The sequence below is a fragment of the Aeromicrobium erythreum genome, assembly GCF_001509405.1.
GTDB lineage: Bacteria > Actinomycetota > Actinomycetes > Propionibacteriales > Nocardioidaceae > Aeromicrobium > Aeromicrobium erythreum.
This window is the reverse complement of record NZ_CP011502.1, coordinates 560282-616328: the sequence shown is the minus strand read 5'-3', so window position 1 is coordinate 616328 and position 56047 is coordinate 560282. Positions and strand designations below refer to the sequence as shown.

Sequence of the window (56047 nt, the reverse complement as noted above, 5' to 3'; positions counted from 1 at the left end):
ACGCGGTCTGGGAAGACGGCGCGCAGCGCGAGCGCTGCCTCGACGCGCTCCTGGACGAGGGCCTCGCCCAGGTGCACTCGGACGGGAAGTTCTCGCTCTAGGCTTCCCTGAGATCCGCCTGACCACGCCACCACGACTCGTCGCGCCCTGCCATCTCAAGCTCTTCGGTCGCGGAGAGGACGTGCGTGACGAATGGTTCAGGTGCTCGAACGCCGTGGTCGCGGACGTAGTGGGCCAGGCCTTCGGGCCAGACGTGCACCGCATCGCTCAGCTCGAGGGAGCCGTTGGAGACGCCACAGAGGCGACATGGTGAGGAGCCCATGCAGGCGCGTACGACGAAGCCTCGCGTGAGGTACTCGTGGACCTGATCCCGTTCCACCTCGTCCCACGTCTCATCGACGTAGCTCTGAGGCGATGGCCATCGATGATCTGCGGGCAAGCCCCCACCTTCCTCGCGACGCCAGTACCCGATCAGGATCAGATGGGGTCGAACCATCACTCCACGCTCCGTACGTCGGCGCCTCGGCGCTCATGCCCGTCCCTCTCCTCGACGGCCCGGACGAACTCGTCCGGTGGGCGGTACCGGTGACGCTCGATGTAGTGCAGGACAAGCGAAGGCGCCGAGTACACGACACCTGACACGCTCCGCACGTGGATCTCGCTCATCCCCAGGTACAACGGGGTGGGATGCCGGGGCACGTCGATGCGGATCGGCGACTCCTCGTCGCAGAAGGGGCAGTAGTGGCATCCGCGCATCAGGTGGGGCATCTCGAACGCCAGGTCGATCAGCCGCTCGACGACGTGGGCAGGGACGTCGCCGCGGTCGAAGGTGTGTGCGTCGGCGAGCCACCCGACCGCCAGCATGGGCGAGTCCGACCCTGCGTAGCGGTACGGCGACAGGTCCGGCATGTACATCGAGCGTCACCTTTCCTCGAGCTCATCAGACCATGGACGACGCCCTCGGCGCTCCCTGTCGACTGCGGAGGCGAACCAGGGCGCAACGTGGAGGCGCTCGCGACACGACGCTGGATCCCTAGTGAAAGAACTCTTCCGGAGCCGCGTCGAGGGCGTCGCGCATGTGTTGCTCCGTGACTGACGGGATGACCAGCAGTCGACTCACCGCGAAGGCCGACCGCTCGGCCACCTCTCCGCCCACGTCCTGCTGCAACCGGATCGGATCGTAGAAGACCACGCTGAAGCACTCGCCTCCCCGTTCCACTGCGGTGTCCCAGAACACACCTTTCGCCTCCACCTCCCACGAGTAGTCCGGAAAGTCCTGGGGGAGAACAAGAACGCGCCGCTTCATGGATGACACTCGATTCTCGCTGGACAGGCTTTGAACCGTCTGGAGGACCTGGGACGACACATCGGCAGTTCACGTCGACGCCGCTCCCGCCGTTCGCCGTGGCTCATTCCCGCCCGCACGGCTCACCTCTGCCAGAGTGGCCCAGGCGGCGGTGAGCGCCCGACGTCGCGTTGAAGCTTGGTGATGTCGGCACCTCAATCGGTCGCCGCCCCGTCGCTGTCGGTCCGTGCCAGGCTGAGCCACCACGCATCGTCGATCTCGGCCGCTTCGAGCCGGTCCGCCGCTTCTGCGCCTGTCGCCACCCGCAGCGCCTCTCAGAAGGCTGCCGAGGGCGGAAAGTGGTACGCGTCGATGTCATCGATGACAAGCGTCAGCACGTGGCCTCAGAAGTCGAAGGAACGGACGAGCTTCGTCTCCAGTTCCGCGTAGATGCGGAGGTATGACGCCTCGTCGAAGTCAGGCGGCAGCCAGTTGCGTTCCGCGAAGTCTTCCAGGGCTACTGAAGGCACCGTGATCCCGTACTCACGGATGTATGCCGTGGCGTCGAGACGCCAGTAGTACTGGCCGTCCGAGGCAATTGCCGAGCCGCCCGGCACAACAAAACGACTCCCGATCTCGTCCCGAGTATGTTCCGTCCACGCCAAGAACACAGGACAGCCGTCCAGGTACCTGATCACTCGGTCGCGCACAGCGGGCGCCAACGCCGGCGACTGCAGAAGGGCTTCCGCCCTCCACCGATCCGAGCCGGGCTCTTCCGCGAAAAGCCCCAGGGGCTGCAGCAACAGGTCGGACGCGCCGTCGGTCATTGGAATGCTCCCTGTAGGAGGCGCCCGGTCACCGGGCTCAGTTGGGCTTTCCTCGTGGTAGTCACGACGTCGACGCCCAGGATACGGGCAAGTTCGGCGGCGGACTCCCGACCACCGTGACACATGACCAGCCTGATTGAGCAGCCGCGCCGGTAGCCGGGGTTCTCCAGGACAGCGTCGGCAATTTGCTGAATGTGAGTTACCGACCCGTTGACGATCGGCCGGCCGGACATGGTGCCGTGAACCACAACATCGTGCAGCCCGTCGGCTCCTCGTGATCGCCCGAAATTGACGAGCGTGGGTATGTCATCGCCGATAGCGGTGGCCGTCGCGCTGTGCCTGACAGTTGCACCACTCGCCAGCAATGAATCCATGTCGACGCCAGCGGCGCCGGTGGACCGCTCCTTCAACACCCCACCCGTATTGAGTTCAGGATGGTGCGCGACAGTCGTCGGAGGGCCTCGTCTAGCGACGGGCTCAGCTAGGTTCTCGGCAGCGTCCCTCTCCAGCCGAACCGACGCCTTCCTCAGCGTGGCGCCGACGCCGATACCCGGCACCATCGCCGCGAAGGAGATCAGCGCGTTCTTGGTGTCTCCCTCGAGGAGGTAGAGGGCGGCGTCCGCTCCGTCTGCCACCTCGCCTATGCCAGGGACAAGTCCGGCGACGGCGAGGACGGTGTGGACGTCAGTGCTGTCGACGCGGCTCGAGAGCTCCGCAACGGCGGTGCCGAAGGACCTCATCGACGGTGCCAGCCGCACGCGCCTCGGCCAAGGTGCTGGACGCCGCCGTCTGCACCGACCGAGCGGCCGCCCTCACCGACCCGATGGTCGATCCCGCCGTTGCCCGCGCAGCTCCTCCCGCGGCCCTGACGGCGTTGCCCACGGAGGTCGCGACCCCTCTGACCGCCTGGTAGACCCTGGAGGCGACCTTGGCGACGTTGGAGGCAATGTTCTTCGCGAACTTCGGGATACCGAAGTGACCGTCCGGGTCGAAGACGTCGATCGGGCTGCCGTTGGCGTAGGTGTAGCGGTTCAGCGTGACCGGTGCAGTGAGGTCACCCGCCACCGTGTCCTCGCTCGTGAAGGTGCCGCTGGCGGCCGAGTACTGCCGTGCCCCCATGTCCGTGAGGCCCGTGACCGGATCCGTGACCATCGCCTGGAAGGCGAGGTCGACCGTCGGCGCGCCCATGGCGGTCGGCGTGCCGAAGGGGTCGTAGAGCGTGGCGCTCACGGGCGGGCCACCAGAGTTCGACCGCTGCACGCTGACGTCACCGTGCAGGTTCTCGATCAGGTGCGTCGACGTCGACCCCTTCTGGGTCGAACGGGCAGCCCCGGTGTCGTCACGGATGACCGCGGTCGTCGTCGTCCCTTTCTTCACCGTGGTCGCTCGGTTCGAGGTCGAGTCGTACCCGTAGGTGGTGGTGCTAGCAGTGGTCTCTCGGCTCGTGATGCGACCCAGCGCGTCACGCTCATAGCTCACCGTCTGGCCGTTGCTGGTGGCTCCCGTGAGCTCGTTGAAGGCGTTGTAGCGGTACTCGATGTCTCTCTGTGGACCCTTGACCGCCGCGAGGTTGCCGTTGGCGTCGTAGGTGTAGTCGTCGTCGCCCACGTCAGTAGGGCGGTTGGCCGCGTCGAAGGAACTCGACGTCGTCGTGGTCCCGTCTCCGCTGGACGTGCGATTCGTGTCGCTGTCCCAGGTGTAGGCGCCAACCCCGGTCGTCTGGTCTCCCTGCGTCCGAGTCCACCCGGTGAGGCGGTCGGCATCGTCGTAGGTGTAGCTCGTCGTGCCTTCGAGCGGGTGGACGATCCCGGGAAGCGTCGTCGTGATGCTGGTCGTGCGGTTGTCATCGTCATAGGTGGCGGTGAAGCTGTCGTCGCTCTCGTCCTTCAACGAGGTCACGTTGTCGTTGGCGTCGCGGGTGAAGGTCTGCGCTGCGTAGTTCGTCGCGCCGATGGTGCGGATCGCGCTGACCTTGCCGCGCGCGTTGTAGTAGTAACGCAGGTTGGTCGGCCCGAGCATGGTCTCCAGCTGGCCCAGGGCCGTGTCGTACGTGTACTGAGTAGCTTGCGTCCCGGGAAGTGCAGTGGAGGCGACGCGGCCGTCGCTGTCATAGGTGTGGGTGGTGATCCCATTCGGACTGGTGCTGGAGGTCAGGTTCCCGCGGAGGTCGTAGCCGAAGGAGAGCGCGACTCCCGCCGCGGTCGCCTTGGTGAGCCGGCCGTTCGGGTCGTACTCGAAGGCTCGAGTCTGGGCGCCCGCCGTGCGGCTCACCGGACGTCCAAGCTCGTCGTAGGCCGTGACGACAGCCGTGCCATCGGGTCTCGTGAGACGAGTGAGGTCGCCCGCTGGGCTCCACAGGTAGGCCGTCGTCTTGCCGAGCGGATTGGTGCTGGTAGCGGTGTTGCCGTTGCTGTCGTAGGTGTACTGGTAGGTGTCGCCCCCCGGGGTCGTGATCTTCGTCAGCTGGCCTGCTGCGTTGCGGGTGTAGGAGGCGGAGTTGCCGGCCGGATCGGTGGCGGTGGCGAGGAGGTCGTTGCCGTCGTACGTCCAGACGGTGGCGTGTCCGAGCGGAGACGTCTCCCTCGTGCGGTTGTCTGCGCCGTCGTACGCGTAGGTCGTCGTCTTCCCCCGCCCGTCCTTCGACGACGTCAGGCGACCACGTGCATCGAAGGTGCGGACCAAGGTCTGGTCGCCTTGGGCGCGGGTGATCTGCTGTCCCCGCCCGTTGTAGGTGAAGGTCGTGTCGTACGTGCTGTAGGAACCCCGCCGGTCTTGCGTGAGCCGTCCGGCTGCGTTGTAGGTGAGGGCCTGCCGGACGCCGCTCGGGCTGGTGATGGTGCGCTGCCGGCCCTCCCCGTCGTAGGTGATGACCGTGGAGTTGCCTGCAGGGTCGGTGAGGACCGCCGGACGACCGCCGGCGTCGTACGCGTACCGGGTCTCGGCACCGACGGGGTCCATCGTCTTGATGACCTGGCCGAGGTCGTCGTAGGTCGTCGTCGTCTGGCCTCCCAGGGGATCGGTGGTGACGCGCGGCCGATTCAGTGCGTCGAACGAGTGCTGCCAGTGCGCGCCCCTCCGATCGGTCTGCGCCGTGAGGTTGCCTACAGCGTCGTACCCGAACGTCTCGTGGCTGTCGTCCGCGTGGTCACGCCGCACGATGCGGTTGAGGTCGTCGTAGGTGGCCGTCGTCACCGATCCGGTCTCGTCCGTCTGGCGGGTGCGGTTTCCCGCCAGGTCGTAGCCGTAGTGCCGCGTCCCCCCACGAGGGTTGGTCTGCGAGGCGAGCATGCCGTCATCGTCGTAGGCGTACGTCGTGCTCTTGCCTTCACCGTCGCGGCGCTCCACGACGTTGCCGTTGGTGTCGACGACGGTGACGTCCAGAAGCCCGACGCCGTCGGTGCGGGTCGTCTTCCTGGCGGCGTCGTCGTACGTGTAGGTGATCGCCGCGCCCGTCGCGTCCTTCGTCTGGGTGACGCGGCCGACCTTGTCGTACGTCGCCGTCGTGGCGTTGTTGAGCGGATCGATGGTCGACGTCGTGTTGCCCGCGAGGTCGTAGGTCGTCTTCCACACCGCGCCGGTAGCGTCGGTGTGAGCGGTGAGCTGTCCGGCGGCGTCGTAGGTGTAGCGTCGGGTGGCTCCATCGGGGGTCTCGATCTTCGTCGGCTTGCCGAGACGGTTGAACGTCGTCTGGGTGACGTGGCCGAGCTGGTTGGTGGTCCGCATGGGCCGGCCAGCAGGGTCATAGACGACCGTCGTGGTGCTCTGGTCCGGGAAGGTCGTCGTCGTGGGACGTCCGTCCGAGTCGTACGCACGAGCGATGGTCCGGTCGAGCGGGTCCTTCATGGACTTCGGTCGCCCGAGACTGTCGTAGGAGAACGTGGTGGTCTGGCCCGCCGCGTCGGTCGTCCTGCTGACCCGACCCTGGGTGTCGTACCCGTAGAAGCTGGTCTTGTCTCGCGGGTCAGTCACGCTGAGAAGGTTGCGGTCGTCGTCGAAGGTGGCGACGTACACCCCACCGCGCGGCGTGGTGACTCGTCGTAGCTGGTCCCACGCGGTGTAGGCCATCGACCGCGTCTTCCCCCGCGGGTCCGTGTGCTCGGTGATCAGGCCGCGTGCGTCGTACTGGAACTGGTCGATCCCGCCCAGAACATCGGTCTCGTTCCGAAGATCTCCGTTCGCCTCGTAGACGAAGGTGCGGTCGCGACTCTCCGGATCCGTGATCTTCGTGACCTGTCCGCGCGAGTTGTGCGCGAAGCGCCAGATGCCACCGTCTGGCGCGGTCGCCTTCTCGAGCCGACCGTCGACGTCGTACTCGTACGTCGTCTCGCCGCCATCCGGGGCGGTCTGGCGGACCGGATCGTTGCGGTTGTTGAAGACGGTGCTCGTGGTTCCGCCGACGGCATCCACCTCTCGAACCGGGTTCCCGTTCCTGTCGTAGAAGGTCGAGCTCACCTGCGGCGCGTAGCCGGTGACCTCTCGGTCGGGCACACCCTCGACGGCGACGATCTGTCGTCCGTCGCCGTCATAGACGACGTGTCTGCCAGCACCTCCGCGCGTGCGTTCCTCGACGAGTCGTCCGTACTCGTCGACGACCTGATCGATCTTCGTGTCGTCGGCGAGCGTGACGGTCCGCTTGGATCCGGTGTACGTGATGTCGGCACGGCCGCTGCCCTTCTGCTTGATCCACGAGACGCGACCTTCGGCGTCGTACCCGGCCTCCAGCGCCACCACCCCCTGAGGCGTGGTGACTCGTGTCAGGTTGCTCCCTGCGTAGTCGTACGTGGTGGCCTTTCCGTCGACCCCGGTCACGGAGACCAGTCGGCCGTCGCTGTCGTGGGCGTAGGTGACCTGACGTCCCTGGCTGTCGCTCACTGAAGAGATCCGCCCAGAGCTGCCCCTGACGTAACGGATCTCCCGTCCCGAGACTCCCTTCACCTTCGAGACGCGCCCGTCCTGACGATCCACGTCGATCTTGTGCCCGGGGTCGCCGAGCGTCATCGAGGTGAGCTGTCCGGAGGGGTCGAATCGATAGCCGGTCTTGTCAGGAGTGCTGACGTCGCTCCCGGTGCTGTCCTCGGCGAAACGCGCCGCCACTCCTCTGGACGGAGAGAAGCCCGCTGCAGGGTCGAGCCCGAAGGGCACCTCCGACGAGTCTCCGAAGGTCATCGTGGCTACGTCGCCCACCTTCGACAGTCCCTGCGAATAGGACGAGCGCCATCCGACTCCTGTCCCATCCGCGGACGGCTCGCCCGAGCTGTAGACGCGATTGGCCGTGAGCTGCTGGCCAGCGTCCTGCACCACGAAGTCATCCGCCGAGACCCGAAGAACGCCGCTGTACGTGTCGACTGGGCCGAAGGTCGAGTGATAGGGCCGGGCGAGCGACCTGGGCAGTGCCGACGCGGGAGGAGAAGAGAGGGCAGGGACGGTGCCCCCGTAGATCCAGCCGGTTCCCTTGCGGAGATAGCCGCGGTCCGGACACAGGACCTGCTCCGTGGCGATCGGTGGCTGATACGCGGCCACCTCATCGTTGGTGAGGCACGTCGGCAAGACCTCGTGGTTGATGTCGCGGCCGAACCAGTTGGGTCCGAACTCGTGGAGACCCGTGTTCGAGTACCCGATGTTGCCGATGCCGCCGAGCAACGCGTTGAACCGGACATCGATGTCGGAGGCACGGGGACGGGTGCTCACGCTCGTTCCTCCGGCAACGAGCTCGTCATCCAGCTGGTTGAACCGCACCTGCATGTCTTTGGGCTCGATCGTGTAGAGAGCGGCGACAGAGAAGTCGCCGTCGAAGTCGTTTCCGACGATCTCGCCACCAGCCCCACCCAGTCCGGAGACGCCGCACTGAGACCTCGCGAAGTAGTTGTCGTAGATGCCCGTAAACCCGCGCTTCCCCGGAGCGCCCAACGTGATCCCCATGAAGCGGGAGTCCGTGATGCGCGAGTTGGAAACGACGACGCGCGAACCTGAGCTAATCTCGACCGTGCCGTAGGCCTGGCAGGTGACACCGCTGCCCGCCCCTCCGTACCGGAGCGTCGTGTAGTCGATGACTGACGTCGGCTGCGATGAACCGGCGGAGATGCTGATCGACTGCCAGTCCCCTCGGCCGGGCGACGTCGCAGTGCCGTCTCCGTTGTCGTCACCACCGACGGTGTCGTCCTTGAAGGACGTGATGCGCACTCGGTCCTCTGGTGTCCCCAGCGACAAGATCTGTCCGAAGACGACGATCTTCGATGATGTCGTCTTGAGCTTCACGACCGTGCCAGGGAGAAGGGTGAGGGACACTCCTGCGTTGACGGTCACCTGACCGTCGAGCAGGTAGGGGGAACCCGCCGGCCCCCACACGGTGTCCTTCGAGATCGTGCCCGACACGGCCGTGGGGCCCTGACCACCAGTCTCGACGTAGTACGGCGCCGGCGTGACTGCCGCGGGCGGGCTGGGAACGACCGCAGCGGCCTGCGGCGCGCTGCCGAGAAGCCCACCTACGAGAGATGTCAGGACACCGGCGACGACCATACGCCGAACGCCGCGAGACATCACTGCAGTACCGATCATCGTCACTCCCTTTCGCGATGATGACGAGATCCTTCAGCATCCGCGTGCCTCGCGCGGGAAAAACTTGGAATCGATGAGAGCTTTCGCGCGGATCGCCCGGCAGGAACGTCATCGTTCCTTCCGCGGCGCGAAAGGGGCGATGACGTTCCGAACCGTGGGGGCTACTCCGTCGTGCGGGAGCGGCGGGCGGAGAGGCCAGCGGCGACCAGGGTGCCGACGCCGGCGACGACGAGCACCAGGCCGGCGATGCGGAAGGGCTTCGGGGAGGAGCGGTAGTCGGCGATCTCGTTCCAGCTCTCCTGGGAGATCGGGCAGTCCTGCTCGGCGTCGACGAAGCCCGACGTCGGGCCGTTCTCCGAGGTGCAGACGGCCTTCGGCTCGCCCGGCTGGAGGGCGAAGGCGAGGACGCCGAGGAGGATCAGGACCGCGCCGACGACCAGGAGGTTGCGTGCCTTGGGGCTCATGCTGAGAAGACTGTCCTGGTTCGAGGTCGCCGTCCAGTCGAACGACGAAGGCCCACCACCCGTCGGGGTGGTGGGCCTTGTCGGACGTGCGGACTGCTCGTGCTGGCTGCTACTCGGAGGTGCCGGCCTCGACCGCGAGCGGGTCGTGGCCCTCGGTCAGCTCCAGGTCGGCCTTCGGCGTGCCGCGGAAGGTGAACACCGCGTCCACGCCCTCACCCTCCACGTCGACCAGGACGATCTCGCCGGCGCGCAGCTCACCGAAGAGGAGCTTCTCGGCGAGGGTGTCCTCGATCTCGCGCTGGATGGTGCGCCGCAGCGGGCGCGCACCGAGCACGGGGTCGAAGCCACGACGGGCGAGCAGGTCCTTGGCCGCAGGCGTGAGCTCGATGCCCATGTCCTTGTCCTTCAGACGGGTCTCCAGGTTGCCGACCATCAGGTCGACCATCTGGATGATCTCGTCCTGCGTCAGCGGCGGGAACACGACGATCTCGTCGACACGGTTCAGGAACTCCGGACGGAAGTGCTGCTTGAGCTCCTCCGAGACCTTCGCCTTCATCCGGTCGTACGAGCCGACCGTGTTGCTGGCGTCGGCGAAGCCGAGCGAGACGCCCTTGCCGATGTCACGCGACCCCAGGTTCGTGGTCATGATGATCACGGTGTTCTTGAAGTCGACGACGCGGCCCTGGGAGTCGGTCAGGCGACCTTCCTCCAGGATCTGCAGCAGCGAGTTGAAGATGTCCGGGTGGGCCTTCTCGACCTCGTCGAACAGCACCACGCTGAAGGGCTTGCGGCGCACCTTCTCGGTGAGCTGGCCGCCCTCCTCGTAGCCGACGTAGCCGGGAGGCGCACCGAACAGCCGCGCCACCGTGTGCTTCTCGCTGTACTCGCTCATGTCGAGCTGGATCAGCGCGTCGTCGTCGCCGAACAGGAAGTTCGCGAGCGCCTTGGAGAGCCACGTCTTGCCGACGCCCGAGGGGCCGGCGAAGATGAACGACCCGCCCGGACGGCGCGGGTCCTTCAGGCCCGCCCGCGTGCGACGGATGGCCCGGCTGAGCGCCTTGATGGCCTCGTTCTGGCCGATGACGCGCTTGCCGAGCTCGGCCTCCATGTTGAGCAGACGGCCGGACTCCTCCTCGGTCAGCTTGACGATCGGGATGCCGGTGGCGAGCGCCAGGACCTCGGCGACGAGCTCCTCGTCGACGACGGCCACGACGTCCATGTCGCCGGCCTTCCAGGCCTTCTCACGGTCGGCCTTGGCGAGGATGAGCTTCTTCTCCTCGTCGCGCAGGGAGGCAGCGGCCTCGAAGTCCTGCGCGTCGATGGCGCCCTCCTTGCGGCGGCGGACGTCGGCGATCTTCTCGTCGAACTCCTTGAGGTCCGGCGGAGCCGTCATCCGGCGGATGCGCAACCGCGAGCCCGCCTCGTCGATGAGGTCGATCGCCTTGTCCGGCAGGAACCGGTCGGAGACGTAGCGGTCGGCCAGGGTGGCCGCCGCGACCAGCGCGTCGTCGGTGATGGTGACGCGGTGGTGCGCCTCGTAGCGGTCGCGCAGGCCCTTGAGCATGTCGATCGTGTGCGCGATCGACGGCTCCGGCACCTGGATGGGCTGGAACCGGCGCTCGAGCGCCGCGTCCTTCTCGAAGTGCTTGCGGAACTCATCGAGCGTGGTGGCACCGATGGTCTGCAGCTCACCGCGGGCCAGCATCGGCTTGAGGATGCTGGCGGCGTCGATCGCGCCCTCGGCGGCACCGGCACCGACGAGCGTGTGGATCTCGTCGATGAACAGGATGATGTCGCCGCGGGTGCGGATCTCCTTGAGCACCTTCTTCAGGCGCTCCTCGAAGTCGCCGCGGTAGCGCGAGCCGGCGACGAGCGCACCGAGGTCGAGCGTGTAGATCTGCTTGTCCTTGAGCGTCTCGGGGACGTCGCCCTTGACGATGTCCTGGGCGAGGCCCTCGACGACCGTCGTCTTGCCGACGCCGGGCTCGCCGATCAGCACCGGGTTGTTCTTGGTGCGACGGCTGAGGACCTGCATGACGCGCTCGATCTGGTTCTCACGACCGATGACCGGGTCGAGCTTGCCCTCGCGGGCGGCCTGCGTGAGGTTGCGACCGAACTGGTCGAGCACGGCCGAGGTGCTGGGCGCGGCCTCGGCGGGGGCTCCGGAGGTCTCGGCCTCCTTGCCCTGGAAGCCGGAGACCAGCTGGATGACCTGCTGGCGGACGCGGTTGAGGTCGGCGCCGAGCTTCACGAGGACCTGGGCGGCGACGCCCTCGCCCTCGCGGATCAGGCCGAGGAGGATGTGCTCGGTACCGATGTAGTTGTGGCCGAGCTGGAGCGCCTCGCGCAGGCTGAGCTCGAGGACCTTCTTGGCCCGCGGCGTGAACGGGATGTGCCCGCTCGGTGCCTGCTGGCCCTGGCCGATGATGTCCTCGACCTGTCCGCGGACGGCCTCGAGCGAGATGTCGAGGCTCTCCAGGGCCTTGGCGGCGACGCCCTCACCCTCGTGGATGAGGCCGAGGAGGATGTGCTCCGTGCCGATGTAGTTGTGGCTGAGCATGCGCGCCTCTTCTTGGGCGAGCACGACGACGCGACGGGCGCGGTCGGTGAACCTCTCGAACATGTGGCCCCCTTGATCGGGTGTGTTCTCTTCAGTCTAGGTGCGGCCGCCTCGCCGCACTGCGCGACGTCCACGTACGTCACACAACTGGAACACGGGGTGCGCTGTTCCGTTGTTCACCCTGGGCGTAACTGGCCTCGTGCCGGGTCGTTCGACGGACGTGCGAGGGGCCCGCGTCGCAGTGGCAGCTGCGGCGCGGGCCCCTGGTCCGGGACGGCGGTGCCGTCAGGCGTCGAGGTCGGCCTCGACCAGGGCGGCGACGGCGTCGACCGCGGCCTGGTCGTCGCTCTCCACGACGATCTCGGTGCCCTGGGCGGCGCCCAGGGTCATGATGAGCAGCGCCGAGCCCGCGTCGACCGGGTCACCGCCGGCCACCGCGAGGGTGACGGGCGAGGACTGGTCGGCAGCGGCGGCCGCGATGGTGGCGGCCGGTCGGGCGTGCAGGCCGACGGACGAGCCGACGGTCACGGTCTTGCTGGGCATGGTGGGTCCCTTCAGGAGTGCGATGGATCAGGCGTCGACGGGGACGCGGGTGTAGACGTGCTCGAACTCGCTGCTGTCCTTCTCGGTGCGCAGCGACTTCAGCAGCGTGACAGACGCAGCGCTGACGAGCGTGCCGACCACGAGCGCGACCAGGAACCACAGCACGTGGTCGACCGCGAAGAGGACGAAGATGCCGCCGTGCGGCGCGGCGAGCGTGACGCCCGCACCCATGGAGATCGCGCCGGCCGTGGCCGAGCCGAGCATCATCGACGGGATGACGCGCAGCGGGTCCGCCGCGGCGAACGGGATCGCGCCCTCGGAGATGAACGCGGCGCCCAGCAGCCAGGCGGCCTTGCCGTTCTCCTTCTCGGCCTCCGTGTAGAGGGTCGAGCGGACGGCCGTCGACAGCGCCATGGCGAGCGGCGGGACCATGCCGGCGATCATGACCGCGGCCATGATCTTGACCTCGGCGCCGCCGGACGCGATGGCCTCGGCGGTGAGGCCGGTGGTGGCGAAGACGTAGGCGGCCTTGTTGACCGGACCGCCGAGGTCGAAGCCCATCATCGCGCCGAGGATGACGCCCAGCAGGATCAGCGAGCCGCCCGTCATGCCGTTGAGCTTGTCGGTGAGGCCGGCCGAGAAGTCGGCGATCGGCTTGCCGAGCACGAGCAGCATGAGCAGACCCGCGACGACCGTGGTGACCAGCGGGATGATGACGACCGGCATGAGGCCGGCCAGCCAGCGCGGCGCCTCCCGCTTGGCGATCCAGTGCGCGATCAGGCCCGCGAGCAGACCGCCGACGATGCCGCCGAGGAAGCCGGCACCGATCTCGTTGGCGAGGAAGCCCATGACGAAGCCGGGCGCGATGCCCGGACGGTCGGCGATCGCGTAGGCGATGTAGCCGGCGAGGGCGGGGACGAGGAAGCCGAACGCCCAGGCGCCGAGCGCGAACAGCAGCGCCCCGAGGTAGGTCATGAGCGCGCTGCCGAAGAGCGCGTGCTGACCGGCGGCGGGCAGGTCCCAGAGCGAGTTCGCCTTCGCGATGTCCTGGCCGGTGCCGTTGATGTCGTAGCCCGCGAGCAGGAAGCCGAGGGCGATGAGCAGACCGCCGGCCGCGACGAACGGGATCATGTAGCTCACGCCGGTGAGCAACCACTGCCGCAGCTTCAGGCCGAGGCCCTGCTGCGACGACGACTCGTCGGCCTGCGCCGCGGCGACGCCGTCGACGCGCTTGGCGCTCGGGTCGGCGGCTGCGGCGACGGCCTCGGAGACCATCGTGTCGGGCTCGTTGATGGCGCGCTTGACGCCGCTCACGATGACCGGCTTGCCCGCGAAGCGCGACGCGTCCTTGACGCCCACGTCGGTCGCGAAGATGACCGCGTCGGCGCCGGCGATGGTGGCCGAGCTCAGCGGACGCGCGCCCGAGGAGCCCTGCGTCTCGACCTGCAGGTCGACACCCGCGCGCTCGCCGGCCTGCACGAGCGAGTCGGCGGCCATGTAGGTGTGCGCGATGCCCGTGGGGCAGGCCGTCACGGCGACGATGCGCACGGGGTTGCCCTCGGTGGCCGGGGCGGCCGGGGTGGAGGTCGCGGCCTCCGCTGCTCCCTCCGCAGCGGGGGTCGCGACCGGCTGGGGGGACACGACGTCCTCGACCAGGGCCACGACCTCGTCGTCGGACGAGGCGGCGCGCAGGGCGTCGGTGAACTCGCTGCGCACGAGGGCGCGGGCGAGCGTGGAGAGCAGCTTCAGGTGGTCGGAGTCGCCGCCGGCGGGCGCGGCGATGAGGAAGACGAGGTCGGCGCCGCCGTCGGGGGCACCGAAGTCGGCACGGGGCTCGAGCCGCGCGAAGGCGAGCGTGGCCTCCGTGACGGCCTCGGACCGGCAGTGCGGGATGGCGATCCCGCCGGGCAGGCCCGTGGCGGAGGTGGCCTCGCGGGCCATCACGTCGGCGGCGAGGGCGTCGGCGGAGGTCGCGCGGCCGGCCTCGGCGACGCGACCGGCGAGCGCGGCGACGACGGACGACGCGTCGGCCCCGAGGTCGGCGTCGAGCGCCACCAGGGCGGGGGTGATCAAGCGGGACATGGTCGTTCTTCTCTCTGGGCGGTGCGGGGGGTGGGGGTGCTGCGGTGTTGCTCGGTGCGGTGCTGTCGTGCGCGGTGCTGGGGTGGTGCTGGGTGTGGTGCTGCTCAGGGGGTGGGGTGCGCGACGGCGTCGAGGCGTCGGGCCCGCACGGGCTCGAGCGCGGCGACGTCGGCGGGGGTCGGCGGGGTGGAGCCGTCGAGCGAGGCAGCCGCGCTGCCGTGCGCGACGGCCGCGGCGAGCGCGGTGGCGTCGTCGGCGCCGGCCTCGCGGGCCAGCAGCAGCCCGGCGAGCGAGGAGTCGCCCGCGCCGACGGTGCTGCGCGGCGTGACCGGCGGGGTGGCGCAGAACCAGGTGCCGCGGGCTGTCGCGAGCACGGCGCCGGTGGCGCCGAGCGTCAGCAGCACCTCCGCCGGACCGCGCTCGGCACGCAGGCGCTGCGCCTCGTGCGCGGCGAGCTCGGGGTCGGCCTCGATCGCGTCGCCGTCGCCCCCGATGAGCTCGACCAGCTCGTGCCCGTTGGGCTTGACCAGGTCGGGTGCCGTCGACGGGTCGGCCAGCGCGGCGGCGAGCGCGGCGCCCGACGTGTCGACCGCGACCGTGGCGCCCACGGCACGCAGCCGCGGCACCAGCCCGGCGTACAGGTCGGCGGGCACGCCCGGGGGCAGCGAGCCGCACAGCGCGACCCACGACGCACCACGAGCGGCGTCGACGAGCGCCGCCACGAGGGCCTCGCGCTCGTCGGCGTCGAGCGGCGTGCCGGGTGCGTTCAGCTTCGTGGTGGTGCCGTCGGGCTCGGTCAGGGTGAGGTTGACGCGGGTGGCGCCGGCGACCGGCACCTGCACGACGGCGAGGCCGGTGGGCTCGAGCGACGTGAGGATCGGGTCGCCCGGGGCGGCCGGGACGACGGCCCGGACGTCGACGCCCGCCGCCTGGACGACGCGGGCGACGTTGATGCCCTTGCCGCCCGGCTGGTCGGTCGAGGCCGAGGTGCGCAGCACGGCGCCGCGCTCGAGCGGCCCGTCGAGGCACACCAGCCGGTCGATGGCGGGGTGCGCGGTGAGGGTGACGATCATGCGACCACGACCTCGAGGCCCGCGCGCTCGAGCCGCGAGACCTGCTCGCGCGTGACGCCCTTGTCGGTGACGACCACGTCGAGCTCGTCGATGGAGGCGAAGCTCATGGCGTACTCGGTGTCGATCTTCGAGGAGTCCGCGAGGACGACCACGCGACGGGCCGCGGCCACGAGCGCCCGCTTGACCGCCGCCTCCTCGACGTCGGGCGTGGTGAGCCCACGCTCAAGACCGATGCCGTTGGCGCCGATGAAGGCGACGTCGGGACGCATGCGCCCGTAGGCGGCGACGGTGTCGGCGCCGACCGCTGCGGCCGTCGTCGGACGGACGCGCCCACCCACCACGAGCAGCGAGACGCCCTCGTGCCGCGCGAGCCGGCCGGCGACGTCGATCCCGTGCGTCACGGCGTCGAACGCGGCGTCGGCGGGCAGCGCGTCGACGAGGGCCGCGGTGCTCGTGCCGGCGTCGAACGCGACCCAGCCGTCGGTGTCGGGCAGGAGTGCGAGCGCGGCCTGCGCGATCGCCTCCTTCTCCGGCGCGTGCTGCGTGGCCCGGTCCGTGACGGCGAGCTCCGCGGCCTGGGCGACGGTGCGGGCGACGGCTCCACCGTGCACGCGACGGGCGAGGCCGTGACGCTGCAGCACGTCGAGGTCGCGACGGATGGTCTCGCCGGACACCCCGAGCTCGTCCGCGGCGTCGACGACGCTCACTCGGCCGTGCTCGCTGAGGCGGGCGGCGAGGAGTGCGCGGCGTTCGGCGGCGTACACAGAGGGCTCCTGGTGTCCGGTCCACGTCTCACGACACGGTGCAGAGGGGTGCAGGGTGTCCTGCGTCACCGCGTCGTGTGGATTTGTGTGGATTTGATGTTGATGTCTGCTGTTCTACGCGATAGTCTCGGGCCATGTCAAGCATGTCGGGCACATCCCCACAGATTTTCATGACGGCGGTCACCCTCACCGGGACCCCCGTGGTCGCCGGCGTCGGGCACGGCGCCGTGCTGGTGCCCGGCGACCGTCCTCGCGTCCCCTCCGACGAGCCCGCGCGCGACGACACGGCCGAGCTCTTCGCCGCCGCGGCGGCCACCGTCGCCGGACGACTGCAGGAGCGCGCCGCGCTCGCGAGCGGGTCGGCGTCGGAGGTCCTGAGCGCCACGGCCGCGCTCGTGCAGGACCGAGGGCTGGCGGCCCTCGTCACCAAGCACGCCAAGGCAGGCAGCGGCCCCGCCACCGCCACGTCGCTCGCCGTCGACGAGCTCGTCGCCATGTTCACGGCCGCCGGCGGGCTCATGGCCGAGCGCGTCACCGACCTGCGCGACGTGCGCGACCGTGTGGTCGCCGAGCTGCTCGGCCAGCCCGAGCCCGGCGTCGGCGTGCCGTCGGAGCCGTCGGTGCTGCTCGCCGACGACCTCGCGCCGGCCGACACCGCCGGCCTCGACCCCGCGCTCGTGGTCGGCATCGCCGTCCGGCTGGGCGGCCCCACGAGCCACACGGCCATCATCGCCCGCCAGCTCGGCATCCCGTGCGTCGTCGGCGTGAGCGACCTCCCCGGCGAGCTGCCCGACACCGCGCTCGTCGACGGCGGCACGGGCGAGGTCGTGCTGTTGCCCGATCCCGCCGCGGCGGCCTCACGCGCCGAGGCCGATGCCGAGCGACGCGCGGCGAGCGCCGCGTGGGAGGGCCCGGGGCGCACCGCCGACGGTCACGCCGTGCAGGTGCTCGCCAACGTCCAGGACGCGAAGGGGGCCGAGCGTGCCGCGCAGGAGCCGGTCGAGGGGTTCGGCCTGTACCGCACCGAGCTGAGCTTTCTCGACCGCCCGTCCGAGCCGACCGTGCAGGAGCAGACCGACGTCTACGGCGCCGTCCTGGCGGCGGCGGGGTCGGGCAAGGTCGTCGTGCGGACGCTCGACGCCGGTTCGGACAAGCCGCTCGCGTTCGCCGACATGGGCACCGAGGCCAACCCCGCGCTCGGCGTCCGCGGCCTGCGCGTCGGCCGCCGTCTGCCGGAGCTGCTCGCCCACCAGCTCGACGCGGTGGCCGCCGCCTCGCAGGCGTCGGAGGCGACGGTCTGGGTCATGGCGCCGATGGTCTCGGTGCCGTCGGAGGCTGCCGCGTTCGCCGCGGAGTGCCGCACCCGCGGACTGACGCCCGGCGTGATGATCGAGACGCCGTCGGCCGCGCTGCTCGCGGAGCGGGTCCTGGAGCACGTCGACTTCGTGTCGATCGGCACGAACGACCTCAGCCAGTACACGTTCGCGGCCGACCGCATGTCGGCCGAGCTCGGCGACCTGACCGACCCGTGGCAGCCCGGGCTGCTCGTGCTGGTCGAGGCCGTGGCGCGCGCCGGCGAGCGCACCGGCAAGCCGGTGGGCGTGTGCGGCGAGGCCGCCGCCGACCCGGCGCTCGCCTGCGTGCTCGTCGGCCTCGGCGTCACCTCCCTGTCGTGCGCGGCGTCGGCCGTGCGGCCCGTGGGCGCGCGGCTCGCGTCGGTGACCCTCGAGCAGTGCCAGCAGGCCGCGCGGGCCGCCCTCGCCGCCGCCGACCCCGCCTCCGCCCGCGAGGCCGTCGCCGCCGTCCTCGACGCCTGACGCGCTGCTGGCTGATTCCCATCAGTTGATGGGAATCAGCAGCTGACCACGGCGACCCCTCGCTCACCCCGGGAATCATCCGCAGGCGAGCGCGGAAGAACCAAGGTGAGTGGCCAGGCGGGTCAGCGTCGCCAGAGGTGGCGCATGAGCGGGATCATCCCCGAGAGGGTCGCCGCAGCGAGCAGCACGAACCCGGCGCCGAACACGTAGGGGGCGAGCGTGGACATCGTCTCGTTCGGCAGCTCCTCGCCGAGGATCCCCAGTACCACCCCGGCCAAGGCCAGGGGGAACACCGTCAGACCGCGGCGCTGCGTCTGCCGAAGGCGCTCCCGGATCTCCTCACGCTCCGCGTCGTCCTCCTCCGGCGTGCCCCGCGTCCCGTCGCGCCGTGGGGGCATCGGGCGTCCGAACGACAACGGCCCGTTGAACCCGTGGAACGCGCAGAGGCCGATCACGACGAACGCGATGGCGAAGAGCACGCCCCCGACGGGGAGCATCCACACGATCCCGTGGGTGTCGCCGTAGCCGAGCAGCCCGATGCCGACAGCGGCGAGCGGGAAGACCATGAACGCGCGCGCGACCAGCCCCGCCTGCGTGAGGTCCTTGAACGGCTTCACCGCGGTCTCCTGTCGTCGACGCTCGACCGACATCCTGGCCCGCGCCGACCTCCGCCGCCCGCCGAACCGTGCGTCCACACTCCGAGACCGTCCCCACGCGAGGACGACGAGGCGCACGGTGGTGACGTCACCGACGTCGACCACGGAGCCTCCCATGACCCTCACCGCGCCCGACCCGACCACCACCCGCTCGCGCGTGGAGGTGGCGCCCGTGGGGGCGCGGATCGGTGCGGTCGTGTCCGGCGTGCGGCTCGGCGGCGACCTGACGGCCGAGGAGGTGCACGACGTCCGCGCCGCGCTGCTGCGCCACAAGGTCGTCTTCGTCCGCGGGCAGCACCACCTCGACGACGCCGACCACCACGCGTTCGCGGCCCTGCTGGGCACGCCGACGTCGCCGCACCCCACCGTGCGCGGCGCGGCGAACGCGGTCCTGCCCATCGACTCCTCCCACGGCAAGGCCAACGCTTGGCACACCGACGTGACCTTCGTCGACCGCGTGCCCGCCATCAGCGTGCTGCGCGCGGTGACCCTCCCGCCCTACGGCGGCACCACCGTCTGGGCGAACACCGCAGCCGCCTACGCCGACCTGCACCCGGCGCTCCAGGCGATGGCCGACCGGCTGTGGGCCGTGCACACGAACCGCTACGACTACGCCGCCGACGTCGACGAGCAGCGCATCGGCGGCATCGACGTCCGCGAGGAGACCTACCGCGAGGAGTTCGGCTCGCGGCTGTTCGAGGCCGAGCACCCCGTGGTCCACGTGCACCCCGAGACCGGCGAGCGCTCGCTGCTCCTCGGCCAGTTCGTCAAGCGGCTCGTCGGCCTGTCCACCCGCGACTCCGCCGACGTCTTCGAGCTGCTGCAGCGCGAGGTGACGCGGCTCGAGAACACCGCGCGCTGGAGCTGGCAGCCCGGCGACGTCGCGATCTGGGACAACCGCGCCACGCAGCACTACGCCGTCGCCGACTACGACGACCACCACCGCGTCATGCACCGCATCACGGTCGCCGGGACCGTCCCGGTGAGCACCGATGGTGTGCGCTCCACGCTGCGCCAGGGCGACGCGTCGACCTACTCGGTGTGACCTGGCTCAGGCCTCGCGCCGCGAGATCGGGAAGAGAATCGCCTCGCGGATGCCGACGCCCTGCAGCAGCATGACCAGGCGGTCGACGCCGAGGCCCAGGCCGCCCGCGGGGGGCATGCCGAACTCCAGCGACCTCAGGAAGTCCTCGTCGACGTCCATCGCCTCGGGGTCGCCCGCGGCCGCCAGGCGCGCCTGCTCCTCGAGCCGCTCGCGCTGGATGACCGGGTCGTTGAGCTCGGTGTACGCGGGTGCCAGCTCGACGCCGTTGATGATGAGGTCCCACGCCTCCACGAGGCCCGGCGTGCTGCGGTGCTTCTTGGCGAGCGGTCGCACGGCCTCGGGGTAGTCGCAGACGAACGTCGGCTGGACCAGGGTGTGCTCGACGAGCTTCTCGAACAGCTCGAGCACGATCTCGCCGGGTCCCCAGTGGTCCTGCAGGGCGACGTCGAGCCGAGCGGCGTGCGCCGTCAGCGTCTCCTGCGACGTCTCGACGTCGACGCTCTCGCCGACCGCCTCGCCCACGAGCTCGTGGATGGTCGCGCGCCGCCAGGGCGCCTCGAGGTCGATGTCGGTGCCGTCGCGTCCGGGCACCACCGTCTTGCCCACCGCCCGCGCAGCGTCGACGACGAGGTCGCGGGTCAGCTCGGCCATCGTGTCGTAGGAGCCGTACGCCTCGTACGCCTCCAGCATCATGAACTCGGGGTTGTGGGTGTTGTCGACGCCCTCGTTGCGGAACGTCTTGCCGATCTCGTACACCCGGTCGATGCCGCCCACGAGCGAGCGCTTGAGGTGCAGCTCGAGCGCGATGCGCAGCAGCGCGTCCTCGTCGAAGGCGTTGACGTGGGTGTGGAAGGGTCGCGCGGCGGCGCCCCCGTTGGTGTGCTGCAGGACGGGCGTCTCGACCTCGACGTAGCCGCGCGCGTCGAGCGTGCGGCGCAGCGACTGCAGCACCTTCGCCTTCACGCGCACCGTCTCGCGGGCCTCGGGACGGACGATGAGGTCGACGTAGCGCATGCGGCTGCGCGCCTCGTCCGACAGCGGCTTGTGCTCGTTGGGCAGCGGACGCAGCGTCTTGGCCGCGATCGCCCACGACGACGCCTGCACGCTCAGCTCGCCGCGGCGCGACGTGATGACCTCCCCCGTCACCGTGAGGTGGTCGCCGATGTCAACGAGCTGCTTGAAGCGGTCGAGCGACTCCTCCCCCACGCCGTCGAGGGAGACCATGGCCTGCAGTGCGGTGCCGTCGCCCTCGCGCAGCGACACGAAGACCAGCTTGCCCGTGCCCCGCCGGAAGATGACGCGGCCGGCGACCGTGACGACGTCGCCGGAGTGGTGGTCGGGGCCGAGCGTCTCGGCGTCGTACGCGTCGCGCACCTGCGTGATCGTGTGCGTGATCCCCAGGTCGACCGGGTAGGGCTCGATGCCCGCGTCGATGAGCTGCTGACGCTTCTCGCGACGGATCCGCAGCTGCTCGGGCAGGTCGTCGACCGCGTTCTCGTCGGGGGTCCGGGGGGAGTCGCTCACGGGACGACAGCCTAGTTGGGGGCATCGACGGTGCCCGGGCGCGTCCCACCTCGAGTCACTTCGCCACTCCCGAACACATCTCTCGGGGCTGCTCCGTACCGCAGGCGACGTACGTCCACTCATCGTTCGTGGCCCTGTACGACGTTCCGTCGATCTCGTAGGTGATCCCGTACGTGCGGATCGCGAACCCTTCCGGCGGTACGGCGATGCTCATCACCAGCTGGGCGAAGCCGGGCGATGTGCGCGGGCACGGACGGTCCAAGCGCGCCCCGTCGATCGGCGTCGCCGTGCCGCCGTACTCGCGAAAGAGGCGTTGCGGGTCCCCTGTGAGCGCCATGAACCCGGACGTCCCGACCTCGTCGTTCACGTGCAGGTAGCCCGTCACCGGCCCGCCCGACCGCGCCGGGGATCCGTTCACCTCCAGCGTCCGGACGGTCGCCTCGCCGCCACCCTTGACGCAGATGTCGAACGCGACGTTGGCGGTCCATTCGCGTCCGGCCGACGCAGGCCGCCAGCTGGAGCTGCTCCCCGACGCCGTCCGAAGGTCGACGGGTCCGTCCAAGGCGGCGACCTCCTCACCGGATTCGCTGCAGCCTCCGATCACCAGGACGAGGGCGATCGCGGAGACCATGGTGGTGCGTCGTCGTCGCATCAGACCTCCAACGGGGCGTGAGGGGCGGTCAAGGCCGGCTGAGCCTCGCACAGACCGCCCGACGGCGGCAGGGAGATCACCGATTGTTCACCCGCGGCGGACGCGCGTGAGGAACAGATCGGTCGGCGTCGAGGTTGGCCACCACCATGACCGGCCTGCCAGGATGTCGCCCGTGAGCGACCCCGACACCCTCACCGAGTCCCGCGCCACCCGGCTGCGGCGCGGTCTCGCCGACGCCGAGACCGAGCAGGTCGGCGCGGCGCTGCTGCTGGTCGCGACCGTCGCCGCGATTGCGTGGGCCAACCTCGGCAGCGGCTACGACGCGTTCTGGCACACCGACGCGCGCGTCGCGGTCGGCGAGTGGTCGATGGGGCTCGACCTCTACCACCTGGTCAACGACGCACTCATGGCGTTCTTCTTCTTCGCCGTCGGCCTGGAGGTCAAGCGGGAGCTGACCATCGGCGAGCTGACCGACCGCTCCCGCGCGATCGTGCCAGCGACGGCCGCCCTCGCCGGCCTCGTCGTGCCGGCCCTGGTGTTCCTGCTCATCGCGCGCGACTCCGGGCAGGCGCACGCGTGGGGCGTGGTCATCTCGACCGACACGGCCTTCCTCGTGGGCGCGCTCGCGATCATCCGGCCGCAGCACCCCTCTCGGCTGCGCGTCTTCCTCCTGACCCTCGCCGTCGTCGACGACATCGGCGCGCTCTCCGCGATCGCCCTCTTCTACACCGACGAGCTGCACGTCGTCCCGCTGCTCGTGGCACTCGTCGCGCTGGGGCTCATCGCACTCGTCCGGCTCATGCCGTCAGGCCGCGGACCGCTGTACGCGGTGCTGTCGGTCGTCGTCTGGTTCGGGCTACACGAGGCCGGCGTGCACGCCACCCTCGCCGGCGTGGCCGTCGCGCTGCTCATCCCCGTCGCCGCGCCGCGCCAGAACGACGTGGAGCGGGTCGTGGAGCTGACCCGCGCCTTCCGGCAGTCGCCGAACCCGGCCTACGCGGCCGCAGCGGGGCGCCAGCTGCGCGAGTCGATCTCGATCAACGAGCGGCTCCAGCGCTCGTTCGCGCCGTACGTGGCGTACGTGATCCTGCCCGTCTTCGCCCTGGCCAACGCCGGAGTCGTGCTCGACTCCGAGACGCTGCGGCGCTCGATGTCGTCGTCGCTGTTCTGGGGCGTGGTCGCCGGTCTCGTCGTGGGCAAGCTCGTGGGCATCACGGGGGCGACCCTGCTCGCGCAGCGGCTGAGGCTCGGCGTGCTCGCCCCCGGCCTGACGATCGGCCGGGTCGCGGGCGGTGCCGCGCTGTCGGGCATCGGGTTCACCATCTCGCTGCTCATCGTCGGCATCGCCATCGACGACCCTGCCGCGCAGGACGAGGCCAGGGTCGGCGTGCTCGCTGCGTCGGTGCTCGCCTTCGTGCTCGGCGCCGCCGTGCTGCGCGCGCTCGACGCCCGACGACCCGTCGTCCCGCCGGGCACCGTGCTGCTGCGCCCGTTCGACCCGCGCCGCGACCACTACAAGGGGCCGACCGACGCCCCGCTCGTGCTCGTCGAGTACGGCGACTTCGAGTGCCCGTTCTGCAGCCGGGCCACCGGCATGGTCGACGAGGTCATCGAGCACTTCGGCCGCGACGTCGTCTGGGTGTGGCGGCACCTGCCGCTCCACCAGCACCACCCGCACGCCGAGCTCGCGGCCCGCGCCTACGAGGCGGCGCACCTGCAGGGCCGACACTTCGACTACGCGCGGCTGCTGTGGGCCCACCAGGACCAGCTCGAGCGGCTCGACCTCCTGCGCTACGCCGACGAGATCGGGCTCGACCTCGTGCGGTTCGAGGCCGACCTCGACGCCGACGACGTGCTGCGTCGGGTGCGCGAGGACGAGGACGACGCCGACCTGATGGACGTCGCGGCGACCCCGACGTTCTTCATCGGCACCGAGCGGTACGACGGTCAATGGGACGCGCCGACCTTGATCGCCGCGCTCGACGCGCGACGCCCCACGCCCTGACGCCTCCGCGTTCTGCGCGTCGCAAGCCCAGGACGCGAGGAAGCCCGGTCACCGCTCTCGCGGTCGACCGGGCTTCTCGCAGTACGTGCGAGGCGGACGTCACTTCTTGAAGGCGTCCTTGATGTCCTCGCCGGTGTTCTTCAGCGAACCCTTGGTCTGGTCCTTCTGGCCCTCGGCCTGGAGGTCCTTGTTGTCCGTGGCCTTGCCCACGGCTTCCTTGACCTCGCCGGTGACCTTCTCAGCGGTGTTCTTCGCCTTGTCGATGAAGCTCATGGTGATCCTCCTTGGATCGGTGGGGTGACAACTAAAACGCTACGGCGGCTGCGGGGGGCGGCAACTCGAAGTGACGGTGATGCCGAACTCCTCAGAGAGTTCTCAGTACCCCCCGGACGGCTCACTTCTTGAAGGCGTCCTTGATGTCCTCGCCCGTGTTCTTGAGCGAACCCTTCGTCTGGTCCTTCTTGCCCTCGGCCTGCAGGTCCTTGTCGTCGGTGGCCTTGCCCACGGCCTCCTTGACCTCGCCAGCAACCTTCTCGGCGGTGTTCTTGGCCTTGTCGATGAAGCTCATGTCGTCCTCCTGAGTGGGTGGGTGGAGAGCCGAACCGTTCGGCTTACGTTGTAAACCTTACGCCGTAAGCCACGGGCCGCAACGCGATCTCATGAGACGTCCGTCACGACGCGAGGCGAGGTCGGAGGTCCCCCGCGCGACGTCACTCCGCCAGGCGCGAGGCGATCCCGTCGAGCATCTCCGCCAGCGCTCGCTCGAACTCCTCGGCGTAGCGGTCGGCAGCGAGCCGGGCGGCGTGGCGGTGGATCGTCGGATAGGTCCCCTCGTCGACCATGCCCGCGGGGTCGATCACCTGCTCCGGCGTCGACGCTTCCGCCACGGCGTCCTGCTGGTCGGCGTCACGGGTCGGCGACAGGCCGCCAGGGACCGCCTCCGACGCGTCGGCCCCCGCGCCGAACGACCCGTCGCCGTCCTTCGGGTCGCGCAGGGTGCGCGCACCCGTCTCCATCAGCAGGTAGCCGAGCAGGAAGCTGTTGAACGAGCGGTAGGCGAACACGACCTCGTCGTCGTCGAACCCCTCCGCCTCCAGCGCCTCGAGGACGGACTCGATCCACGCCAGTGAGCGCAGGGGCGGGTTCATCCACGGAGCCTCCGACGGGCGCGTGGCCACCACCGGGAAGGCGTGCGGATGGGCGAGGGCGTAGCGGCGCACGCCGCGCGCCAGGCGCTCGAGGTAGTCGCGCCAGCCGTGCTCGGCCGTCCGCAGCACCTCGGGGTCGGCGTCCAGCTCGGCGACCACCAGGTCGACGACGGCGTCGAGGAGGTCGTCGCGCGTGCCGACGTGCTTGTACAGGCTCATCGCCTCGACCCCGAGCCGCTTGCCGATCGCCCGCATCGAGGCCGCGCCCACGCCCTCCTCGTCGATCAGCTGCAATGCAGCCTCCGCGATCGTGCGGCGCGACAGCGTGCCGCGCCGAGAGGGCGTCGAGGGCATGGGGGGATCGTGCCACGGTGTAGTGGGACCCACGACCTGAGCATCGGCACAGGAGCACGACAGGGTCCCGGCGGAACACTCCGCTGGTCGAGTAGTCAGGACGGCGAGCGCCAGCGAGCTCGTCCTGACGTATCGAGACCACCCGGCAACAGCCCAGCGCGGGCCAACCCCCAGCGACGGCGTGGAGTGGCCTCGATACGCCCGGAGCACGCTCCTTCGTCGCGGCTCCGCGCTACTCGACCAGCGGGAGGTCTCGCTGGTCGAGTAGTCAGGACGGCGAGCGCCAGCGAGCACGTCCTGACGTATCGAGACCACCCGGCAACAGCCCAGCGCGGGCCAACCCCCAGCGACCGCGTGGACTGGTCTCCATACGCCCGGAGCACGCTCGTCCCTCGCGGCTCCGCGCTACTCGACCAACGAGACCCACCGCTGGTCGAGTAGTCAGGACGGCGAGCGCCAGCGAGCACGTCCTGACGTATCGAGACCACCCGGCAACAGCCCAGCGCGAACCAACCCCCAGCGACCGCTTGGAGTGGCCTCGATACGCCCGACCGAGCTCCACCGTCGCCGGTCGGCCTACTCGACCAGCGAGACCCACCGCTGGTCGAGTAGTCAGGACGGCGAGCGCCAGCGAGCACGTCCTGACGTATCGAGACCACCCGGCAACAGCCCAGCGCGAGCCAACCCCCAGCGACCGCGTGGAGTGGTCTCGATACGCCCGAAGCACGCTCCTTCGTCGCGGCTCCGCGCTACTCGACCAGCGGGAGGTCTCGCTGGTCGAGTAGTCAGGACGGCGAGCGCCAGCGAGCACGTCCTGACGTATCGAGACCACCCGGCAACAGCCCAGCGCGGACCAGCCCCCAGCGACCGCGTGGAGTGGTCTCGATACGCCCGGAGCACGCTCCTTCGTCGCGGCTCCGCGCTACTCGACCAGCGGGAGGTCTCGCTGGTCGAGTAGTCAGGACGGCGAGCGCCAGCGAGCACGTCCTGACGTATCGAGACCACCCGGCAACAGCCCAGCGCGGACCAGCCCCCAGCGACCGCGTGGAGTGGTCTCGATACGCCCGGAGCACGCTCCTTCGTCGCGGCTCCGCGCTACTCGACCAACGAGACCCACCGCTGGTCGAGTAGTCAGGACGGCGAGCGCCAGCGAGCTCGTCCTGACGTATCGAGACCACCCGGCAACAGCCCAGCGCAAGCCAACCCCCAGCGACAGCCCAGAGTGGTCTCGATACGCCGGGCCCAGGCTCGTCCCTCGCCGGACCCGTCTACTCGACCAGCGAGATCTACCGCTACTCGACCAGCGAGACCCACCGCTGGGGGTCAGTGGTTCTTCTCGTGCACCAGACGCAGACCGGTGAGGGTCAGCCACGGGTCGCGCGTGGTGATGCTCGTGCAGTGGTCCAGCACGACGTCCGCGTAGGCGCCGGTCGCGATCACGGCGACGTCGTCGGGGTCGGCCCCCAGCGACTCGATGATGCGGTCGACCATCCCGTCCACCAGGCCCGCGAAGCCGTAGACCGCGCCCGACTGCACCGCCTCGACGGTGTTCTTGCCGATGACGTCGCGCGGCACCGCCAGCTCCACGGCGCGCAGCTGCGCGCCGCGGCGGGCCAGGGCCTCCAACGACAGCTCGACCGCCGGCGCGATGGCACCCCCTACATAGCGGTTCCGTTCGTCGACGACGTCGAAGATCGTCGCGGTGCCGTTCATGTCGACCACGACCGCCGGCCCCCCGTACACCTCGGCCGCGGCGAGCGCGTTGACGATGCGGTCGGCACCGACCTCCCGCGGGTTGTCGGTGTGGATCGGGATGCCCGTCTTCACGCCGGGGCCGACGATCGAGACCGGCAGGCCCGCGTAGTAGCGCTCGAGCATCGCCTTCAGCTCGACCTGGATCGACGGGACCGTGCAGCACATCGCCACGGCCTCCACGTCGGCCAGACCAGCGGCGCGCACGAACCCGTGCGCCAGCCGGTGCCACTCGTCGGCGGTCCGCTGCGTCTGCGACGACACGGTCCAGTGCTCGACGAGACGCTCGCCGTCGAACGCGCCGATGACGGACTGGCTGTTGCCGACGTCAAGCGCCAGCAGGGTCACCGGGCCGCCCCCACCGCCTGCGACCCCGCAGCGCCGCCGTGCGCCACGAGCGGGTTCTCGACGACGTCACCACGGACGAGACCGGAGCCCGGCAGTGCCTCGGCGGGGTCGGAGCCCGTGCCGATCACGCGGTTCTCGGAGTCGACGAACACGACGCTCGGCTGGAACTCGCGCGCCTCGGCGTCCTCCATCTGGCCGTAGGCGATGAGGATCACCAGGTCGCCCGGGTGCACCAGCCGCGCGGCGGCACCGTTGATGCCGATCACGCCGGAGCCGCGCTCGCCCGCGATCGTGTAGGTGACGAGCCGGGCACCGTTGTCGATGTCGACGATGTGCACGAGCTCGCCGGGGAGCAGGTTGGCGGCGTCGAGCAGGTCGGCGTCGACGGTCACCGAGCCGACGTAGTGCAGGTCGGCCTGCGTGATCGTGGCGCGGTGGATCTTCGACGTCATCATCGTGCGGAGCATGGTCAGGGTCCCTTTCTGAGCACCACGGGCTGGTTGTCGAGCAGGCGCGTGGTGCCGACCCTGGCTGCCACCAGGATCCGCGCCTCCCCCTCGTACGTGTCGTCGACGGCACCGAGCAACGGGTCGGTGACGACGAGGTAGTCGACGTCGACGCCGTCGGCGGCGTCCAGCACCTCGCGGGCGGCCTTCAGCACGGCGTCGGCACCGACGGTCGCCTGCTCGACCCCGACCCGCAGGGCGCGGGACAGGGCCAGGGCGTGGTCGTGCTGCTCGGACGTCAGGTACGCGTTGCGCGAGCTGAGCGCCAGGCCGTCGGCCTCGCGGACGATGGGGTGGCCGACGACCTCGACGTCGAGCACGAGGTCGCGCACCATGCGGCGCACGAGCGCGAGCTGCTGGAAGTCCTTGTCGCCGAAGACGGCGACGTCGGGACGCACCAGCGCGAACAGCTTCGCGACGACGGTCAGCACCCCGCGGAAGTGGGTGGGCCGGGCCGCGCCCTCGAGCACCTGGCCGAGCGGACCCGGGTCGAGCGTCACGGCGTCGTCGAGGCCTCCGGGATAGACCTCGTCGACGTCGGGCGCGAACACCACGTCGACGCCCTCCCGCGCGCAGACCCGCAGGTCGGCATCGAGGGTGCGGGGGTAGGCGTCGAGGTCCTCGCCGGGCCCGAACTGCGTGGGATTGACGAAGATCGAGACGACCAGCGTGTCGCCGAGGGGGCGGGCGTGCCGCATGAGGCGGGCGTGGCCGTCGTGCAGGGCTCCCATCGTCGGCACGAACGCGACCCGGCCGGAGACGGCGAGTGCTGCACGCAGCTCTGCCCGGGTGCGGGCGACGACGGGCGTCATCGCACGGGCCCGGACACGCGGGGGCGCTCGTCGAGCGCGGCGTCGAGCACGGCGGCGGTGGCCGGGTCGAGGCGGCCGTCGGCGGCTGCCCGCTCGGTGGTGGCGTGCGCCATGGCCACGTAGGCGTCGCGCGTCGACGACGGCTCCGTGGCGAGCGCGTCGACGTGGGCGCGGACCGTGGTGACGTCGCCGCGTGCGATCGGGCCGGTGAGCGCGGCGTCGCCGAGGTCGAGCGCGTTGTCGAGGGCGGCCTCGAGCAGCGGACGCAGGATGGTCGCCGCCTCGGCGCCTGCCCCGATGCCCTGGAGCAGGTCGCGGGCCTGGGCGACGAGGGTGACGAGGTGGTTCGCGCCGTGGCTCAGCGCGGCGTGGTAGCGCACGCGGTCGGCGTCGTCGATCCACACGGGCGTGCCACCCAGGACCGCCGCGAGGTCCTCGGCCAGCGCTCGCTCGGTGTCGGCGGCGGTGAGCCCCATTGCGCACCCGCGGCCGAGGTCGACGGCCGAGCCGGTGAACGTCATGGCCGGGTGCAGGGCGACCGCGCGGGCGCCGACGCGCGTGGCGGCGCTCAGTGCGTCGAGCCCGTGCCGGCCGCTGGTGTGCACGACGACCTGCCCGGGCCGCAGGACCGTCGACAGCTCCTCGCAGACCGCCACGAGGGCGTCGTCGGGGACGGCCAGGACGAGCACGTCGCAGTCGGCGGCGACGTCGGCGGCGGGACGCACGGGCACCTCGGGGACGAGCGTGCGGGCCCGCAGCAGCGACGCCTGCGAGCGGGCGCTGATGCCGACGACCGGACGGCCGGCGGCGTGCAGGCGGGCGGCGACGACGGAGCCGACGCGGCCGGCGCCGACGACACCGTAGGCGTGCGGGCGCGCGGGTGCGTGCGGACGGGGGTGCGTCATGGTGGTGCCTCTCGTTCCAGTCCCGCGAGCGGGTACCAGACTGTTGACGGCCTCAGTCTACGACCGGGCACGCAGGCCGCACAGGGTGCACGGGGTGTCGCGGGTCACACGGTCCGCGTGGGCGTGCACGGGTGCTGCCGTGCGCCGCCGGGCGGTCGGGTAGACAGGCTGCATGAGCACGGACGCAGCACGGCCCCGCGAGACCGCGGCGCGGGTGACGGCCGACGACGTCGACGCGGCCGCCGAGCGCCTCGCCGGGGTCGTCTCCACCACGCCCGTCGAGCGCAGCGTCCGGCTCAGCGAGCGGACCGGCGCGCACGTGTGGCTGAAGCGCGAGGACCTCCAGGTGGTCCGCTCCTACAAGGCGCGGGGCGCCTACAACCTCATCGCCCAGCTCGACGCCGAGGCCCGCGCGGCGGGCGTGGTGACGGCGAGTGCCGGCAACCACGCCCAGGGCGTGGCCTTCGCGTGCGCGGCGCTCGGCGTCCGGGGCCGGGTGCACCTGCCTCGCACGACACCGCGCCAGAAGCGCGACCGGATCGCGTCGATCGGCGGCGACGCGATCGAGATGATGCTCGACGGCGAGACGTACGACGACGTGTCGGCCGCGGCGGCCGACGAGGCGCTGCAGGGCGCGACGCTCGTGCCGGCGTTCGACGACCCGCGCACGATCGCCGGCCAGGGCACGGTGCTGCGCGAGGCGTTCGACCAGCTCGCCGCGCTGGGCGAGCCGCTCCCCGACGTCGTCGTGGTCCCCGTGGGCGGCGGCGGTCTGCTCGCCGGCAGCGTCGCGTGGCTGCGCGAGCGGCACCCGCACGTGCGCGTGGTCGGCGTGGAGCCCGCGGGCGCGACGTCGATGGCTGCGGCGCTCGAGGCGGGCGAGCCGGTGACCCTCCAGACGATCGACACCTTCGTCGACGGCGCGGCCGTGCGACGGGTCGGTCGGCACACGTTCGACACGGTGGCCGGGTCGGCGCCGACCATGCTCTCGGTCCCGGAGGGGCGCATCTGCAGCGAGATGCTCGACCTGTACCAGAGCGACGGCATCATCGCCGAGCCCGCGGGCGCGCTGGCGACCGCGTCGCTCGGCGGGGCACTGGACGTGGAGCCGGGCTCGCGCGTGCTGTGCATCCTGTCCGGCGGCAACAACGACGTCAGCCGCTACGCGGACGTCGTGGAGCGGGCGCTCGTCCACGAGGGCCGCAAGCACTACTTCCTGGTCGAGTTCCCGCAGGAGCCGGGCGCGCTGCGCCGCTTCCTCGACGAGGTGCTCGGCCCCGACGACGACATCACGCTGTTCGAGTACGTGAAGCACTCCAACCGCGAGACCGGGCCCGCGCTGGTCGGCGTGGAGCTGAGCCGCGCCGAGGACCTCGCGGGCCTGCTCGAGCGCATGGACGCCGCACCGCCGCGCATCGAGCGGATCGAGAGCGAGAGCCCGCTGTTCCGCTTCCTGCTCTGACCCGAGCACGACCCCGAGGAGAGGACGACCGATGAACGACACCACGCACGAGGGCCCGGCTGCGCGGACACCGTCGGCGGTCGACGCCGTCGCCGAGGAGTGGCTCGACACGATGCTCGCGCTCCAGCCGGAGTGGCACGTCTCCCTCGGGCGACCTGGTCGCGAGGGCGAGTACACCGACCTCTCCCCCGACGGGCACGCCGCGTTCGCCGACGCCGCGCGCGCCGCCCGACGCCGGCTCGACGACGTGCCGGTCGTCGACGCGGTCGACACGGTGACGCACGCCGAGCTGGTGCGGGTGCTCGACCTGGTGCTGGAGGAGCACGCGGCCGGCACGTGGCGCAACGACCTGAACGTCATCGCGTCGCCGGTCCAGGGCGTCCGCGACGTGTTCGACCTGATGCCGCGCGACAGCGTCGACGACTGGTCGCACGTGGCGACGCGGCTGTCCCGCGTGCCCGCGGCGCTGGCGGGCTACGTCGCGTCGCTGCGCGAGGGCGTGCGCGCCGACGACACTCCGGCGCGTCGTCAGGTGGTCGAGGTCGCCGAGCAGGCGCAGCGCCAGGCCGCGGCCGGCGCGTTCTTCGACGACCTCGCCGCGTCGGCGCAGCGGGCCGGGCTGCCGGAGGCCCTGCTCGCCGACGTGCGGCGTGGCGCCGACGGCGCCTGCGCGGCGTACGCGGACCTGGCGGGCTTCCTGCGCGAGGAGCTGCTGCCGGCGGCGCGGGAGCGCGACGCCTGCGGTCGCGACCGCTACGCGCTCGCGTCGCGCGGTTTCCTGGGCGCCGAGGTGGACCTCGACGAGACCTACGCGTGGGGCCTGGAGGAGCTCGAGCGGATGGTGCGCGAGCAGGAGGCCGTCGCGCGCGAGGTGCTGCCGGGTGCCACGGTCGCGGAGGCGGTGGCGCACCTGGAGTCGTCGCCGGAGCACCGGCTGGTCGGCACCGACGCACTGCAGGCGTGGATGCAGGAGACGAGCGACCGCGCCGTCGAGGAGCTCGGGCGCACCCACTTCGACGTCCCCGAGGTGATGCGCACCCTCGAGTGCCGCATCGCCCCCACGCAGGAGGGCGGGATCTACTACACGCCGCCGAGCGACGACTTCGCCCGGCCGGGCCGCATGTGGTGGAGCGTGCCGGAGGGCGTCACCGAGTTCGACACGTGGCGCGAGCTGACGACCGTCTACCACGAGGGCGTGCCGGGCCACCACCTCCAGTGCGGGTACGCGGCCTGGAACGCGGCCGAGCTGAACGCGTGGCGCCGTGGCGCGCTGTGGACGTCGGGCCACGGGGAGGGCTGGGCGCTGTACGCGGAGCGCCTGATGGCCGACCTCGGCTACCTCGACGCCCCCGCCGACCGGCTCGGGATGCTCGACGGCCAGCGGATGCGCGCGGCCCGCGTGGTGCTCGACCTCGGCGTCCACCTGGAGCTGCCCCGTCCGGACGGCCAGGGCACCTGGACGGCCGAGTACGCCTTCGACTTCATGGCGCAGCACGTGAACATGAACGAGCCGTTCGTCCGCTTCGAGGTCAACCGCTACCTCGGCTGGCCCGGCCAGGCTCCGAGCTACAAGGTCGGGCAACGGATCTGGGAGCAGGTGCGCGACGCCTGGGTCGCGACCCACGGCCCCGACCTGCGCACCTTCCACCGCCAGGCCCTCAGCCTCGGCTCCGTCGGCCTCGACACCCTGCGTTCCGCGCTGGCCTGAGGGATCGCCATTCCCCGCGTCCTGCGGAGCGGGAGGGCGTCGGTGCTCTAGGCGGCCGTCGCGGCCCCGGGGGGCGCGTCGTCGTCCTCGTCGTCGGGCTGCGGGAGGTGGAGGGTGCGCTCGAGGACGAGCGCGGCGGCGAGGAGCAGCAGGCCCGCGACGGCGGCCGCGGCGCCCTGCAGGACGCGGTCCTGGCCGTACGTCGTGTCCCAGTCACGGACGAACGACAGCGCGACGCCACCGTACGCGCCGAGCGACAGCCCGCCGACGATGCAGCAGGCCTTCGCGAGGGCGAGCAGGGTCATGGCGTGCTGCGACGTCATGCGCTCCTTGCGCCGGTGCAGGCTCTGCCAGGTGCTCCAGGCGACGAGCGCGACGATGACGGCCAGCCCGACGAGCAGCAGGGCGACGAGCCAGCCCGGTCGCGGTGGGGACGCGCCGAGACGCACCGACACCGGCCTGACGGCCGAGCCCACCAGCAGCCCGAGAGCCACGAGGGCGGCGACGTGGACGGCGGTCGTCCGTCCCGCGTTCATCACAGAAGGATCTCGAGGTCCTCTCGCCGGACGACGCCGGTCGTGTCGACGTCGCCGACGAGGTCGGCCACGAAGCCCTGGCCCGGGATCTCGCCCTCGGGGTCGATCTCGAGCCACGGCAGCAGCACGAACGCGCGCTCGTGCGCGCGGGGGTGCGGGAGGGTGAGGGTCTCGTCGTCGGCGACCCGGTCGCCGACGACCACGAGGTCGACGTCGAGGGTGCGCGGGGCGCCCGGCTCGGAGCGCTCGCGGCCGAAGGCGTCCTCGATCGCGTGCGCGCGGTCCAGCAGCGTGTGCACCGTGAGCGTCGTGTCGATGAGGACGACCGCGTTGAGGAACGGTCCGGAGCCCTCGGGGGCGCCGACGGGCTGCGTCTCGTAGACCGAGGAGACGGAGACGACCTGCACCTCGGGCGTGTCCTCCAGCGCGGAGACGGCGCCCTGCAGCCGGTTCAGTCGATCCCCGAGGTTGGAGCCGATCGAGATGACGGCCTGGCGGATGGGACGCATCCCGCCCGTCATGGTGTCGGCGTCCAGCACGTACGGCGTGGGCGATTCGGTCACTGGTGGCTCCGCTCTATCGTCACGCTGACGTCGGAGAACGTCACCGCGATGGGCGCTTGGGGCTTGTGCACGGTCACGCTCGCCCACTCGACGGACGGGCGTGCCAGGCACCAGTCCACCATACGGAGCGCAAGCGTCTCAATCAGGTCCACCGGCTCCCCCGTGAGCACCGCGAGCACGTGGTCGGCGACGTCGGCGTAGCTCACGGTGGCCGTCAGGTCGTCGCTGCGACCTGCCGCGCCGAGGTCGAGCCCGAGGCTCACGTCGACGACGAAGGTCTGGCCGAACGCGCGCTCGTGCTCGAGCACGCCGTGGTGCCCGAACGCGGTCACCCCGGTCAGGTCGATGCGGTCGAGTCCCTGCGGCATGGTCATCGGGTGCCTCCTCAGGCGGGGTCGGTCATCCCGGGCTCCTGCGGGGCCTCGGGGTCGATGTCGAGCACGGGCGACGCGTGCCGCGAGCAGAACCGCCAGTCCCCGCCGGAGCGGACGAGCACGGACGTGCAGACGGCCTTGCCACCCGCGAACTGCTCGGGCGACTCGGTGCCCTCGCCCGACAGGATGTTCTCGGTGCAGGTGACGACGGCGAGGTCGGCGTCCGGGCCGAGTGGCCAGGCGACCTGGACGTCGGTGAGGAAGAACTGGATGTACTCGACGTTGGCCATGAGCAGCGTCCAGGACCTCAGCACCGTCTCGGTGCCCTCCAGGGCCTCGGCGCCGGGGTGCACGCAGGTGACGCTGGGCGAGTCGACCCAGAGCGAGGCCATCAGGTCGACGTCGCCGGACTCCACCGCGTCGTAGAACGCGCGGTGCCGCACGAGCACCTCACGCGCCATGGTGGGCCCCGTCCTGCTCCTGGGCGACCCGGGCGACGACGCGCACGGCGTCGACCGAGGCCGCGACCTCGTGGACGCGCACCGCCCAGGCGCCGTGCAGCGCGGCGAGGGTGGTCAGCGCCAGCGTGGCGGACTCCCGACCCTCGGTGGGGCGCAGCGTCCCGTCGGGGTCGGCGAGCAGCTCGCCGAGGAAGCGCTTGCGGCTCGCGGCCACGAGCACGGGGTGCCCCAGCCCGACGAACGCGGCGAGGTCGCCGAGCACGGTCCAGTTCTGGGCGCCGGTCTTGGAGAACCCGAGGCCGGGGTCGACGACGATGCGCTCCGCGTCGACCCCCGCGGCGAGGGCGTCGTCGATGCGGTCGCGCAGCTCCTGCAGCACGTCGGCGACGACGTCGTCGTAGTGCGTGAGGTCCTGCATCCGGTCGGAGTGCCCGCGCCAGTGCATCAGCACCAGGGGCGCGTCGCGCTCGGCCACCAGCGGGACCATGGCCGGGTCGGCGCGACCGCCGGAGACGTCGTTGACCAGGGCTGCTCCGGCGTCGAGCGCCGCCTCGGCCACCGCGGCCCGCATCGTGTCCACGGACACGGCGTGCCCCTCGTCGGCGAGGGCACGCACGACCGGGACGACGCGTCGCAGCTCCTCGTCGAGGTCGACGCGCACCGCGCCGGGCCGGGTGGACTCCCCACCGACGTCGACGACGTCGGCGCCCGCCGCCACGAGCTCGCGGCCGTGCTGCACGGCGCGGGCCGGGTCGAACCAGCGTCCGCCGTCGGAGAAGGAGTCGGGCGTGACGTTGACGACGCCCATGACCCGGCAGCGCCCGATCGGCTCCAGCAGGGTGGGGCCGTCCACGGTGGGGCCGTGCGGGGTCGGTGACGTCACGGGACGGGCTCCGTCACCGGCGCGTCCCGGCGGTGATCAGGCCCATCGCCTCGGCACGGGTGGCGGGGTCGCGCAGCTGGCCGCGGACCGCGCTCGTGACCGTGCGCGCGCCGCCCTTGCGGACGCCGCGCATGGCCATGCAGAGGTGCTCGGCCTCGATGACGACGATGACGCCGCGCGGCTCGAGCACGTCGGTGAGCGCGTCGGCGATCTGGGTGGTGAGCCGCTCCTGCACCTGCGGGCGGCGGGCGAAGACGTCGACGAGGCGCGCCAGCTTCGACAGCCCGGTCACGAAGCCGTCCGCGCGCGGGATGTAGCCGACGTGCGCGACGCCGGTGAACGGGACGAGGTGGTGCTCGCACATCGACCACAGCTCGATGTCCTTCACGAGCACCAGCTCGTCGTGGCCGACGTCGAACGTGGCGGTGAGGACCTCGCGCGGGTCCTGGTCGAGACCGGCGAGGAGCTCGTTGTAGGACCGGGCGACCCGGGCCGGCGTCTCCTTGAGGCCGTCGCGGTCGGGGTCCTCGCCCACCGCGAGGAGCAGCTCGCGCACCGCTGCCTCGGCCCGCGCCAGATCCACCGTCATGCCAGTTCTCCTGTCGAGGTACCGCGGCCCGGCCGCGCCGGTGCGGTGGGCGCTCGGTGCGCCCGCCCGTCGATCATGCCGTCGCGCCGGTCGGGTCGCACGCTCAGGCGGTGCCGGGACCGATCGGCCCCTGCGGGCCGGGATCGGTGGGCTGGGCCGGGTCGGACGGCGGCGGCGCGTCGGGACCGGAGTCGGGCCCGACGACGATGCCGGTGTCGGGCTCGGCGTCCTTGAGGCGCGTGGCCTCGGGAGCCTCGACCGGCGGACGGTCCGAGGGCTGACGGGTGTCGGAGCCGGTCCAGGCCGGACGCACCTCGCGGCGGCGCAGCGGCTCGAAGATGCGGGCGACCTCGGCCTTGTCGAGCGTCTCCTTCTCCATCAGCTCGAGCACCAGCGCGTCGAGCACGTCGCGGTTGTCCTCGAGGATGTCGAAGGCCTCCTGGTGCGCGTGCGCGATGAGGGAGCTGACCTCCTCGTCGACGATCGCGGCGACGCGCTCGGAGTAGTCGCGGGAGTGACCCATGCCCATGCCGCCGCCGAGGAAGGGCTGGCTGTTGTCGCTGCCGAGCTTGATCGCACCGACGCGCTCGCTCATGCCGTACTGCGTCACCATCGCGCGGGCCAGGCCCGTGGCCTTCTCGATGTCGTTGCCGGCACCGGTGGTCGGGTCGTGGAAGACCAGCTCCTCGGCGGCACGGCCACCAAGCATGTAGGCCAGCTTGTCCTGCAGCTCGGCGCGCGTCTGGCTGTACTTGTCCTCGTCGGGCAGCACCATCGTGTAGCCGAGGGCCCGGCCGCGCGGGAGGATCGTGATCTTGTGCACCGGGTCGCTCTGCGGGAGCGCCGCGGCGACGAGCGCGTGGCCGCCCTCGTGGTAGGCCGTGACGAGCCGCTCGTGCTCGTTCATGAGGCGCGTGCGCTTCTGCGGGCCGGCCATGACGCGGTCGATCGCCTCGTCGAGCGCGGCATCGGTGATGACCTTCTGGTTGCTGCGGGCCGTGAGCAGCGCGGCCTCGTTGAGCACGTTCGCGAGGTCGGCGCCGCTGAAGCCGGGGGTCCGGCGCGCGACGCTGGACAGGTCGACGCCGGGGCCGATCGGCTTGCCCCGCGCGTGGACCTTGAGGATCGTCTCGCGACCCTTGAGGTCGGGCGCCTCGACGCCGATCTGCCGGTCGAAGCGGCCGGGGCGCAGGAGCGCCGGGTCGAGCACGTCGGGACGGTTCGTCGCGGCGATGAGGATGACACCGCCGCGCACGTCGAAGCCGTCCATCTCGACGAGGAGCTGGTTGAGGGTCTGCTCGCGCTCGTCGTGGCCGCCACCCATGCCGGTGCCGCGGTGGCGTCCGACGGCGTCGATCTCGTCGATGAAGACGATCGCGGGCGCGTTCTCCTTGGCCTGCTCGAAGAGGTCGCGGACGCGGCTGGCGCCGACGCCGACGAACATCTCGACGAAGTCGGAGCCGGAGATCGAGTAGAACGGCACACCGGCCTCGCCGGCCACGGCGCGCGCGAGCAGGGTCTTGCCGGTGCCGGGCGGGCCGTAGAGCAGCACGCCCTTGGGGATCTTGGCGCCGACCGCCTGGAACTTCGCGGGCTCCTGCAGGAACTCCTTGATCTCGCCGAGCTCCTCGATGGCCTCGTCGCAGCCGGCGACGTCGGCGAACGTGGTCTGCGGGGTGTCCTTCGTGATCAGCTTGGCGCGCGACTTGGCGAACTTCATGACGCCACCGCCGCCGCCCTGGAAGCGGGACATGAAGAACAGGAAGATGCCGACGAGCAGCAGGATCGGCAGGATCGAGCTGGCCAGGTAGGTCAGGAACCCGGTCGTGGGGACCTTGACGTCGAAGGTCTTGAGCTTCTTGGCCGCGACCTGCGCCTCGGCCTTCTCGATGAGGCGCTCGCCCTGGCCGTCGAGGAACTTGGCGCGCACCTTGGTGCCGTCGTCGAGCGTGGCCTGGATGTCCTGGTCGCCCTGGACGAACGTGACCTCGCTGATCCGGCCGTCGTCGAGGTAGCCGACCATCGAGGCCGTGCGGACCTCCTTGTAGCCGTCGGCGCGGTCCGAGAGCTGGAGGGTGACGACGACGAGGACGAGGATGAGGACGATCCACACCCAGGGACCGCGGAACAGGCGCTTGGCGTTCATGGCACGGCCCGCAGACGGGCCACTCCTCCTCGTGTGCTCGGTCGGCGGACTCCCCCGCCGACACAGGGAACCGTACACGCCGGGGGGAATCCCGACCCGCCGATCTCCCACTCCTGCAACGTCATGGACACCCCCGGCGTTCCCGCGGTAGGTCCGCCGTCCGGCGCAGCGCGCTCCCCGGTCAGGAGTAGACGTGCGGGGCGAGCGTGCCGATGCTGCGCAGGTTGCGGTAGCGCTCGGCGTAGTCGAGGCCGTAGCCCACGACGAAGGCGTTGGGGATGTCGAAGCCGACGTACTTCACGTCGACCTCCATCTGCAGGGCGTCGGGCTTGCGCAGGAGGGTGGCGATCTCCACCGACGCCGGGCCGCGCGAGCGCAGGTTGGTGACGAGCCACGACAGGGTCAGGCCGGTGTCGATGATGTCCTCGACGATGAGGACGTGGCGACCGGAGATGTCGGCGTCGAGGTCCTTGAGGATGCGCACGACCCCGGACGACGTGGTGCCGGACCCGTAGGAGGAGACCGCCATCCAGTCCATCTCGACGTGGCGGTCGAAGCTGCGGGCGAGGTCGGCCATCACCATCACCGCGCCCTTGAGCACGCCGACCAGGAGCAGGTCGCGGCCCTCGTAGTCGGCCTCGACCTCCCGAGCGATCTCCTGGAGACGCTCGATGATCTGGTCCTCGGTGAACAGGGTCTGGTCGAGGTCGAGGTCGGACTCGACGTGCTGGAGGTCCACGACGCCAGCCTGCCACAGGAGCGGCCACCGAGGGGCCCAGCCCCCTCCCCCGTCCTCGCGTCGAGCAGCCTCGCGCGACGGACCGTCAGGGCCCGTGCAGCCGCCCGTCGGCGCGGCGGACCGCGACGTGACCGGGCAGCTCGACGCGGTCCTGCCCGCGCCAGTCGGTGACGAGCCGGTCGAGGGCTGCGAGGTGGCTCGCGGCGAGCTCGCCCGGCCGTGCCCCGAGCTCGTGGGCCAGCCGGCGCAGCACCCGCGAGCGCAGCGCGGGCGGCAGCGCGGCCAGCGTCGCGACGTCGGCCGGGTCGGCGACCTCGCCGGCGAGCGTGTCGAGGAGCGCGGTGTCGTCGCGCAACTGGTCGGCGGTACGCGCGAGCGCCTCGGCGACCCCGCCGCCGAGGACGTCGTCGAGCAGCGGCAGCACCTCGTGACGCACGCGGACGCGGCGCAGGGCCGGGTCGCGGTTGTGCGGGTCGTCCCACCAGCGGAGGTCGCGCGCGGTGCAGACCGCCTCGGTGTCGGCGCGGCGCAGGCCGAGGAAGGGGCGACGCCACGGGCCGTCGACCGCCGCCATGCCGGCCAGCGAGCGCGGACCCGACCCTCGGCCGAGCCCGAGCAGGACCGTCTCGGCCTGGTCGTCGAGCGTGTGCGCGAGGAGCACGACCCCCTCAGGGCCCGCGGCGTCCAGGAGGGCCGCACGTCGCGCCGAGCGCGCGGCGCCCTCGGGTCCCCCGGCGGACCCGACGACCACCCGGACCACCTCGGCCGGCAGCCCGAGGCCGCGGACCTGGTCGGCGGCGCGGTCGGCGACGTCGGTCGACGCGGCCTGCAGGCCGTGGTCGACCACGACGGCACGGACGGGGCGACGGTCGCGGTCGGCCACGAAGGCCGCGCACGCGGCGAGCGCGAGGGAGTCGGCACCGCCCGAGACCCCGAGCACGACCGGCACGGAGCCGTCGAGGTCGGCGAGGACGGCCCGGACGCCCGTGCGACCGCGAGCCTCGGCGTCGAGCAGCCTCACCCGACGACCCCGTCAGCCGTGGACGCGCCGGACCCAGGCGGCCGGGTCGGTGATCTCGGCGCGGTCGGGCAGGTTCTCGGGCTTCTCCCACACCGCGTTGAACCCCGCGAGGCCCACCTGGTCGGTCACCTGGCGCACGAACACGGCACCGTCGCGGTACTGGCGCATCTTGCCCTCGAGGCCGAGCAGCCGGCGCAGGAGCCGGTCGACGCCGTTGCCGCCCTTGCGCCGCGAGTCGAACCGGCGGCGGATGGTCGCGACCGTCGGGATGACGTCGGGGCCGACCCCGTCCATGACGACGTCGGCGTGGCCCTCCAGCAGCGACATGACGCCCGTGATGCGGTCGACGACGGCCTTCTGCCGCTCGTTCTGGAACACCTCGGCCAACGAGGCGTCGGACGTGCCGCGCACGACCTTCACGAGCTCCGGCAGCCCGTCGGTGAGGAAGCGCTGCAGCGCCTCGGAGTCGAGGTCGGTGGCCTCCGTCAGCTCGTCGATCAGCGTGCGGAGGTGGTCACGCATCCACGGCACGGCCGTGAACTGCACGCGGTGCGTCTCCTCGTGCAGGCAGACCCACAGCCGGAAGTCGTGCGGGTCGACGTCGAGGCTGCGCTCGACCTGGACGATGTTGGGCGCCACGAGCAGGAGGCGGCCGCCCTCGCCCCGCGGACCGGTCCAGAACGGGTCGAACTGGCCCAGCACCTTGCCCGAGAGGAGCGCGACGAGGCCGCCGACCTCCGCCCCGCTGACCCGACTCCCGACGGCGCGCGTCAACCCGCCGACCGGGCCGGCACCGCCGGAGCGACCCTGCTCGAGCCTGGCCACGACCGGGTCCATGAGGACCTCGAACGTCGCCAGGTTGGCCTCGATCCAGCGCGGACGGTCGACGACGAGGACCGGCGCCTGCGCCTGCACGGTGTCGGGGGCGTGCAGGTCGGAGAAGTCGCGCACCGGACCCTCGGAGCGTGCCGCCGCCTCGCGCAGCTCGCCCACGACCTCGTCGGCCTCGCCGGGCGTCAGGTCGGGGCCGGGACGCGTGAGGGTCGTCGCCGTGCTCCGCGCGACGCGCCAGTCGATCATGCCGCCACGTCGTTCCGTCGCTGAGGCGCGGTCATGCTGACCCGTCGGTTCGCTCGCTCATGCGCCCACGGTACGACGTGCCGTCCCACGGGGCCGCCCGATAGGATGACGGCAATGATCGGGCTTCTCGCGCTGCACCTCGTCGCCGCAGCGGGGGCCCCCGCCCTCACCCGGCTCCTCGACCGCCGCGCGTTCGTCGTGCTGGCCCTCGTCCCGGCCGCCTCGTTCCTGTGGCTGCTGCCCCGCACGCTCGACGTCACCGACGGTGGCGCGCCGGTCGTCGAGCGGTGGTCGTGGATCCCCAGCGTGGGCATCGACGTCGACCTCGTGCTCGACCCGCTCACCGCGATCATGTCGCTGGTCGTCACCGGCGTGGGCGCGCTGGTCCTGCTGTACTGCGGCTGGTACTTCCGCCAGGGCGACCCCGAGATCTGGCGCTTCTCCGGCGTCCTGACGGCGTTCGCGGGCGCCATGCTCGGGCTCGTCCTGTCGGACAACATGTACGTCCTGTTCGTGTTCTGGGAGCTGACGACCGTCCTGTCGTACCTGCTCATCGGCCACAACCCCGAGCGCCGCGCGAACCGTCGGGCCGCGATGAACGCCCTCCTCGTCACGACGTTCGGCGGGCTCTCGATGCTCGTCGGCCTCTTCGTGCTGCACGCGCAGACCGGCACCCCCCGCCTGAGCGAGGTCGTCGCCGACCCGCCGTCCGGGCCCGCCGTCACCGCCGCCGTGGCGCTGCTCCTCGTCGGCGCGCTCAGCAAGTCGGCGCTGGCACCGTTCCACTTCTGGCTCCCGGGGGCCATGGCGGCACCCACCCCCGTCAGCGCCTACCTGCACGCCGCGGCCATGGTGAAGGCCGGCGTGTTCCTCGTCCTGCTCCTGGCGCCCGCGTTCGCCGACACCCCGGGCTGGCGTCCGGTACTGCTGACGCTCGGCATCGTCACGATGATCGTCGGCGGCCTGCGGGCGCTGCGCCAGCACGACATCAAGCTGCTCCTCGCCTACGGCACGGTGAGCCAGCTCGGCTTCCTGGTGGCGGTCGCAGGCGCCGGCACCCGCGCGGCGGCGTTCGCCGGGCTGTCGCTCGTCCTCGGCCACGCGCTGTTCAAGTCGACCCTGTTCCTCGTGGTGGGCGTGGTCGACCGCAGCGTCGGCACGCGCGACCTGCGCGAGCTCACCGGCCTCGCCCGCTCCCTGCCCGTCCTCTTCGTGGCCACCGTGCTGGCCGCCGCGTCGATGGCGGGCCTGCCCCCGCTCCTCGGGTTCACCACGAAGGAGGCCGCGCTCGCGGCCTTCGTCGACCTCGGCGACGACGCCGGCATCGGCGGCTGGGGCACGCTCGCCCTCGCGGGCCTCGTGGTCGGCTCGGTCCTCACCGTCGCCTACACCGCGCGGTTCGTGTGGGGCACGTTCGGCACGAAGCAGGTCGCGGCCCCGCCGCTGACCCCGCCCGGTGCGATGTTCCAGGCCTCGCCGGTCGTCCTGTCGGTCCTCGGCCTGGCGGCGGGCTTCGCGGGCGGGGCGCTCACCCCGCGCATCGAGTCCTACAGCGACGTGTTCGCCGACGGCGCGCACGCACCCGTCCTGACGCTCTGGCACGGGTTCACCCCGGCCCTCTGGCTGTCGGTCGTGGTGGTGGTCGGGGGTCTCGCCCTCTGGCTGCTGCGTCGGCCCGTGGCACGTCTGCAGGCGACGCTCGTCGAGCGGCTGCACCTGCCCGACGCCGAGCGCAGCTACCACGCGATCGTGCGCGGGGTCGACCGCGCCAGCATCGAGGTCACCGGCTTCACGCAGCGCGGCTCGCTGCCCTTCTACCTGGGCATCGTGCTCGTCGTGCTCGTCGTCGTCCCGGGCACCGCCGCGGTGCGCGCGTGGGGCACGCCCGACGTCTCCGTCGGCGACGGCAGCACGTTCGGCCCCGACGACGCCCTGCGGGTGGCCACCGTGGCGCTCGTGTGCGCGGCCGCCCTGCTGACCGTGCGCTCGCGCCGCCGGCTGCGAGCCGTGCTCCTGCTCGGGGTGACCGGCTACGGCACGGCCCTGCTGTTCGTGCTGCACGGCGCCCCCGACCTCGCGCTCACCCAGGTGCTCGTCGAGACCTTCGCGCTCGTGACGTTCGTGCTCGTGCTGCGTCGCTTCACCCCGTTCTTCTCCGACCGGCCCTTCACCGTCACCCGACGCGTGCGCATCGCGATCGGCGCGACCGCCGGGCTCGCGGTGGGTGCGTACGCCGTCGTCGCGGCCAACGCCCGGACGGCGTCGCCCATCGGTCGCGCCTTCGAGGGGCCGGCCTACGAGTTCGGCGGCGGCGAGAACATCGTCAACATCACCCTCGTGGACATCCGCGTGTGGGACACGTTCGGCGAGCTGGCGGTGCTCGTCGTCGCGGCGACGGGCATCGCGAGCCTCATCTTCCTCATCACCGACCGTGCGCAGTCCCACCGCGAGACGCGTCGCGCCCGGCCCGGACCGAGCGACGAGCGCCAGGGCTGGCTGCCGGGCGCCGTGGCCCTGGAGGACGTGCGCCGCTCCGTCGTGTTCGAGGTGGTCGCCCGCGCCGTGTTCCCGGTGCTGATGATCTTCTCGGTCTACCTGATGTTCACGGGGCACTACACGCCCGGAGGCGGCTTCGCGGGCGGTCTGGTCGCGGGCCTCGCGCTGGCGGTGCGCTACCTCGCCGGCGGCCGGCGCGAGCTCGACGCCGCGGCTCCCGTCGACGCCGGCGTGGTGCTGGGGTCGGGCCTGGCCGTCGCCGCGCTGTCGGGGATCGTGCCGGTGCTCGTGGGCGCCAACACCTTCCAGAGCGGCGTCTTCGACATCCCGGTGCCGCTGCTCGGCGAGGTGCACGTGGTCACGTCGGTCGCGTTCGACGTCGGCGTCTACCTCGTCGTCGTCGGCCTGGCGCTCGACGTCCTGCGCAGCCTGGGCGGCGGGATCGACCGCCACGGCGAGCAGGGCCACACCGATTCCGGCCTGTCCGAGGAGTGCACCAGCGCTCCGTCGCGGGGAGGAGCGCCCGCATGACCGTCGACCTCGCCCTCGTGCTCGCCATCGTCGTCCTCGTCGGCTGCGGCACCACGCTCATGCTCGAGCGCAGCCTCAGCCGGATCCTGGTCGGCTTCGTCATGGTCGGCAACGGCGTCAACCTGCTGTTCCTCGTGGCGTCCGGCCCCAGCGGCGCGCCGCCGATCGTCGGCCGCGGCGGCATCACCGACCCGCTCCCCCAGGCCATGGCGCTCACGGCGATCGTCATCACCCTCGGCGTGAGCGCGTTCGGCCTGGCCCTGGCCTACCGGTCGTGGCAGCTGTCGGGCAACGACGACGTGAAGGACGACGTCGAGGACGACCTGATCCGGCGGCGCGCGGAGGCCGACGAGACGTCGAGCTCCTTCGACGAGCCCGAGACCGACGTCCCCGACGAGGAAGGTGCCGACGCATGACCCAGCTCGTCGTCCTGCCCGTGCTCCTCCCGCTGCTCGGTGCGGGCCTGTGCCTCGTGCTCGGCCGGTCGGCGCGCGCCCAGCGCATCGTCAGCGTCGCCGTGCTCACGGCCGTGGTCGCCACCGCGTCGGTGCTGCTGTACCGCGCCGACACGCAGGGCCCGCAGGCGTTGACGGTCGCCGGCTGGGGCCCCGAGATCGGCATCACCCTCGTCGCCGACCGCCTCTCGGCGCTGATGCTGCTCGTCTCGTCCGTCGTGACCCTCGCCGTGCTCCTCTACTCCTTCGGCCAGGGCATCGTCGAGTACGGCCGCGACACCCCGCTCTCGGTGTTCCACCCGACGTACCTCGTGCTGAGCGCCGGGGTGTCGAACGCGTTCCTCTCGGCCGACCTGTTCAACCTGTTCGTCGGGTTCGAGGTGCTGCTCGCGGCCAGCTACGTGCTCATCACGCTCGGCGGCACGGAGGCACGGATTCGCGCAGGCACGGTGTACATCGTGGTCAGCCTGCTGTCGTCGGTCATCTTCCTCATCGCGATCGCCTGCATCTACGCCGCCGTCGGCACCGTGAACTTCGCCCAGCTGTCGCAGCGCCTCGGCGACCTCGACCCCGCGGTCGCGCACGTGCTGCAGCTGCTGCTGCTCACCGTGTTCTGCATCAAGGCCGCCGTGTTCCCGCTGTCGGCCTGGCTGCCCGACTCCTACCCGACCGCACCGGCACCGGTCACCGCCGTCTTCGCCGGCCTGCTCACCAAGGTCGGCGTGTACGCGATCGTCCGCACCCAGACGCTGCTGTTCCCCGACGACTCCCTGCGACCGCTGCTGCTCACCATGGCGATCCTGACGATGGCCGTCGGCATCCTCGGCGCGGTCGCACAGACCGACATCAAGCGCATCCTGTCCTTCACCCTCGTCAGCCACATCGGCTACATGCTGCTCGGGGTGGCCCTGGGGTCGGAGCTCGCGCTGTCGGGCGCCGTCTACTACATCGCGCACCACATCACCGTGCAGACGGCGCTGTTCCTGCTGGCCGGGCTCGTGGAGTACCGCACGGGCACGACGAACCTCGACCGGCTCGGTGGCCTCGCCCGGTCGGCGCCGATCCTCGCCGTCGCCTTCTTCGTGCCGGCCATGAACCTGGCCGGCATCCCGCCGTTCTCCGGCTTCCTCGGCAAGGTCGCGCTCGGGCGGGCGGGCATCGAGGCGGGCGACTGGTTGGCCGTCACGGCCGTCGTGGCCAGCGTCGCGGTGAGCCTCCTGACGCTGTACGCCGTCGCGAAGGTCTGGAACCGCGCCTTCTGGCAGCCGGTCGACGACGACCTCGCCCAGTCGGTGGTCGACGACGGCTCCGACGTCTGGTCGCACGGCGCCCTGCACGGCGGTGGCGACGTGTCCACCCGCACGCAGCAGACGTCGTCGTGGGCACGCGTCGCCGAGGAGCAGCGGCTTCCGCTCGGCATGGGCCTGCCGACCCTCGGCCTCGTGGTCGCCTCGGTCGCGCTGACCGTGTTCGCCGGTCCGCTGTTCCGGGTCACCGACGCCGCCGCCGACGAGCTGCTGCAGCGCACGCCGTACGTGCAGGCCGTCCTGGGCGGCGACCGATGATGCCGCGCTGGCGGATCGTCGTCGGTCTGACCGCGATCTGGCTGCTGCTGTGGGGCGCGATCACGCCGACGCTGGTCGTGGGCGGCGTGCTCACGTCGGTGCTCGTGCTGATGCTGTTCCCGTTCCCGCAGGCCCCGTGGCGCTGGACGCTGCGCCCCTGGCCGACCCTCACGATGCTGCTGCGCTTCGTCGTCGACCTCGTGCGCGCGTCGGTGCAGGTGTCGTGGCTGGCCGTGCGCCCGGCCGCGCCGCCGCCCAGCGCCGTCGTGCGGGTGCCGCTCGAGACGCGCAACGAGCTGCTGGTCACGGTCACGGCCGAGCTGGTGTCGCTGGTGCCCGGGTCGCTGCTGGTCGAGCTCGACCCCGAGCAGCCCGCGCTCTACCTGCACGTGCTCGACGCCCGCTCCCCCGAGCACCTCGACCGGGCGGTCGCGAGCGTCCACGAGCAGGAGCGACGCGTCGTCGAGGCGATGGCGCCGAAGGACGAGCGCGACGCGTACCGTCGCCTCGCGCAGGAGGTGTCCCGATGATCCCCGTCGCCGTCGCGTGCGCGTCGATGCTCGCCGTCACGGGCGTCCTCTGCCTGGTCCGGATCGTCCGCGGGCCGACGATGCTCGACCGCACGGTCGCGGCCGACGTCTTCGTCGCGGCCTGCCTGTCCGCCGTCGGCGTCGAGGCGGCGATCGCCGGCCACGTCGACACGGCGCCCGTGCTGCTCGCGCTGGCCCTGGTCGGGTTCCTGGGCTCGGTGAGCATCGCCCGGTTCGCCGCCCGCGACATCGACGCTCCCCGGGAGGACGCATGACGACCGACCTGCTCGTCGACGTCGCGTCGGGGGCGCTGCTGCTGCTGGGCAGCGCACTGGCGCTGGTGGCCGCGATCGGTCTGGTGCGGTTCCCGGACGTGCTGACCCGCATGCACGCGGCCACGAAGCCGCAAACCCTCGGCCTCCTGCTGGTGCTCGCGGGCCTGGCGCTGCGCGTCCGCGACCCCGGCGCGCTGACGATCATCGCCCTCGTCGCGCTGTTCCAGCTCGTCACGGCCCCGGTGTCGGCGCACATGGTCGCGCGCGCCGCGTTCCGCACCGGCATCGCCGACACCGCCCGCCTCGAGCGCAACGACCTCGACGACGCGTAGTCCCCCCGTTTCGGACACTTCCGGGTGCTCCCAAGCAGGTGGAGTGCCCCGGAAGTGTCCGAGACGCGGGGAGGTAGACGCGGGGAGGTAGGTTCGGGGGGTGCGTATCGCGACCTGGAACGTCAACTCGATCCGTAGCCGCGTCGACCGGGTGACGGCCTTCCTGGAGCGGCACGACGTCGACGTGCTGGCGATCCAGGAGACGAAGTGCCGCGAGGATCAGTTCCCCGCGCTGGAGCTCTCGTCGATGGGCTACGAGTACGTCCACGTCGGCCTCAACCAGTGGAACGGGGTGGCCCTGCTGTCGCGGGTCGGGCTCGACGACGTCACGACGTCGTTCGCCGACCAGCCGACGTTCGGCGACCCGCCCGTGCTGGAGCCCCGCGCGGTCGGCGCCACGTGCGGCGGCGTGCGGGTGTGGAGCCTGTACGTGCCGAACGGTCGCGACCTGGAGCACGAGCACTACGCCTACAAGCTCGAGTGGCTGGCCCGACTCCGCGCCGACGCCGAGGGCTGGCTCGCGGCCGACCCCGACGCGCAGATCGCGCTCACCGGCGACTGGAACATCGCTCCGCAGGACGACGACGTCTGGGACATGGCGGTCTTCGAGGGCAAGACCCACGTGTCCGAGCCCGAGCGTGCCGCGTTCCGCGCCATGGTCGACACCGGCTTCAGCGACGTCGTCCGCCCCTACGCCCCCGGGCCCGGCACGTACACCTACTGGGACTACCAGCAGCTGGCGTTCCCGAAGAAGCGCGGCCTGCGCATCGACTTCGTGCTCGCCTCCCCGGCCCTCGCGGCCCGCGTCGACGGGGCGTTCATCGACCGCGAGGAGCGCAAGGGCAAGGGCGCGAGCGACCACGCCCCCGTCGTGGTCGACCTCGCCTGAGGCTCAGCTGCCCCAAGTGGGGCGCAGCGGCATCTGGGCGTCACCGTCGGCGCCGACCTTGACGCCGAGCACCTGGTGCAGGCCGATCTCGTTGCGCTCGAAGGCGAGCCGCGAGCCGGCCATGTACAGGCCCCAGACCTTGGCGACGCCGAGGCTGACCTCGCCGAGCGCGTCGTCCCAGCCCTGCTCGAGGTTGCGGCACCAGTCGCGCAGCGTGAGCGCGTAGTGCTCGCGCAGGTCCTCCACGTGGCGGACCTCGAGACCGTGGTCGTGCATGGCGGTCACGATGGTGCCGACGGGCGCCAGCTCGCCGTCGGGGAAGACGTAGCGGTCGATGAAGGCCCCGGCCTTGGTCGACAGGGATCCGTCACGGCGCGTGATGCAGTGGTTGAGCATCCGACCACCGACGCGCAGCTTGCCCTGCAGGAACGTGAAGTAGTCGGGGTAGTTGCGGACCCCGATGTGCTCGAGCAGGCCGATCGAGGAGACGGCGTCGAAGCCCTCCTCCTCGACGTCGCGGTAGTCGCCGAAGCGGACCTCGGCCAGGTGGTCCAGGCCCGCGTCCTTGATCGCCTGCTGCGCCCACTCCGCCTGCTGACGGCTCAGGGTCACACCGAGCGCCTGCACGCCGTAGTGCTCGGCGGCGTGACGGACCATGCCACCCCAGCCGCAGCCGACGTCGAGCAGCCGGTCGCCGGGCTTGAGCCCGAGCTTGCGGCACACGAGGTCGAACTTCTCGAACTGCGCCTGCTCGAGGGTGGCGTCCTCGTCGGGGAAGACGGCGCAGGTGTAGGCCATCGACGGGCCGAGGACGATCTCGTAGAAGCGGTTCGAGACGTCGTAGTGGTGGTGGATCGCCTCGGCGTCACGCGCCTTGCTGTGGCGCAGTCCCTCGACCATGCGACGCCAGCGGGGCTGGTGCTCCTCCGGCGGCGGGGGCGGCGGCTTGAGGTTCGACAGCCCGAGGCTGCGCACGACCTGGAGGAGCTCGGCCGGGCCGGGCATGCGCAGCCGCAGCCGGCTCTGCACGAGCGCCATCATCTCGTAGGGGTCGGCGAGCGAGACGCCGTCGAGCTCGAGGTCGCCGGAGACGAACGCCCGGGCGAAGCCGAGGTCGCCGGGGGCGGTCATCAGGTAGGCCAGACCCCGCTCGTTGACCAGGCGCGCCGTGAAGGGCGCGTCCACCGGCCCCGCGCTGCTGCCGTCGTACGCCTCGAGCCGGAACGGCATGCCGTCGCGCATCAGGCGCGACACGGCCTCGGCGATCGTCAACGTCTCGCTCTCGCGGATGCTGCTCATGAGTTCCTCACCGCTTTCTCGTACAGGGAGCTGAGGCGCCCCTCGGGGTCGTGGACGGCGCGCACCGCGTCGAGCGCGGCGGTGCCGTAGAGCCGGGCGAAGGTGTCCTCGTCGTAGAAGGCCTCGGAGTAGAGGGACTTGTGGCCGCCGAGGGTGTGCACGTGCTCCTCGATGCGTCGGTTCACGGCACCCTCGGGCGTCCCGGCCGGCACGACGACCGTGCCCCAGAAGCCGAGGTTCACGTAGGTCTCGCCGGGGGCCAGCGGGTAGCCGGCCCAGGCGCGGGTGGTGCGCAGCGGGCACAGCCACACCGGTCGCATGCCCACCTCGGCGTCGAACCACTCGAGGAAGGCCGGCACGGCGTCGACGGGGACCTCGACGTCCTGGATGACGCGCTCGCGACCGGGGACCTTCTTGACCCGGTCGAGCAGCCTGCTCAGCCCGACGCGCGTGTCGAGGGAGACCAGGCGGTGGTAGACGTCGGAGCGACGCCAGCGGCGCGGCCAGAGCCGACGCACGAGGGGCTGCTGGGCCCCGAACGCGGCCGAGCACCAGAACCAGTCGGTGTCCCAGCGCCACAGGTAGTCGTACATGGTCAGCCGGTCGGTCTCGCGACGCTGCAGCGAGCGGTAGTAGACGTCCTGGCCCGCGTAGTCCGACGTCGGGCCCGGCTCGTCGGTGAACCGCGCGAGCGTCACGTAGACCTCGGTGGGCGTGAACGCGGTGGCGTCGAGGCCGTGCACCGGCTCGCCGTGCCACTGCTGGGTCTCGGTGACGTCGGCGAGGGCCTGCGCCGCCTGCTTGGCGTCGTCGAAGCGGACGTGGCGCAGCGCGACGTACGGCGGGACGGCCTCGAGCCGGATGCGCAGGCGGGTGGCGTAGCCGAGGCTGCCGTAGGAGTTCGGGAAGGCGTCGAAGAGGTCGTCGCCGGGTCGGCAGGTGACGACCTCGCCCGACCCGGTGAGCACGTCCATCTCCAGCACCGACTCGTGCGGGAGGCCGTTGCGGAACGACGTCGACTCGATGCCGAGGCCGGTGACCGCGCCGCCGAGCGTGATGGTGCGCAGCTGCGGCACGACGTAGGGGATGAGCCCGTGCGGCAGGGTCGCGTCGACGAGGTCCTCGTAGGTGCACATGCCCTGCACGTCCGCCGTGCGCGCGTCGACGTCGAGCGCGACGACGCCGTCGAGCCCGGTGACGTCGAGCCCCGGCGCGTCGGTCGCGGCACGCGGTCGGAACAGGTTGCTCGTCCGCTTCGCCAGCCGCACCGGCGATCCGGCCGGGATCGCCGCGTAGGAGGCGAGCAGACGGTCGACGGCGCGATGGTGCTCGGTCCACCCCTTCATGACGTCAGCCATGACCTCAGCCTAAGTGCGGCCTTTTTCCAGACGCCACCCGGAGGTTGCAAACGTCAACTACTGTGGCTCAGCTCTCACGGCCCAGCTCTCACCGGACTGTCCTGAAGCCGGGTCGTCAGGTCGCGGCGCCGAGCCGCCACACGAGCGCCTCGCCGTCGCCCACCAGCACGACGTCGTCCTCGACCTCCTCGGCCCGCAGCGCGTCGCCGGGGCCGAGCCGCGCTCCCGCCACCTCCACGGAGCCGCGCGTCACGTGCACGAGGAGGGCGGGCGACGCGGGGACGGTCAGGGGCGCGTCGACGCTCGGCCGGGCGACGAGCAGCTCCGCATCGGCGTGCAACGTGACGCCCGCGTGCAGGCCGGGACCCGTCGGCACGTCGAGCGACGCGTACTCCGGCGCCGACGCGTGCCGCGAGCGGAGCATCGTCTGGACGAACCGCAGCGACTCGACGTCCGAGGCGTTCAGCTCCTCGTGCCGCGCACCGCCGCCGGCGCTCAGCCGCTGCGCCGTACCGGGGCGCACAGTGCCGTGGGTCCCCGTCGTATCGCGGTGGGCGAGCTCGCCCTCGAGCACCCAGGTGACGATCTCGACGTCGCTGTGCCGGTGCTCGGCGTACCCGCGTCCCGGGTCGACGACCTCCTCGTTCACGGCCACGACGGCGCCGAAGCCCGTGTTGGCGGGGTCGTAGTGGATGCCGTAGGAGAACGAGTGCAGGGTCCGGACGCCGTCGCCCTCGCTCACGTACCGGTCGCCCGCGCGGCGCACCTCGCTACGCATAGCCGAGCTCGTGCAGACGCTCGTCGTCGATGCCGAAGTGGTGGGCGATCTCGTGGACCACCGTGATGCCGACCTCCTCGACGACCTCCTCCTCCGTCTCGCAGATCGCGAGGGTCGGTCGACGGAAGATCATGATCCGGTCGGGCAGGACGCCACCGTAGGCGGTGTCGCGCTCGGTGAGGGCCACCCCGTCGTAGAGACCGAGCAGGTCGGGGTCGTCGGCGGGTGCGTCGTCCTCGACGAACAGCACGACGTTGTCGAGCAGCGCGGTCAGCTCCTGCGGCACCTGCGCGAACGCGGCCTCGACCAGCTCGGCGAACCGGTCCTCGCTCATCTCCACCACGCCCCCATCCTGCCCGAGGGCCGGTGGGGACCCGGGCGTGCAGGCCGTCGGGGCCCGCCACCCGTATGCTGGGTCCGCCGCGCCCCCTTCGTCTAGCGGCCCAGGACGCCGCCCTTTCAAGGCGGTAGCGCGGGTTCGAATCCCGTAGGGGGTACCACCGGCAGGTCGCTCGGCGATCCGCCCTCCCCGCACCCGTCACCGCGCCGTCCTCCTGCGTCGCGCCGTGACGCCGTCGTGCTGCGTCACGCCCCGCCGCGTGCCCCGACGGCACCACCCAGGGCATCTCCAGGGCCCGGGACGTGGCCCCCGTCACGTGACCCGCTTGACGAATGATGTGCTGCCCCTCACACTCGTTTCGATACAACCTCTCACGGAATGAGAATGTGATGCACGTAGCGGTACTTGGACTGGGTGAAGCCGGCGCGCTGTACGCCTCCGCCTGCACGAGGCAGGGCTGGGACGTCACGGGCTACGACCCCGGCGACGTCCCCACGCCCGACCACGTCGTCCGCGCGACCTCGATCGCCGACGCGGTCCTCGAGGCCGACGTCGTACTCGGCCTCACCGGGGCCCGGGCCGCCGTGGCCGTCGCCACCGAGGCCGCCACCGCGATGCGTCCCGGCTCCTGCCTCGCCGACATGAACTCGGGCTCGTCGGCCCTGAAGGACGACGTCCGCGCCGCGCTGGAGGGGCACGACGTCCTCCTCGCCGACGTCGCCGTGATCGGCTCGGTCCCGACCTTCGGCGCCCGTACCCCGCTGATCGTCAGCGGCTCCGGCAGCGCCGTCGCCGCCTCGTTGTTCACCGCGCTCGGTGCTGACGTCGACGACATCGGCGGTGCGCCCGGCGACGCCGCCACCCGCAAGCTGGTCCGCTCGAGCTGGATGAAGGGGGTCGCGGCGCTCATCGTCGAGACGCTCGAGGCCGGCCGGGCGGCCGGGCTCGAGGACTGGACCCGCGAGCAGGTCGCCGAGCAGCTCGCCGACGGCGCCGTCGCGATGGACCGGCTCTACGACAGCACCTACAAGCACGCCGCACGCCGCGCTCACGAGATGCGCGACGCCACCCGGCAGATCACCGACGCGGGCCTCGTGCCCGTCATGGCCCGCGCGACCGCGGCCCTGCACCAGCAGCTCGCCGAGAACCACACGATCGTCGACGCCGACGTACTCCGTGCGTGGGCGGACCTGCCGGTGGCCAACATCGGCGACGCCCGCGGTCGTCTCGGCATCACCCGCGACCTGCACGCGCCGTGGCGCGGCGCGACCATGGTCGGCCGCGCCCGCACCGTGACCGTCGCCGGCGGCGACAACGTCGGGATCCAGCGCATCATCGAGCAGGCCCGCCCGCACGACGTGATCGTCGTCGACGGGCAGGCCGACACCAGCCGCGCCCTGGTCGGCGAGCTCATCGCCGGTCGCCTCATCGCCAAGGGGGTCGCCGGCATGGTCATCGACGGCGCCATCCGCGACGCGGAGGACCTGCAGGACATGGGCTTCCCCATCTGGCACCGCGCCCGCAACGCCGCCGGCCCCTACAAGAACGGGCCCTTCCACCACGGTGAGCCCGTCTCGGTGGGCGGGGTCGTGTGCCTCGAGGGCGACCTCGTGGTGGCCGACGGCGACGGCGTCACCTTCGTCCGGCCGCACGAGGCGCCCGCGCTCCTGCCCGCCGCTCGCGCCGTGCAGGAGGAGGAGGCCCGGCGTCGTGAGGGCATCTCTGCGGCCGTCGACGCGTACCGTCGGGCCCAGGAGGAGGTGTCGTGAGCGCGATCATCGCCCTGCTCGTCTACATGGCGGCCATCATCGTCTGGAACTTCGTCCTCGGTCGCAACATCGGCGAGGCCATGCTGGTCGGCCTGCTCGTCGTCACGGCCTTCGCCGGCGCCGACGCCTGGACCGTCCTCACCCACGCCTTCTGGGAGGCCACGCAGGAGCAGGTCATGTTCGCCGGCCTCGCGTTCGTCTTCATGAGCTACATCCTGGGCCAGACGCCGGTGCTGGACCGGATGATCGACATCCTGAACTCGCTGCTCGGCCGCGTCCGCGGCGGACCGGTCTACACGAGCACCGTCGCTGCCGGGGCGTTCGGCTCCGTCGCCCACGTGGGCGCGTCGGTCACGGCAGCGGTCGGCTCGATCACCATCCCCTGGATGAAGCGCGCCCAGGTCCGCCCGGAGATCGCGGGGAGCGTCGTCGCCGGGTGCGCCGGCATGGGCGTCACCTTCCCGTTCAGCTCGACGATGTTCATCCTCACGGGCGCCCTGGCGACCACCGGGACGCTCACCGTGGACGAGCTGGTCATCCCGCTGGCGATCGGTGGTCTCTGGTGCCTCGGCGTGCGCCTCCTGGTCAACGCCTACATGGTCCGCAAGTACAACCTGCGCGCGATGGACCCCGCCGACCGGCTGCCGTTCGGGCGCAGCTTCTCCCGGGGGTGGACCTCGCTGACGCTGTTCATCGGGATGGTCGTGCCGGTCCTGCTCACGATGGGCTGGACGTCCGCACGGCTCAGCGACTACGTCGGCGTCGACACCGGTGAGGCGCTCAGCCTCATCGTCTGGATCCCCGTCCTGATGATCGCGATCGTCGGGTTCCTCGGTCGGCGACACCTGCCCCGCGGAGGACGCGACTGGTTCGATCTCCTCGCGGGAGCCGCCCCGCGGTTCGGGGTCATCGGCGTGACGATCGTGGCCGCGTTCGCGGCGGCGAACGTGCTCGGCGAGCTCGGACTGCCGGCGCAGCTGACCACCGCGCTGGAGGCCGTCGACGCCCCCCGCCCGGTCATGGCGCTCATCGTCGGTGCCGTCGTCGTCGCGATCGCCATCCCCCTCACCGCGTCGGCCACGATGGCGGCGATCGGCCCGGTGGCCGTGGCCGCGCTCATCGGCGTCGGCGTCGAGCCGGCCGTGGCGGCGACGGCCGTCCTCATCTTCGCCTCGACCGAGGGCGCCTCGCCCCCGTCCGGTGCGCCGATCTACGTCGCCGCGGGACTCGCCCAGGTCGACCCCGCCAAGATGTTCCGCCCCCTCGTCACCTACTTCTGCCTGCCCATCCTGGGCATCGGCGTCCTCATCGCGTCTGGAGTGCTGCCCGTATGAACCCCCTCGACCACCCGACGACCATCGATCCGTCCGCCACACCGTCCGAGAGGCCGGCGACGGCTCGGCTGCGGTCCTTCCTCCGCCTCGGCTTCGTCGTCACGCTCCTGGTGTTCCTGGCCGGCGGGTTCGTGCTCGTCGCGGCACAGGCCGTGCAGCTCGTCGCCGGCGACGGTCCCGCGGTGGCCGCGATCGGCGAGCGGCTCGGGCCGCCGACCTTCACGGTCGCCACCGTGTGCGGGCTGTTCGCGTTCGCGCTCGAGTACCTGCGGCCCGCCAGCGCGAGGGACGAGGATGCCTGACGGACCCCTCGACGTCACCGCGTCGTACAACGACCTGCTGCGACGCGGTGACGCCCCTCCCGGCTCCACCTGGGGACTGTTCGACCCGGCCAGCGAGCGCGGCATGGCCGACCTCGCCGGACCGGAGCAGGTGCTCGCGGCGGCGTCGCTGGTGCGGACGGGCGAGGTCGTGAACCTCGACCACGGCCTCGCCGCCTTCGACCCGCCCATGGCGCGCGCCCGCCAGGCGCCCCGGCACACGATCGTGGCCGGGCACCCGCAATCCCGCGACGACAGCCTCGACTTCTTCCTGCAGGCGAGCTCCCAGGTCGACGGCCTGCGGCACCGGCGCGCCCAGGACTGGGGGTTCTACGACGGGCACGCCGACGCGCAGATCGCCGTCGGCAGTCCCACCCTCGGGGTGCAGCGCTGGGCGGAACGGCCCGTCGTGGGTCGCGGCGTGCTGCTCGACGTCGCGGCCGCCCGGGCCGACCTCGGGGCGCCGCTGGACCACGCACGAGGCGAGGTCCTCGAGGTCGACGACCTGGAGGCCGCCGCCCGGCGTCAGGACGTCGC

Annotated in this window: 52 protein-coding genes and 1 tRNA gene (2 of these 53 cut by a window edge); 18 read left to right on the top strand and 35 right to left on the bottom strand. The window is 71.6% G+C overall.

What is annotated here, in order from left to right:
* Positions 1-101, top strand: partial view of an HhH-GPD family protein gene (locus tag Aeryth_RS03005; RefSeq protein ID WP_067854486.1) — the 3' end only. 799 nt of this gene lie to the left of the window's left edge; the window shows 101 of its 900 coding nt (coding positions 800-900); the start codon falls outside the window, past its left edge; the stop codon is at positions 99-101.
* Positions 102-495: 394 nt separating this feature from the next.
* Here the strand turns inward: Aeryth_RS03005 and Aeryth_RS02995 are convergent, their stop codons facing one another.
* From Aeryth_RS02995 to Aeryth_RS02945, 11 genes are all read right to left on the bottom strand, one after another.
* Entirely contained in the window at positions 496-915 is a 420-nt protein-coding gene (locus Aeryth_RS02995; RefSeq protein WP_067854483.1) for a DUF7919 family protein, read from the bottom strand.
* A 118-nt stretch (positions 916-1033) separates the two neighbouring features.
* The gene (locus tag Aeryth_RS02990) at positions 1034-1306 is read right to left on the bottom strand and encodes a hypothetical protein (protein WP_144433646.1); all 273 of its coding nucleotides are present in this window, start codon (positions 1304-1306) and stop codon (positions 1034-1036) included.
* 383 nt (positions 1307-1689) lie between these two features.
* Positions 1690-2112, bottom strand: coding sequence for a hypothetical protein (locus tag Aeryth_RS02985; protein ID WP_067854477.1), 423 nt, complete (start codon positions 2110-2112; stop codon positions 1690-1692).
* Positions 2109-2852 carry a hypothetical protein gene (locus tag Aeryth_RS02980; RefSeq protein WP_067854474.1) on the bottom strand — a complete coding sequence of 248 codons (744 nt, stop codon included), beginning with the start codon at positions 2850-2852 and terminating at the stop codon, positions 2109-2111. The genes Aeryth_RS02985 and Aeryth_RS02980 overlap by 4 nt, the downstream gene beginning before the upstream one ends.
* The gene (locus Aeryth_RS02975; RefSeq protein WP_067854470.1) at positions 2797-8484 is read right to left on the bottom strand and encodes an RHS repeat-associated core domain-containing protein; all 5688 of its coding nucleotides are present in this window, start codon (positions 8482-8484) and stop codon (positions 2797-2799) included. The genes Aeryth_RS02980 and Aeryth_RS02975 overlap by 56 nt, the downstream gene beginning before the upstream one ends.
* A 344-nt stretch (positions 8485-8828) precedes the next feature.
* Positions 8829-9131 (bottom strand): hypothetical protein, encoded by a 303-nt coding sequence (locus Aeryth_RS02970; RefSeq protein ID WP_067854467.1) that lies wholly within the window; start codon positions 9129-9131, stop codon positions 8829-8831.
* 109 nt (positions 9132-9240) lie between these two features.
* Positions 9241-11754 carry an ATP-dependent Clp protease ATP-binding subunit gene (locus Aeryth_RS02965; protein ID WP_067854464.1) on the bottom strand — a complete coding sequence of 838 codons (2514 nt, stop codon included), beginning with the start codon at positions 11752-11754 and terminating at the stop codon, positions 9241-9243.
* A gap of 222 nt (positions 11755-11976) precedes the next feature.
* The gene (locus Aeryth_RS02960) at positions 11977-12234 is read right to left on the bottom strand and encodes an HPr family phosphocarrier protein (RefSeq protein WP_067854462.1); all 258 of its coding nucleotides are present in this window, start codon (positions 12232-12234) and stop codon (positions 11977-11979) included.
* A gap of 27 nt (positions 12235-12261) precedes the next feature.
* Positions 12262-14316, bottom strand: a complete 2055-nt coding sequence (locus Aeryth_RS02955; RefSeq protein WP_083516211.1) for a PTS fructose transporter subunit IIABC — start codon at positions 14314-14316, stop codon at positions 12262-12264.
* 104 nt (positions 14317-14420) lie between these two features.
* Positions 14421-15389: a 1-phosphofructokinase family hexose kinase gene (locus Aeryth_RS02950; protein ID WP_067854459.1), complete on the bottom strand. Its 969-nt coding sequence runs from the start codon at positions 15387-15389 to the stop codon at positions 14421-14423.
* Positions 15386-16153, bottom strand: a complete 768-nt coding sequence (locus tag Aeryth_RS02945; protein ID WP_067854456.1) for a DeoR/GlpR family DNA-binding transcription regulator — start codon at positions 16151-16153, stop codon at positions 15386-15388. The genes Aeryth_RS02950 and Aeryth_RS02945 overlap by 4 nt, the downstream gene beginning before the upstream one ends.
* Before the next feature lie 170 nt (positions 16154-16323).
* Between Aeryth_RS02945 and Aeryth_RS02940 the strand changes: the two genes are divergently transcribed.
* The gene (locus Aeryth_RS02940; RefSeq protein ID WP_067854453.1) at positions 16324-17970 is read left to right on the top strand and encodes a putative PEP-binding protein; all 1647 of its coding nucleotides are present in this window, start codon (positions 16324-16326) and stop codon (positions 17968-17970) included.
* A gap of 122 nt (positions 17971-18092) precedes the next feature.
* On the opposite strand, the gene Aeryth_RS02935 is transcribed toward Aeryth_RS02940, so the two are convergent.
* Complete coding sequence (locus Aeryth_RS02935) at positions 18093-18587, bottom strand: hypothetical protein (protein WP_144433644.1); 495 nt, start codon at positions 18585-18587, stop codon at positions 18093-18095.
* Between the two features lie 154 nt (positions 18588-18741).
* Between Aeryth_RS02935 and Aeryth_RS02930 the strand changes: the two genes are divergently transcribed.
* Positions 18742-19671 carry a TauD/TfdA dioxygenase family protein gene (locus Aeryth_RS02930; protein WP_067854447.1) on the top strand — a complete coding sequence of 310 codons (930 nt, stop codon included), beginning with the start codon at positions 18742-18744 and terminating at the stop codon, positions 19669-19671.
* A 6-nt stretch (positions 19672-19677) separates the two neighbouring features.
* Here the strand turns inward: Aeryth_RS02930 and lysS are convergent, their stop codons facing one another.
* Positions 19678-21195, bottom strand: a complete 1518-nt coding sequence (gene lysS / locus Aeryth_RS02925; protein WP_067854444.1) for a lysine--tRNA ligase — start codon at positions 21193-21195, stop codon at positions 19678-19680.
* 55 nt (positions 21196-21250) lie between these two features.
* Positions 21251-21826, bottom strand: a complete 576-nt coding sequence (locus tag Aeryth_RS02920; protein ID WP_067854441.1) for a hypothetical protein — start codon at positions 21824-21826, stop codon at positions 21251-21253.
* A 193-nt stretch (positions 21827-22019) separates the two neighbouring features.
* Between Aeryth_RS02920 and nhaA the strand changes: the two genes are divergently transcribed.
* Positions 22020-23852 (top strand): Na+/H+ antiporter NhaA, encoded by a 1833-nt coding sequence (nhaA, locus tag Aeryth_RS02915; protein WP_236749803.1) that lies wholly within the window; start codon positions 22020-22022, stop codon positions 23850-23852.
* A gap of 99 nt (positions 23853-23951) precedes the next feature.
* On the opposite strand, the gene Aeryth_RS02910 is transcribed toward nhaA, so the two are convergent.
* The 7 genes from Aeryth_RS02910 to Aeryth_RS02880 form a co-directional block, all read right to left on the bottom strand.
* Positions 23952-24125 (bottom strand): CsbD family protein, encoded by a 174-nt coding sequence (locus Aeryth_RS02910; RefSeq protein WP_067854435.1) that lies wholly within the window; start codon positions 24123-24125, stop codon positions 23952-23954.
* Positions 24126-24246: 121 nt separating this feature from the next.
* Positions 24247-24420: a CsbD family protein gene (locus Aeryth_RS02905; protein ID WP_067854432.1), complete on the bottom strand. Its 174-nt coding sequence runs from the start codon at positions 24418-24420 to the stop codon at positions 24247-24249.
* A 142-nt stretch (positions 24421-24562) separates the two neighbouring features.
* Positions 24563-25354 carry a TetR/AcrR family transcriptional regulator gene (locus Aeryth_RS02900; RefSeq protein WP_067854428.1) on the bottom strand — a complete coding sequence of 264 codons (792 nt, stop codon included), beginning with the start codon at positions 25352-25354 and terminating at the stop codon, positions 24563-24565.
* Between the two features lie 1323 nt (positions 25355-26677).
* Positions 26678-27454 carry a type III pantothenate kinase gene (locus Aeryth_RS02895; RefSeq protein ID WP_083516209.1) on the bottom strand — a complete coding sequence of 259 codons (777 nt, stop codon included), beginning with the start codon at positions 27452-27454 and terminating at the stop codon, positions 26678-26680.
* Entirely contained in the window at positions 27451-27921 is a 471-nt protein-coding gene (gene panD / locus Aeryth_RS02890; RefSeq protein WP_067854425.1) for an aspartate 1-decarboxylase, read from the bottom strand. Before panD ends, Aeryth_RS02895 begins: the two co-directional genes overlap by 4 nt.
* 2 nt (positions 27922-27923) lie before the next feature.
* On the bottom strand, positions 27924-28772 hold the full coding sequence (gene panC / locus Aeryth_RS02885) for a pantoate--beta-alanine ligase (RefSeq protein WP_067854422.1): 849 nt from the start codon (positions 28770-28772) through the stop codon (positions 27924-27926).
* Positions 28769-29677: a Rossmann-like and DUF2520 domain-containing protein gene (locus Aeryth_RS02880; RefSeq protein ID WP_067854419.1), complete on the bottom strand. Its 909-nt coding sequence runs from the start codon at positions 29675-29677 to the stop codon at positions 28769-28771. Before Aeryth_RS02880 ends, panC begins: the two co-directional genes overlap by 4 nt.
* A gap of 172 nt (positions 29678-29849) precedes the next feature.
* On the opposite strand from Aeryth_RS02880, the gene ilvA reads away from it, so the two are divergent.
* Both ilvA and Aeryth_RS02870 read left to right on the top strand, forming a co-directional pair.
* Positions 29850-31139: a threonine ammonia-lyase IlvA gene (gene ilvA, locus Aeryth_RS02875; RefSeq protein ID WP_067854416.1), complete on the top strand. Its 1290-nt coding sequence runs from the start codon at positions 29850-29852 to the stop codon at positions 31137-31139.
* Positions 31140-31170: 31 nt separating this feature from the next.
* Entirely contained in the window at positions 31171-32847 is a 1677-nt protein-coding gene (locus Aeryth_RS02870) for a DUF885 domain-containing protein (protein WP_067854414.1), read from the top strand.
* A gap of 47 nt (positions 32848-32894) precedes the next feature.
* Here the strand turns inward: Aeryth_RS02870 and Aeryth_RS02865 are convergent, their stop codons facing one another.
* The 10 genes from Aeryth_RS02865 to Aeryth_RS02820 form a co-directional block, all read right to left on the bottom strand.
* The gene (locus Aeryth_RS02865; protein ID WP_067854411.1) at positions 32895-33383 is read right to left on the bottom strand and encodes a DUF3180 family protein; all 489 of its coding nucleotides are present in this window, start codon (positions 33381-33383) and stop codon (positions 32895-32897) included.
* Entirely contained in the window at positions 33383-33946 is a 564-nt protein-coding gene (folK, locus tag Aeryth_RS02860; protein WP_067854409.1) for a 2-amino-4-hydroxy-6-hydroxymethyldihydropteridine diphosphokinase, read from the bottom strand. The genes Aeryth_RS02865 and folK overlap by 1 nt, the downstream gene beginning before the upstream one ends.
* Entirely contained in the window at positions 33943-34320 is a 378-nt protein-coding gene (gene folB, locus Aeryth_RS02855) for a dihydroneopterin aldolase (RefSeq protein WP_083516207.1), read from the bottom strand. Before folB ends, folK begins: the two co-directional genes overlap by 4 nt.
* Positions 34321-34331: 11 nt before the next feature.
* Positions 34332-34781 (bottom strand): nuclear transport factor 2 family protein, encoded by a 450-nt coding sequence (locus Aeryth_RS02850; RefSeq protein ID WP_067854405.1) that lies wholly within the window; start codon positions 34779-34781, stop codon positions 34332-34334.
* Positions 34771-35589, bottom strand: a complete 819-nt coding sequence (gene folP / locus Aeryth_RS02845) for a dihydropteroate synthase (RefSeq protein ID WP_067861247.1) — start codon at positions 35587-35589, stop codon at positions 34771-34773. Before folP ends, Aeryth_RS02850 begins: the two co-directional genes overlap by 11 nt.
* Positions 35590-35677: 88 nt before the next feature.
* Complete coding sequence (gene folE / locus Aeryth_RS02840; protein WP_067854402.1) at positions 35678-36253, bottom strand: GTP cyclohydrolase I FolE; 576 nt, start codon at positions 36251-36253, stop codon at positions 35678-35680.
* Between the two features lie 103 nt (positions 36254-36356).
* Complete coding sequence (ftsH, locus tag Aeryth_RS02835) at positions 36357-38399, bottom strand: ATP-dependent zinc metalloprotease FtsH (protein ID WP_067854399.1); 2043 nt, start codon at positions 38397-38399, stop codon at positions 36357-36359.
* Positions 38400-38580: 181 nt separating this feature from the next.
* Positions 38581-39138 carry a hypoxanthine phosphoribosyltransferase gene (gene hpt, locus Aeryth_RS02830; RefSeq protein ID WP_067854396.1) on the bottom strand — a complete coding sequence of 186 codons (558 nt, stop codon included), beginning with the start codon at positions 39136-39138 and terminating at the stop codon, positions 38581-38583.
* Positions 39139-39223: 85 nt separating this feature from the next.
* Positions 39224-40159 carry a tRNA lysidine(34) synthetase TilS gene (gene tilS / locus Aeryth_RS02825; RefSeq protein WP_067854393.1) on the bottom strand — a complete coding sequence of 312 codons (936 nt, stop codon included), beginning with the start codon at positions 40157-40159 and terminating at the stop codon, positions 39224-39226.
* A 12-nt stretch (positions 40160-40171) separates the two neighbouring features.
* Positions 40172-41239 carry a zinc-dependent metalloprotease gene (locus tag Aeryth_RS02820; RefSeq protein WP_067854390.1) on the bottom strand — a complete coding sequence of 356 codons (1068 nt, stop codon included), beginning with the start codon at positions 41237-41239 and terminating at the stop codon, positions 40172-40174.
* A gap of 114 nt (positions 41240-41353) precedes the next feature.
* Here Aeryth_RS02820 and Aeryth_RS02815 point away from each other — a divergent pair, with 114 nt between their 5' ends.
* The 7 genes from Aeryth_RS02815 to Aeryth_RS02785 all read left to right on the top strand — a co-directional run bounded on the left by Aeryth_RS02815 (position 41354) and on the right by Aeryth_RS02785 (position 48312).
* Positions 41354-44266 (top strand): Na+/H+ antiporter subunit A, encoded by a 2913-nt coding sequence (locus Aeryth_RS02815; RefSeq protein WP_067854387.1) that lies wholly within the window; start codon positions 41354-41356, stop codon positions 44264-44266.
* On the top strand, positions 44263-44682 hold the full coding sequence (locus Aeryth_RS02810) for a Na(+)/H(+) antiporter subunit C (protein ID WP_067854384.1): 420 nt from the start codon (positions 44263-44265) through the stop codon (positions 44680-44682). Before Aeryth_RS02815 ends, Aeryth_RS02810 begins: the two co-directional genes overlap by 4 nt.
* Entirely contained in the window at positions 44679-46286 is a 1608-nt protein-coding gene (locus Aeryth_RS02805) for a Na+/H+ antiporter subunit D (protein ID WP_067854381.1), read from the top strand. Before Aeryth_RS02810 ends, Aeryth_RS02805 begins: the two co-directional genes overlap by 4 nt.
* Positions 46283-46816, top strand: a complete 534-nt coding sequence (locus Aeryth_RS02800) for a Na+/H+ antiporter subunit E (protein ID WP_083516206.1) — start codon at positions 46283-46285, stop codon at positions 46814-46816. The genes Aeryth_RS02805 and Aeryth_RS02800 overlap by 4 nt, the downstream gene beginning before the upstream one ends.
* Entirely contained in the window at positions 46813-47091 is a 279-nt protein-coding gene (locus tag Aeryth_RS02795; protein ID WP_067854374.1) for an MrpF/PhaF family protein, read from the top strand. The genes Aeryth_RS02800 and Aeryth_RS02795 overlap by 4 nt, the downstream gene beginning before the upstream one ends.
* A complete protein-coding gene (gene mnhG, locus Aeryth_RS02790; RefSeq protein WP_067854371.1) occupies positions 47088-47423 on the top strand; it encodes a monovalent cation/H(+) antiporter subunit G in 336 nt (111 codons plus the stop codon). The genes Aeryth_RS02795 and mnhG overlap by 4 nt, the downstream gene beginning before the upstream one ends.
* Before the next feature lie 100 nt (positions 47424-47523).
* Positions 47524-48312: an exodeoxyribonuclease III gene (locus tag Aeryth_RS02785; protein ID WP_067854369.1), complete on the top strand. Its 789-nt coding sequence runs from the start codon at positions 47524-47526 to the stop codon at positions 48310-48312.
* 3 nt (positions 48313-48315) lie between these two features.
* Here the strand turns inward: Aeryth_RS02785 and Aeryth_RS02780 are convergent, their stop codons facing one another.
* The 4 genes from Aeryth_RS02780 to Aeryth_RS02765 form a co-directional block, all read right to left on the bottom strand.
* Positions 48316-49611 carry a class I SAM-dependent methyltransferase gene (locus Aeryth_RS02780; RefSeq protein WP_067854366.1) on the bottom strand — a complete coding sequence of 432 codons (1296 nt, stop codon included), beginning with the start codon at positions 49609-49611 and terminating at the stop codon, positions 48316-48318.
* Positions 49608-50969 carry an FAD-binding oxidoreductase gene (locus tag Aeryth_RS02775; RefSeq protein ID WP_236749802.1) on the bottom strand — a complete coding sequence of 454 codons (1362 nt, stop codon included), beginning with the start codon at positions 50967-50969 and terminating at the stop codon, positions 49608-49610. Before Aeryth_RS02775 ends, Aeryth_RS02780 begins: the two co-directional genes overlap by 4 nt.
* Positions 50970-51084: 115 nt before the next feature.
* Entirely contained in the window at positions 51085-51747 is a 663-nt protein-coding gene (locus tag Aeryth_RS02770) for a pirin family protein (RefSeq protein WP_067854363.1), read from the bottom strand.
* Positions 51740-52081: a metallopeptidase family protein gene (locus tag Aeryth_RS02765; RefSeq protein ID WP_083516561.1), complete on the bottom strand. Its 342-nt coding sequence runs from the start codon at positions 52079-52081 to the stop codon at positions 51740-51742. The genes Aeryth_RS02770 and Aeryth_RS02765 overlap by 8 nt, the downstream gene beginning before the upstream one ends.
* A 90-nt stretch (positions 52082-52171) precedes the next feature.
* On the opposite strand from Aeryth_RS02765, the gene Aeryth_RS02760 reads away from it, so the two are divergent.
* From Aeryth_RS02760 to Aeryth_RS02740, 5 genes are all read left to right on the top strand, one after another.
* Positions 52172-52247, top strand: a tRNA-Glu gene (locus tag Aeryth_RS02760).
* A gap of 229 nt (positions 52248-52476) precedes the next feature.
* Positions 52477-53856 carry an RraA family protein gene (locus Aeryth_RS02755; RefSeq protein WP_083516205.1) on the top strand — a complete coding sequence of 460 codons (1380 nt, stop codon included), beginning with the start codon at positions 52477-52479 and terminating at the stop codon, positions 53854-53856.
* Complete coding sequence (locus Aeryth_RS02750) at positions 53853-55190, top strand: TRAP transporter large permease subunit (protein WP_067854357.1); 1338 nt, start codon at positions 53853-53855, stop codon at positions 55188-55190. The genes Aeryth_RS02755 and Aeryth_RS02750 overlap by 4 nt, the downstream gene beginning before the upstream one ends.
* Complete coding sequence (locus Aeryth_RS02745) at positions 55187-55492, top strand: hypothetical protein (RefSeq protein WP_067854353.1); 306 nt, start codon at positions 55187-55189, stop codon at positions 55490-55492. The genes Aeryth_RS02750 and Aeryth_RS02745 overlap by 4 nt, the downstream gene beginning before the upstream one ends.
* Positions 55485-56047: the 5' portion of a cyclase family protein gene (locus Aeryth_RS02740; protein ID WP_067854351.1), read on the top strand. The gene runs 424 nt beyond the window's last position; the window shows 563 of its 987 coding nt (coding positions 1-563); it begins with the start codon at positions 55485-55487; its stop codon lies beyond the right edge, outside the window. The genes Aeryth_RS02745 and Aeryth_RS02740 overlap by 8 nt, the downstream gene beginning before the upstream one ends.

Excerpts from the sequence above, each read along its gene's own strand:
- Aeryth_RS02995 (WP_067854483.1), bottom strand. The coding sequence starts at position 915 with ATGTACATGCCGGACCTGTCGCCGTACCGCTACGCAGGGTCGGACTCG.
- Aeryth_RS02990 (WP_144433646.1), bottom strand. The coding sequence starts at position 1,306 with ATGAAGCGGCGCGTTCTTGTTCTCCCCCAGGACTTTCCGGACTACTCG.
- Aeryth_RS02985 (WP_067854477.1), bottom strand. The coding sequence starts at position 2,112 with ATGACCGACGGCGCGTCCGACCTGTTGCTGCAGCCCCTGGGGCTTTTC.
- Aeryth_RS02980 (WP_067854474.1), bottom strand. The coding sequence starts at position 2,852 with ATGAGGTCCTTCGGCACCGCCGTTGCGGAGCTCTCGAGCCGCGTCGAC.
- Aeryth_RS02970 (WP_067854467.1), bottom strand. The coding sequence starts at position 9,131 with ATGAGCCCCAAGGCACGCAACCTCCTGGTCGTCGGCGCGGTCCTGATC.
- Aeryth_RS02965 (WP_067854464.1), bottom strand. The coding sequence starts at position 11,754 with ATGTTCGAGAGGTTCACCGACCGCGCCCGTCGCGTCGTCGTGCTCGCC.
- Aeryth_RS02960 (WP_067854462.1), bottom strand. The coding sequence starts at position 12,234 with ATGCCCAGCAAGACCGTGACCGTCGGCTCGTCCGTCGGCCTGCACGCC.
- Aeryth_RS02955 (WP_083516211.1), bottom strand. The coding sequence starts at position 14,316 with ATGTCCCGCTTGATCACCCCCGCCCTGGTGGCGCTCGACGCCGACCTC.
- Aeryth_RS02950 (WP_067854459.1), bottom strand. The coding sequence starts at position 15,389 with ATGATCGTCACCCTCACCGCGCACCCCGCCATCGACCGGCTGGTGTGC.
- Aeryth_RS02940 (WP_067854453.1), top strand. The coding sequence starts at position 16,324 with ATGACGGCGGTCACCCTCACCGGGACCCCCGTGGTCGCCGGCGTCGGG.
- Aeryth_RS02930 (WP_067854447.1), top strand. The coding sequence starts at position 18,742 with ATGACCCTCACCGCGCCCGACCCGACCACCACCCGCTCGCGCGTGGAG.
- Aeryth_RS02920 (WP_067854441.1), bottom strand. The coding sequence starts at position 21,826 with ATGGTCTCCGCGATCGCCCTCGTCCTGGTGATCGGAGGCTGCAGCGAA.
- Aeryth_RS02910 (WP_067854435.1), bottom strand. The coding sequence starts at position 24,125 with ATGAGCTTCATCGACAAGGCGAAGAACACCGCTGAGAAGGTCACCGGC.
- Aeryth_RS02905 (WP_067854432.1), bottom strand. The coding sequence starts at position 24,420 with ATGAGCTTCATCGACAAGGCCAAGAACACCGCCGAGAAGGTTGCTGGC.
- Aeryth_RS02900 (WP_067854428.1), bottom strand. The coding sequence starts at position 25,354 with ATGCCCTCGACGCCCTCTCGGCGCGGCACGCTGTCGCGCCGCACGATC.
- panD (WP_067854425.1), bottom strand. The coding sequence starts at position 27,921 with ATGCTCCGCACGATGATGACGTCGAAGATCCACCGCGCCACGATCACG.
- panC (WP_067854422.1), bottom strand. The coding sequence starts at position 28,772 with ATGACGCCCGTCGTCGCCCGCACCCGGGCAGAGCTGCGTGCAGCACTC.
- Aeryth_RS02880 (WP_067854419.1), bottom strand. The coding sequence starts at position 29,677 with ATGACGCACCCCCGTCCGCACGCACCCGCGCGCCCGCACGCCTACGGT.
- ilvA (WP_067854416.1), top strand. The coding sequence starts at position 29,850 with ATGAGCACGGACGCAGCACGGCCCCGCGAGACCGCGGCGCGGGTGACG.
- Aeryth_RS02870 (WP_067854414.1), top strand. The coding sequence starts at position 31,171 with ATGAACGACACCACGCACGAGGGCCCGGCTGCGCGGACACCGTCGGCG.
- Aeryth_RS02865 (WP_067854411.1), bottom strand. The coding sequence starts at position 33,383 with ATGAACGCGGGACGGACGACCGCCGTCCACGTCGCCGCCCTCGTGGCT.
- folB (WP_083516207.1), bottom strand. The coding sequence starts at position 34,320 with ATGACCATGCCGCAGGGACTCGACCGCATCGACCTGACCGGGGTGACC.
- Aeryth_RS02850 (WP_067854405.1), bottom strand. The coding sequence starts at position 34,781 with ATGGCGCGTGAGGTGCTCGTGCGGCACCGCGCGTTCTACGACGCGGTG.
- folP (WP_067861247.1), bottom strand. The coding sequence starts at position 35,589 with ATGGGCGTCGTCAACGTCACGCCCGACTCCTTCTCCGACGGCGGACGC.
- folE (WP_067854402.1), bottom strand. The coding sequence starts at position 36,253 with ATGACGGTGGATCTGGCGCGGGCCGAGGCAGCGGTGCGCGAGCTGCTC.
- ftsH (WP_067854399.1), bottom strand. The coding sequence starts at position 38,399 with ATGAACGCCAAGCGCCTGTTCCGCGGTCCCTGGGTGTGGATCGTCCTC.
- Aeryth_RS02820 (WP_067854390.1), bottom strand. The coding sequence starts at position 41,239 with ATGATCGACTGGCGCGTCGCGCGGAGCACGGCGACGACCCTCACGCGT.
- Aeryth_RS02815 (WP_067854387.1), top strand. The coding sequence starts at position 41,354 with ATGATCGGGCTTCTCGCGCTGCACCTCGTCGCCGCAGCGGGGGCCCCC.
- Aeryth_RS02810 (WP_067854384.1), top strand. The coding sequence starts at position 44,263 with ATGACCGTCGACCTCGCCCTCGTGCTCGCCATCGTCGTCCTCGTCGGC.
- Aeryth_RS02805 (WP_067854381.1), top strand. The coding sequence starts at position 44,679 with ATGACCCAGCTCGTCGTCCTGCCCGTGCTCCTCCCGCTGCTCGGTGCG.
- Aeryth_RS02800 (WP_083516206.1), top strand. The coding sequence starts at position 46,283 with ATGATGCCGCGCTGGCGGATCGTCGTCGGTCTGACCGCGATCTGGCTG.
- Aeryth_RS02795 (WP_067854374.1), top strand. The coding sequence starts at position 46,813 with ATGATCCCCGTCGCCGTCGCGTGCGCGTCGATGCTCGCCGTCACGGGC.
- mnhG (WP_067854371.1), top strand. The coding sequence starts at position 47,088 with ATGACGACCGACCTGCTCGTCGACGTCGCGTCGGGGGCGCTGCTGCTG.
- Aeryth_RS02780 (WP_067854366.1), bottom strand. The coding sequence starts at position 49,611 with ATGAGCAGCATCCGCGAGAGCGAGACGTTGACGATCGCCGAGGCCGTG.
- Aeryth_RS02775 (WP_236749802.1), bottom strand. The coding sequence starts at position 50,969 with ATGGCTGACGTCATGAAGGGGTGGACCGAGCACCATCGCGCCGTCGAC.
- Aeryth_RS02770 (WP_067854363.1), bottom strand. The coding sequence starts at position 51,747 with ATGCGTAGCGAGGTGCGCCGCGCGGGCGACCGGTACGTGAGCGAGGGC.
- Aeryth_RS02765 (WP_083516561.1), bottom strand. The coding sequence starts at position 52,081 with ATGAGCGAGGACCGGTTCGCCGAGCTGGTCGAGGCCGCGTTCGCGCAG.
- Aeryth_RS02755 (WP_083516205.1), top strand. The coding sequence starts at position 52,477 with ATGCACGTAGCGGTACTTGGACTGGGTGAAGCCGGCGCGCTGTACGCC.
- Aeryth_RS02745 (WP_067854353.1), top strand. The coding sequence starts at position 55,187 with ATGAACCCCCTCGACCACCCGACGACCATCGATCCGTCCGCCACACCG.